Annotated in this window: 56 protein-coding genes, 2 tRNA genes and 1 other annotated feature (1 of these 59 running past the window's edge); of the genes, 6 read left to right on the forward strand and 52 right to left on the reverse strand. The window is 36.4% G+C overall.

Features of this window, described 5'->3' with window-relative positions:
- On the forward strand, positions 1-894 hold an 894-nt coding region (locus TE34_RS11640; RefSeq protein ID WP_047983132.1), incomplete at its 5' end, for a transposase.
- Positions 895-1,096: 202 nt separating this feature from the next.
- Here TE34_RS11640 and TE34_RS11645 read toward each other — a convergent pair.
- Positions 1,097-1,648, reverse strand: coding sequence for a sigma-70 family RNA polymerase sigma factor (locus TE34_RS11645; protein ID WP_047984994.1), 552 nt, complete (start codon positions 1,646-1,648; stop codon positions 1,097-1,099).
- 338 nt (positions 1,649-1,986) lie between these two features.
- Positions 1,987-4,629 carry a valine--tRNA ligase gene (locus tag TE34_RS11650; RefSeq protein WP_047984995.1) on the reverse strand — a complete coding sequence of 881 codons (2,643 nt, stop codon included), beginning with the start codon at positions 4,627-4,629 and terminating at the stop codon, positions 1,987-1,989.
- 104 nt (positions 4,630-4,733) lie between these two features.
- Positions 4,734-4,964, reverse strand: a binding site (T-box leader).
- A 142-nt stretch (positions 4,965-5,106) separates the two neighbouring features.
- Here TE34_RS11650 and TE34_RS11655 point away from each other — a divergent pair.
- Positions 5,107-5,295 carry a hypothetical protein gene (locus TE34_RS11655; RefSeq protein WP_047984996.1) on the forward strand — a complete coding sequence of 63 codons (189 nt, stop codon included), beginning with the start codon at positions 5,107-5,109 and terminating at the stop codon, positions 5,293-5,295.
- On the opposite strand, the gene TE34_RS11660 is transcribed toward TE34_RS11655, so the two are convergent.
- The 8 genes from TE34_RS11660 to hemA all read right to left on the reverse strand — a co-directional run bounded on the left by TE34_RS11660 (position 5,292) and on the right by hemA (position 13,912).
- The gene (locus TE34_RS11660) at positions 5,292-6,311 is read right to left on the reverse strand and encodes a phosphotransferase (protein WP_047984997.1); all 1,020 of its coding nucleotides are present in this window, start codon (positions 6,309-6,311) and stop codon (positions 5,292-5,294) included. The genes TE34_RS11655 and TE34_RS11660 overlap by 4 nt on opposite strands.
- 183 nt (positions 6,312-6,494) lie before the next feature.
- Positions 6,495-7,490, reverse strand: a complete 996-nt coding sequence (spoVID, locus tag TE34_RS11665; protein ID WP_047984998.1) for a stage VI sporulation protein D — start codon at positions 7,488-7,490, stop codon at positions 6,495-6,497.
- Between the two features lie 217 nt (positions 7,491-7,707).
- Positions 7,708-8,997 carry a glutamate-1-semialdehyde 2,1-aminomutase gene (hemL, locus tag TE34_RS11670; RefSeq protein ID WP_047984999.1) on the reverse strand — a complete coding sequence of 430 codons (1,290 nt, stop codon included), beginning with the start codon at positions 8,995-8,997 and terminating at the stop codon, positions 7,708-7,710.
- A 16-nt stretch (positions 8,998-9,013) separates the two neighbouring features.
- Positions 9,014-10,000 carry a porphobilinogen synthase gene (gene hemB, locus TE34_RS11675; protein ID WP_047985000.1) on the reverse strand — a complete coding sequence of 329 codons (987 nt, stop codon included), beginning with the start codon at positions 9,998-10,000 and terminating at the stop codon, positions 9,014-9,016.
- Between the two features lie 5 nt (positions 10,001-10,005).
- Positions 10,006-10,764 carry a uroporphyrinogen-III synthase gene (locus TE34_RS11680; RefSeq protein WP_047985001.1) on the reverse strand — a complete coding sequence of 253 codons (759 nt, stop codon included), beginning with the start codon at positions 10,762-10,764 and terminating at the stop codon, positions 10,006-10,008.
- On the reverse strand, positions 10,764-11,693 hold the full coding sequence (gene hemC / locus TE34_RS11685) for a hydroxymethylbilane synthase (protein WP_047985002.1): 930 nt from the start codon (positions 11,691-11,693) through the stop codon (positions 10,764-10,766). The genes TE34_RS11680 and hemC overlap by 1 nt, the downstream gene beginning before the upstream one ends.
- A 15-nt stretch (positions 11,694-11,708) precedes the next feature.
- Positions 11,709-12,527 (reverse strand): cytochrome C assembly family protein, encoded by an 819-nt coding sequence (locus TE34_RS11690; protein WP_047985003.1) that lies wholly within the window; start codon positions 12,525-12,527, stop codon positions 11,709-11,711.
- Between the two features lie 20 nt (positions 12,528-12,547).
- Positions 12,548-13,912: a glutamyl-tRNA reductase gene (hemA, locus tag TE34_RS11695; RefSeq protein WP_047985004.1), complete on the reverse strand. Its 1,365-nt coding sequence runs from the start codon at positions 13,910-13,912 to the stop codon at positions 12,548-12,550.
- A 223-nt stretch (positions 13,913-14,135) separates the two neighbouring features.
- Here hemA and TE34_RS11700 point away from each other — a divergent pair, with 223 nt between their 5' ends.
- A complete protein-coding gene (locus tag TE34_RS11700) occupies positions 14,136-14,615 on the forward strand; it encodes a LiaI-LiaF-like domain-containing protein (RefSeq protein WP_047985005.1) in 480 nt (159 codons plus the stop codon).
- A 40-nt stretch (positions 14,616-14,655) separates the two neighbouring features.
- On the opposite strand, the gene TE34_RS11705 is transcribed toward TE34_RS11700, so the two are convergent.
- The 16 genes from TE34_RS11705 to TE34_RS11780 all read right to left on the reverse strand — a co-directional run bounded on the left by TE34_RS11705 (position 14,656) and on the right by TE34_RS11780 (position 29,776).
- Entirely contained in the window at positions 14,656-15,393 is a 738-nt protein-coding gene (locus TE34_RS11705) for an amino acid ABC transporter ATP-binding protein (RefSeq protein WP_047985006.1), read from the reverse strand.
- Between the two features lie 13 nt (positions 15,394-15,406).
- Positions 15,407-16,069 carry an amino acid ABC transporter permease gene (locus TE34_RS11710; RefSeq protein ID WP_047985007.1) on the reverse strand — a complete coding sequence of 221 codons (663 nt, stop codon included), beginning with the start codon at positions 16,067-16,069 and terminating at the stop codon, positions 15,407-15,409.
- 27 nt (positions 16,070-16,096) lie between these two features.
- Positions 16,097-16,924, reverse strand: coding sequence for a transporter substrate-binding domain-containing protein (locus TE34_RS11715; protein ID WP_047985148.1), 828 nt, complete (start codon positions 16,922-16,924; stop codon positions 16,097-16,099).
- Between the two features lie 341 nt (positions 16,925-17,265).
- Positions 17,266-17,847, reverse strand: a complete 582-nt coding sequence (gene yihA / locus TE34_RS11720; protein WP_047985008.1) for a ribosome biogenesis GTP-binding protein YihA/YsxC — start codon at positions 17,845-17,847, stop codon at positions 17,266-17,268.
- Positions 17,828-20,167, reverse strand: a complete 2,340-nt coding sequence (lon, locus tag TE34_RS11725) for an endopeptidase La (RefSeq protein WP_047985009.1) — start codon at positions 20,165-20,167, stop codon at positions 17,828-17,830. Before lon ends, yihA begins: the two co-directional genes overlap by 20 nt.
- 259 nt (positions 20,168-20,426) lie before the next feature.
- A complete protein-coding gene (gene clpX, locus TE34_RS11730) occupies positions 20,427-21,704 on the reverse strand; it encodes an ATP-dependent protease ATP-binding subunit ClpX (RefSeq protein WP_047985010.1) in 1,278 nt (425 codons plus the stop codon).
- Positions 21,705-22,154: 450 nt separating this feature from the next.
- A complete protein-coding gene (gene tig, locus TE34_RS11735) occupies positions 22,155-23,444 on the reverse strand; it encodes a trigger factor (protein ID WP_047985011.1) in 1,290 nt (429 codons plus the stop codon).
- Between the two features lie 155 nt (positions 23,445-23,599).
- The gene (locus tag TE34_RS11740) at positions 23,600-24,583 is read right to left on the reverse strand and encodes a tetratricopeptide repeat protein (RefSeq protein WP_047985012.1); all 984 of its coding nucleotides are present in this window, start codon (positions 24,581-24,583) and stop codon (positions 23,600-23,602) included.
- A gap of 140 nt (positions 24,584-24,723) precedes the next feature.
- Positions 24,724-24,797 (reverse strand) — tRNA-Arg (locus TE34_RS11745).
- Between the two features lie 7 nt (positions 24,798-24,804).
- Positions 24,805-24,878 (reverse strand) — tRNA-Gly (locus TE34_RS11750).
- A gap of 321 nt (positions 24,879-25,199) precedes the next feature.
- Positions 25,200-25,712, reverse strand: coding sequence for a metallophosphoesterase (locus TE34_RS11755; RefSeq protein WP_047985013.1), 513 nt, complete (start codon positions 25,710-25,712; stop codon positions 25,200-25,202).
- Positions 25,713-25,725: 13 nt separating this feature from the next.
- Positions 25,726-26,322: an XTP/dITP diphosphatase gene (locus TE34_RS11760; protein WP_047985014.1), complete on the reverse strand. Its 597-nt coding sequence runs from the start codon at positions 26,320-26,322 to the stop codon at positions 25,726-25,728.
- 11 nt (positions 26,323-26,333) lie between these two features.
- Complete coding sequence (gene rph, locus TE34_RS11765) at positions 26,334-27,083, reverse strand: ribonuclease PH (RefSeq protein ID WP_047985015.1); 750 nt, start codon at positions 27,081-27,083, stop codon at positions 26,334-26,336.
- A 190-nt stretch (positions 27,084-27,273) separates the two neighbouring features.
- Positions 27,274-28,344: a GerMN domain-containing protein gene (locus TE34_RS11770; RefSeq protein ID WP_047985016.1), complete on the reverse strand. Its 1,071-nt coding sequence runs from the start codon at positions 28,342-28,344 to the stop codon at positions 27,274-27,276.
- A gap of 143 nt (positions 28,345-28,487) precedes the next feature.
- Positions 28,488-29,300, reverse strand: a complete 813-nt coding sequence (gene racE / locus TE34_RS11775; RefSeq protein ID WP_047985017.1) for a glutamate racemase — start codon at positions 29,298-29,300, stop codon at positions 28,488-28,490.
- A 23-nt stretch (positions 29,301-29,323) separates the two neighbouring features.
- Positions 29,324-29,776: a MarR family winged helix-turn-helix transcriptional regulator gene (locus TE34_RS11780; RefSeq protein ID WP_047985018.1), complete on the reverse strand. Its 453-nt coding sequence runs from the start codon at positions 29,774-29,776 to the stop codon at positions 29,324-29,326.
- A 230-nt stretch (positions 29,777-30,006) separates the two neighbouring features.
- Here TE34_RS11780 and TE34_RS11785 point away from each other — a divergent pair, with 230 nt between their 5' ends.
- Positions 30,007-30,231 carry a helix-turn-helix domain-containing protein gene (locus tag TE34_RS11785; protein WP_010099041.1) on the forward strand — a complete coding sequence of 75 codons (225 nt, stop codon included), beginning with the start codon at positions 30,007-30,009 and terminating at the stop codon, positions 30,229-30,231.
- 44 nt (positions 30,232-30,275) lie between these two features.
- Here the strand turns inward: TE34_RS11785 and TE34_RS11790 are convergent, their stop codons facing one another.
- The 4 genes from TE34_RS11790 to TE34_RS11805 all read right to left on the reverse strand — a co-directional run bounded on the left by TE34_RS11790 (position 30,276) and on the right by TE34_RS11805 (position 33,997).
- Positions 30,276-30,725, reverse strand: coding sequence for an acyl-CoA thioesterase (locus TE34_RS11790; protein ID WP_047985019.1), 450 nt, complete (start codon positions 30,723-30,725; stop codon positions 30,276-30,278).
- A gap of 75 nt (positions 30,726-30,800) precedes the next feature.
- Complete coding sequence (gene sdhB / locus TE34_RS11795; protein WP_047985020.1) at positions 30,801-31,565, reverse strand: succinate dehydrogenase iron-sulfur subunit; 765 nt, start codon at positions 31,563-31,565, stop codon at positions 30,801-30,803.
- A gap of 34 nt (positions 31,566-31,599) precedes the next feature.
- Positions 31,600-33,351 (reverse strand): succinate dehydrogenase flavoprotein subunit, encoded by a 1,752-nt coding sequence (gene sdhA, locus TE34_RS11800; protein WP_047985021.1) that lies wholly within the window; start codon positions 33,349-33,351, stop codon positions 31,600-31,602.
- Between the two features lie 28 nt (positions 33,352-33,379).
- The gene (locus TE34_RS11805; protein ID WP_047985022.1) at positions 33,380-33,997 is read right to left on the reverse strand and encodes a succinate dehydrogenase cytochrome b558 subunit; all 618 of its coding nucleotides are present in this window, start codon (positions 33,995-33,997) and stop codon (positions 33,380-33,382) included.
- A gap of 278 nt (positions 33,998-34,275) precedes the next feature.
- Between TE34_RS11805 and TE34_RS11810 the strand changes: the two genes are divergently transcribed.
- Complete coding sequence (locus tag TE34_RS11810; protein WP_047985023.1) at positions 34,276-34,713, forward strand: YslB family protein; 438 nt, start codon at positions 34,276-34,278, stop codon at positions 34,711-34,713.
- A 98-nt stretch (positions 34,714-34,811) separates the two neighbouring features.
- Here the strand turns inward: TE34_RS11810 and uvrC are convergent, their stop codons facing one another.
- The 12 genes from uvrC to zapA form a co-directional block, all read right to left on the reverse strand.
- A complete protein-coding gene (gene uvrC, locus TE34_RS11815) occupies positions 34,812-36,611 on the reverse strand; it encodes an excinuclease ABC subunit UvrC (RefSeq protein WP_047985149.1) in 1,800 nt (599 codons plus the stop codon).
- Positions 36,612-36,698: 87 nt separating this feature from the next.
- Complete coding sequence (gene trxA, locus TE34_RS11820) at positions 36,699-37,013, reverse strand: thioredoxin (protein ID WP_047985024.1); 315 nt, start codon at positions 37,011-37,013, stop codon at positions 36,699-36,701.
- Between the two features lie 355 nt (positions 37,014-37,368).
- On the reverse strand, positions 37,369-38,343 hold the full coding sequence (locus TE34_RS11825) for an electron transfer flavoprotein subunit alpha/FixB family protein (RefSeq protein WP_047985025.1): 975 nt from the start codon (positions 38,341-38,343) through the stop codon (positions 37,369-37,371).
- Positions 38,344-38,365: 22 nt separating this feature from the next.
- Positions 38,366-39,139: an electron transfer flavoprotein subunit beta/FixA family protein gene (locus TE34_RS11830; RefSeq protein WP_047985026.1), complete on the reverse strand. Its 774-nt coding sequence runs from the start codon at positions 39,137-39,139 to the stop codon at positions 38,366-38,368.
- A gap of 20 nt (positions 39,140-39,159) precedes the next feature.
- Positions 39,160-39,933, reverse strand: a complete 774-nt coding sequence (locus tag TE34_RS11835; protein ID WP_047985027.1) for an enoyl-CoA hydratase — start codon at positions 39,931-39,933, stop codon at positions 39,160-39,162.
- Between the two features lie 205 nt (positions 39,934-40,138).
- Positions 40,139-40,723, reverse strand: a complete 585-nt coding sequence (locus TE34_RS11840) for a TetR/AcrR family transcriptional regulator (RefSeq protein WP_047985028.1) — start codon at positions 40,721-40,723, stop codon at positions 40,139-40,141.
- A gap of 139 nt (positions 40,724-40,862) precedes the next feature.
- Positions 40,863-42,557, reverse strand: coding sequence for a long-chain-fatty-acid--CoA ligase (locus TE34_RS11845; RefSeq protein ID WP_047985029.1), 1,695 nt, complete (start codon positions 42,555-42,557; stop codon positions 40,863-40,865).
- A 222-nt stretch (positions 42,558-42,779) separates the two neighbouring features.
- The gene (locus TE34_RS11850) at positions 42,780-43,187 is read right to left on the reverse strand and encodes a DUF350 domain-containing protein (RefSeq protein ID WP_047985030.1); all 408 of its coding nucleotides are present in this window, start codon (positions 43,185-43,187) and stop codon (positions 42,780-42,782) included.
- A gap of 19 nt (positions 43,188-43,206) precedes the next feature.
- Positions 43,207-45,546: an endonuclease MutS2 gene (locus TE34_RS11855; protein WP_047985031.1), complete on the reverse strand. Its 2,340-nt coding sequence runs from the start codon at positions 45,544-45,546 to the stop codon at positions 43,207-43,209.
- A 32-nt stretch (positions 45,547-45,578) separates the two neighbouring features.
- Positions 45,579-47,297: a DNA polymerase/3'-5' exonuclease PolX gene (polX, locus tag TE34_RS11860; RefSeq protein WP_047985032.1), complete on the reverse strand. Its 1,719-nt coding sequence runs from the start codon at positions 47,295-47,297 to the stop codon at positions 45,579-45,581.
- 134 nt (positions 47,298-47,431) lie between these two features.
- Positions 47,432-47,983: a CvpA family protein gene (locus tag TE34_RS11865; protein ID WP_047985033.1), complete on the reverse strand. Its 552-nt coding sequence runs from the start codon at positions 47,981-47,983 to the stop codon at positions 47,432-47,434.
- A gap of 7 nt (positions 47,984-47,990) precedes the next feature.
- Complete coding sequence (gene zapA / locus TE34_RS11870; RefSeq protein ID WP_047985034.1) at positions 47,991-48,254, reverse strand: cell division protein ZapA; 264 nt, start codon at positions 48,252-48,254, stop codon at positions 47,991-47,993.
- 159 nt (positions 48,255-48,413) lie between these two features.
- Between zapA and rnhC the strand changes: the two genes are divergently transcribed.
- Positions 48,414-49,349, forward strand: coding sequence for a ribonuclease HIII (gene rnhC, locus TE34_RS11875; protein WP_047985035.1), 936 nt, complete (start codon positions 48,414-48,416; stop codon positions 49,347-49,349).
- A 350-nt stretch (positions 49,350-49,699) separates the two neighbouring features.
- On the opposite strand, the gene TE34_RS11880 is transcribed toward rnhC, so the two are convergent.
- The 10 genes from TE34_RS11880 to pheT form a co-directional block, all read right to left on the reverse strand.
- Positions 49,700-50,128: an NUDIX domain-containing protein gene (locus TE34_RS11880; RefSeq protein WP_053075068.1), complete on the reverse strand. Its 429-nt coding sequence runs from the start codon at positions 50,126-50,128 to the stop codon at positions 49,700-49,702.
- A 43-nt stretch (positions 50,129-50,171) separates the two neighbouring features.
- Positions 50,172-51,662: an AMP-binding protein gene (locus TE34_RS11885; RefSeq protein ID WP_201777696.1), complete on the reverse strand. Its 1,491-nt coding sequence runs from the start codon at positions 51,660-51,662 to the stop codon at positions 50,172-50,174.
- Between the two features lie 6 nt (positions 51,663-51,668).
- Positions 51,669-52,499 (reverse strand): SDR family NAD(P)-dependent oxidoreductase, encoded by an 831-nt coding sequence (locus TE34_RS11890; RefSeq protein WP_047985037.1) that lies wholly within the window; start codon positions 52,497-52,499, stop codon positions 51,669-51,671.
- Positions 52,496-52,900: a GNAT family N-acetyltransferase gene (locus TE34_RS21490; RefSeq protein WP_330218314.1), complete on the reverse strand. Its 405-nt coding sequence runs from the start codon at positions 52,898-52,900 to the stop codon at positions 52,496-52,498. Before TE34_RS21490 ends, TE34_RS11890 begins: the two co-directional genes overlap by 4 nt.
- Complete coding sequence (locus tag TE34_RS21495) at positions 52,869-53,378, reverse strand: hypothetical protein (protein WP_236687151.1); 510 nt, start codon at positions 53,376-53,378, stop codon at positions 52,869-52,871. Before TE34_RS21495 ends, TE34_RS21490 begins: the two co-directional genes overlap by 32 nt.
- A gap of 23 nt (positions 53,379-53,401) precedes the next feature.
- Positions 53,402-54,250: a GNAT family N-acetyltransferase gene (locus TE34_RS11900; RefSeq protein WP_236687152.1), complete on the reverse strand. Its 849-nt coding sequence runs from the start codon at positions 54,248-54,250 to the stop codon at positions 53,402-53,404.
- Between the two features lie 86 nt (positions 54,251-54,336).
- Positions 54,337-54,780 carry an NUDIX hydrolase gene (locus tag TE34_RS11905; RefSeq protein WP_047985038.1) on the reverse strand — a complete coding sequence of 148 codons (444 nt, stop codon included), beginning with the start codon at positions 54,778-54,780 and terminating at the stop codon, positions 54,337-54,339.
- A 1-nt stretch (position 54,781) separates the two neighbouring features.
- Positions 54,782-55,333, reverse strand: a complete 552-nt coding sequence (locus TE34_RS11910; protein WP_047985039.1) for a nucleoside/nucleotide kinase family protein — start codon at positions 55,331-55,333, stop codon at positions 54,782-54,784.
- A 31-nt stretch (positions 55,334-55,364) separates the two neighbouring features.
- On the reverse strand, positions 55,365-55,967 hold the full coding sequence (locus TE34_RS11915; protein ID WP_047985040.1) for a hypothetical protein: 603 nt from the start codon (positions 55,965-55,967) through the stop codon (positions 55,365-55,367).
- A gap of 210 nt (positions 55,968-56,177) precedes the next feature.
- Positions 56,178-57,671, reverse strand: the 3' portion of a protein-coding gene (gene pheT / locus TE34_RS11920; RefSeq protein WP_047985041.1) for a phenylalanine--tRNA ligase subunit beta. Its footprint extends 933 nt past the window's final position; the window shows 1,494 of its 2,427 coding nt (coding positions 934-2,427); its start codon lies beyond the right edge, outside the window — the gene reads right to left on this strand; its stop codon occupies positions 56,178-56,180.

Consider the following 57,671-nt stretch of genomic DNA (forward strand, 5'->3'; position numbering starts at 1 on the left):
ATAAATAATTCTAAAAGATTAAAGGACGCCTTTGGCGTTTCGAAAGGCAATTCGCTAGAATTGGCACGCGCACTGGCATCCTGTATCTATGATATCGAAAATAATCTAATTGTGAAAGCATTAATTACAAAATGTACGGATAGTGAGCGTCACTTAGCTAAAGAATTACTGGAATCCTTCAAGGAGAACCTTACGGATAATGATCTATTTCTGTTTGATAGAGGATATCCATCCATCGATTTCTTCGACTATCTTGTAGACATTAATGTAAAGTTTATTATCAGAACTCCCATCAATAATTATAAAGCTTTCATTGATCCATCTATTCCAGATCAACTAGTTGAAATTAAGAAGCAGGGTAAGATAGTACGATTACGTGCTATTCGAATTAAACTATCTTCTGGACAAGAAGAATTACTCCTAACGAATATTGTAGATAAGAGGTTCAAACTAGAAGATTTCAAAGTACTCTATTTCAAAAGATGGGGAATTGAAAGCAAGTTTGATGAATTAAAAAACAAACTGAAGCTTCAGAAGTTTACAGGTGATACTCCACTATCAGTGGAGCAGGATTATTATGCCACTATGTTTCTATCGAATATGGCGTCATTTATGGCACATGAAGTTGATGAAATTATTTTGAAGGAACAAGAAGGAAAGAATCTAGAGTATCTATACAAATCAAATACCAACATAATAATTGGTAAATTAAAATCAAACCTTATTCATTTGATATTAGAAGATAATCCGAGAAAACGAAATAAAATTTACAAACAGTTGCTCGAAGAAGCAAAAAGGAGTAGAATCCCAATACGACCAGGACGAAGTTACAAACGACGTACTAGAAACTTGAGCGCTAATAGAAATGGATTAGTACAGAAGGCTGCGTTATAACCCGCTCTAAATAGAATAGGATGCCTACCAGGGGATGAAAAAATAGATATTTCCATCTCCCGGGCATCCTATTGCCTTTTTTATGTTGTATCAAAATTCACTTAAACTTTAATAGGATAAATGAGATTTGAAGAACTAATTAGTTTAACTGTGGTAAAAAATGTAAACTTAACTTAATGACATTGGGACGTCCCCCACCCGTTTATTTTTCTTTTAATCTAGTAAGCAATCCCGATGCACGCAGCTTCTTCCTGGCCTCCCGCGACCAGCTCTTTATGGCATCCACACTTACTCCCTCTTTCTCTGCGATTTCCTTCTGCGACAGACCCTGTATAACGTAGTAGTCTACCCACTTCCATTGATTCGGGGAAAGAACCTGCTTTGCCGCCTCCCACAACTCGCTATCCTCTATTTCAATGCCTTCCGCGGGCAGAAGTGGCGCATGACTAACCGACGAACGATTACCATCCAGCTTCTCAATACGCTCCTGATGGGCAAACGCCTCATTAATCTTCTGTTCCCTAGATTTACTCCGAATCATATCAATTAACCGATTCCGAATAGCAAAATTGAAGTAAGTCGCGAGTGGACCTTTGTCTGGTTGATATTTTTTATAAGCAAGCCACATCGCATAGAGTCCTTCTACATAAAACTCATTGTGCGGATCTCTAATATGTAGCTTGTGTAAATGATAGTGAATTCGCTTTTCATTCTGCTTAACAATCTCTTCAAATGTAAAATCTTCTCTTTCCATGTAACAATCCTCCACACGTATAATAGTGCCGGCACCATTAGGATAGTCTACATGCTCGGAGTTGTCACATCGCCTAACTTTGATAAAAATGGCTGGAAAATTGAATTTTCTACTAGGAAAATTGAATTTTGGCAAAAAAAAGTACTTAAAAATTGAATTTTAGAGCGGAAAGTTGAAGTTAGGTAGTTTTTTAAATCAAATATATATTTCATTTATTTTACATATTTTGGTAAAATTCATACGTTCGTATGTGGTAAACGGAGGACATTCCTTATAAGATGTACAATAACCTAAAAAAAAACAGGATCCATAATAATTTTATGAATCCCGTTTTTTCATTATCCTTTTAATTCAGCCAAACGACCTTTTACAGCCGCCTGCTTCTCTACATAATCCTGTTCCTTCTTCTTCTCTTCCGCAACAACCGCTTCTGGTGCCTTAGCAATAAATCCTTGATTAGAAAGTTTCTTCTGAACAAGTGCCACTTCCTTGTTCCATTTATCTAATTCTTTTTCTAATCGGGCAATTTCTTTATCAAAATCAATTAACCCTTCTAATGGTAAGAAGATTTCCGCACCGGTAATAACTGCTGTCATTGCCTTTTCAGGTGCATCTACTTTCGTTGAAATCACTAGCTCACTTGGATTACAGAAGCGCTCTAGATAGCCACGGTTATGTTCAAGCTCTGCAACAATTGCATCATCTTTCGCTTGAATTAATAGGCTGATTTTTTTAGACATTGGTGTGTCTACTTCTGCACGTATATTACGTACCGACTTAATAATAGACACTAGACGTTTCATTTCTTCTGATGCTTTTTCATCATGGAAATCTTCACGTACTTTTGGCCATGCTGCAATCGTAATTGATTCCCCTTGATGAGGAAGCTTCTGCCAAATTTCTTCGGTGATGAATGGCATGAATGGATGTAATAAGCGCATCGTTTGATCTAACACGTAAGCTAAAACAGATTGAGTTGTTTTCTTCGCTTGTTCATCCTCCCCATATAGCGGAATCTTCGCCATTTCAATATACCAATCACATAATTCATCCCAAATGAAGTTATGAAGATGTCTACCTGCTTCACCGAATTCATATTTATCTGTGTTACGTGTTACTTGATCGATAGTTTCATTTAAACGAGTAAGAATCCACTTATCAGCTAACGACAGCTCGCCAGTTAAATCAATGTCCTCATACGAAAATCCTTCTAAGTTCATAAGGGAGAATCGGGAAGCATTCCAAATCTTATTCGCAAAGTTCCACGTAGATTCAACCTTTTCCCAATAGAATCGCATATCCTGACCAGGTGATGTACCAGTTAATAAGAAGTAGCGTAAAGAATCTGCACCATACTTTTCGATAACATCCATTGGGTCGACACCATTGCCAAGAGATTTACTAAATTTACGTCCTTCCGAGTCTCGGATTAGTCCATGTAGTAATACATCTTTAAACGGACGCTTTCCAGTAAATTCTTTTGATTGGAATACCATACGTGCTACCCAGAAAAAGATAATGTCGTAGCCAGTAATTAATACGCTAGTTGGGAAATAACGTTTGAAATCTTCCGCTTCTTCATTTGGCCAACCCATTGTGGAGAACGGCCATAATGCACTAGAGAACCATGTGTCTAATACATCTTCATCTTGTTCCCAGTTTTCTATATCAGCCGGAGCTTCTTTTCCTACGTGAATTTCCCCTGTTTCTTTGTGATACCAAGCAGGAATACGGTGTCCCCACCATAGCTGGCGGCTAATACACCAGTCACGAATATTTTCCATCCAGTTCAGATACGTTCTTTCAAAACGCTCTGGCACGAAGTTAACACGATCTTCCGTATTTTGCATCTCTAATACTTCATCAGCTAGTGGTTGCATCTTTACAAACCATTGTGTAGATAGATATGGTTCGACTACTGCCCCACTACGCTCAGAGTGACCAACCTGATGAACATGTTCCTCAATTTTGAATAGAACCCCCAAATCCTGAAGGTCTTTAACGATTTGCTTACGACATCCAAAACGGTCCATACCTTCATACTTACCAGCATTTTCGTTCATCGTTCCATCTTCATTCATAACTAGAACGCGTTCTAAATCATGACGGTTCCCAATTTCAAAGTCATTTGGGTCGTGTGCTGGGGTAATTTTAACTGCACCTGAACCAAACTCCATATCGACATATTCATCCGCAACAATGTTAATTTCACGACCAACAATCGGAAGAACAACAGTTTTTCCAATCAAGTGTTGGTAGCGCTCATCTTTTGGATGTACGGCAACCGCCGTATCACCAAGCATCGTTTCTGGTCTAGTTGTTGCAATCTCAATTGTTTCATCACTATCTTTAATTGGATATTTCATATGATAGAAATTACCATTCACTTCTTTGTAGATAACTTCTATGTCTGAAAGTGCTGTTTTCGTTACTGGATCCCAGTTGATAATGTACTTGCCGCGATAGATAAGTCCTTTTTCATATAGCTTTACAAAAACCTCTTTAACTGCGTCAGATAAGCCTTCATCTAGGGTGAAACGCTCTCTGGAATAGTCTAAACCTAGGCCAAGCTTTTCCCATTGGGAACGGATAAAGGAAGCATATTCTTCCTTCCAATCCCAAGATTTCTCTAAGAATTTCTCGCGACCAAGCTCATAGCGGTTCGTTCCTTCTTCTTTCAGACGCGCTTCTACCTTCGCTTGTGTTGCGATTCCCGCATGGTCCATACCAGGAAGCCATAATACGTCATAGCCCTGCATACGTTTCATACGAGAGATTGTATCCTGCATCGTTGTGTCCCACGCATGACCAAGGTGTAAACGACCAGTTACATTTGGGGGTGGAATAACAATAGAGAATGGTTCTTTGTCTGGGTCACCAGTTGCTTCAAAATACTTTCCATCTAACCAGAATTTGTAGCGGTCTTGTTCCACTGCTTGAGGATCATATTTTGGTGGTAATGAAGTGTTGTTTTCTTTCATTTTAGTTGCCTCCTATTAAAATAATTAAAGAATGTAGATAATCTTGTGTAAATTAGTTGTTGCACTGAGTGGCCAGGACAACAAAAAACCCTTTTCATCCTAAATAAAAGGACGAAAAGGGTATAGTTTCCGTGGTACCACCTTTGTTTACAGGTCTAACAAAAAACCTGTACACTCATTGCTTGATATCGGTTATGAACCGGCTACTCCTACTAATATTCAGAGTTGCTGCATCAAGGGCGACCTTCCAAAACGTTTACCTAGAAAACTTTCACCGATTGTTTTCCTCTCTTTAAAGCAACTATTCTGTACTCTTCCCTATCATTTGCTTACATATATGATTATTTTCTTATTTTATCCAATCCCCTATGAAAAATCAACTATTAATTAGATAATTGCACGAATGAGCTTGGTTTATACATATAGTATTAAAAATAGATGTAATTGGTGCATTAAAATTTCGGAGGTGACTTTTTTATGGCTAGATATTATCGCTACAAATTACCACCTTGGGCTAGAAGATGTTTATATATTGCAGAACAAGTAACACTACCCTTACTCGTTTTCCAGCTGTTACGAACAATTATTATTCCGACAACATTAGATGTTTTACTAACTCTATTCCTAGCAGGAATATTTATTGCCTTTTATCTAAAGTGGATTTAACTTTCACTACCACTTTCATCAATTTTAACCATTTCGTATTCTTCTTCTACAAATTCAGAAAAACGAACACCAAATAATATCTGTCGATGGTAACGCTGTAATTTCACTACAAAATCAATCATGCTATCCTTAGAATTACCTTCTACGTAGGCATCTATTGTTCTAATATAAACAGAAGGGTCCAATATATGAATGGCGAGTAAGGTAAGCTCGTGGTTATCCAATTTATTTTCATCCATGTAGAACTTAAACTGATCTAACAACAATCTATTATCAGTGTTATGATAGATGGCCCTTCTCTTAATGAACACGGATAAATCTACAATTGGATGTTGGATAGAGGCATTCTCCCAGTTAATTAGAAAAATTTGGTTACCTTGTAGAACATGCGAATCAGTCAGTCTACCATGACATAGGCTCACCTTCCATTCAGAAAGTTCTTGCAGTGTATCTAAATATTGATTCAATCGTTTCTCCATAGTATAGAATACTTGAACTAAATCGCGATACTGAGTACACACTAACAATTCAACAGGAGACATAAAATGCTGGGATTCAAACTCTTCGACATGTACTAAGAGTTTTTTTCTTAGTTCTCCCATTTGTTTCTTATAGACTAGGAAGTTTTCTCGTGAATTTTCCCGCATTTCTTCTGTTATCGTCTGTATCTTTCTAGTTTTAGAATGAACGAGACCTATGTTTTGATATATCTTTCCGATAGAGGAGCTACGGTTACTAGAATCAATCCAAGGGGTTAAATAATAGATATCATCCCCATCTATTTCATATAATTTACCTGACTGATTTAGATAGACAGGTAATATATTTTGGAGATTTTGGGCTTGCGCTTGCCGGTAAATCTCTAGCCAATAAGGAAGTTTTTTATCCTGTAGATTACTTTTCTTTAAGGCATATTGCTGCTTGTTCCCTTTAATACGATATAATCGTTCCGTGACCTTTGTTATATCAACAGGATACACATGGTACGATTCTAGCACTCGTCGAACATTCTCCAATCTTTTCACCACCTATAGTATCTAGTTAGGGAAAATCGTATTTGTTCAACCTTGACGGAGTAACTTTTGCACAGCGTGCTTACAAAGGAATATCACTTCTGTGGAATTTTCTATTATGCAACTATTCCTATACGCCAATAATATACCCCTTGACTATTGACAAGGGGTTAACCGATTATACATTTAATTCTTTACTGGAATATATAATAATTGTCCTTCTGCAATATCATCTTCTTCTAACCCATTTTGGTTACGAATATGAATCGTAGTTGTTTCATATTTTTCCGCCAACGCTTCTAGTGTATCTTTTTCCTGTACGATACAGAGTCTCAGCTTTGCATATTGTTCATCGCCTCCGCGGAACATATCAGCAAGGTAAGTTAAATCCGCCTTCTCTGCTCTACTTTCATAACTTTCATCATAACTCGCGGATTCGTCATCTATTAACGATGATGATTCATCGATAGATTCTTCATCCACTACTGCTGGCTCTTGATTCTTTTGGAAAAACTCATCAAACGATTGAGTTTTCTGTAAGAACTTCCAACGATCACTTTCGGCTTCCTCTAGTGTCACTTCTTCTAAGGTCGGCAACTGCTCTGGAGAATCTTCTATGTAGTTAGGAGATTCATCCTCCTGCTTCACCTCAAACTCAAACGATTCATCTTCACCCCTTGCAGAAAGTATTGTTTCTTCTACTGCTTCTGGTTCAGATACCGCTTCTTCCTCATTTACTTCATCCACCTGACTGTTAATTCCATGGATCTCTATCGTGGAACGCAAATACAAGTGATCTGACTCTGGTAATTCATAATCAAACTCAGAGATCATAACAGTAACTTCATCTAAATTCTCCACTCGATAGGAAGGGACCGTGATCTCAACAGGAAAACGGTGCAAAAATTCTGCAGCACCATACTGTGTTTCTGTAACCCTTTCTATATAGCGTTTTGAATCATACCCGTCCAAGTATGACTCATCCTCATCACCTATAGACTCAGCTTTTTGATAAGAACCTTGTAATTCAATTACACCTCTAATAGAAATATAATCATTAAATTCTTGGATAGAAATCTCTGGTTCTAAGGATATACCCATAATTTCAGCGACTTCCTGGTCTTTCTCAAAATACAATGACTCATTCAAATCAAATCGAAAAACATTCTGTTCATTAACCAAGTAGCTTCCTCCCCTCAAAACATATATTCCATATGCTCATAACTCTTAATTATCTATATGAGCCAAGGTATTAGGATATGCTAATGAAGAGAAATCTCTTGTGATCAAAAGGGAATTTATGAGTAAGCACGTTCGAATTTATCAAATAGATGATTACTATTTATATCGTTCCATAATAGAAAAAAGGCTACAGGGAGAACTCCCTATAGCCTTTTTCTTATACATTAAGCTGTGAAAATGCTTTTCTAGCAGCTTGTATCGTTTTTTCAATATCTTCATCTGTATGTGCTGTTGAAAGGAATAAACCTTCAAATTGAGATGGTGGTAAAAATACACCTTCTTCTATCATGACACGATAATATTTATTGAAATGTTCTAAGTTTGATTGTGAAGCAGTAGCAAAGCTAGTAACAGGCTCTTCTGCAAAGAAAACACCAACCATTGATCCGGCACGATTAATCTGAAGAGGGATACTAAATTCCTCTGCCGCATTTTGATATCCAGAAACTAATAAATCCACTTTACGGTTCATTTCCTGATAGGACTCTTCTGTAAGTGCACTTAACGTTTCTAATCCTGCAGTCATCGCTAATGGGTTACCCGATAACGTTCCAGCTTGATAAATTGGACCAGCTGGTGCTACTTGCTGCATAATTTCACGTTTACCACCATACGCGCCAACCGGTAATCCACCACCGATTACTTTTCCTAAGCAAGTTAAATCTGGTGTAACATTAAAATGACCCTGTGCACAATGATAGTCTACGCGGAATCCTGTCATTACTTCATCAAAGATTAATAAAGAACCATTCTCTTCGGTAATTTCTCTTAAAAATACTAAGAAGTCATTAGTAGGGGGAACAACTCCCATATTCCCACAAACAGGCTCTGCAATAACGGCAGCAATGTTATCACCATATTTTTCGAATGCAGTGCGCACACCCTCTTGATCATTGTAAGCAACTGTAATCGTGTTTTGTGCAATTGACTTAGGAACACCTGGGCTATCAGGTAGACCTAATGTAGCGACCCCGGATCCCGCTTTAATTAATAGTGAATCCCCATGACCATGATAGCTTCCTTCAAATTTTAGAATCAGATCTCTACCGGTATATCCACGTGCTAATCTTAAAGCACTCATCGTAGCTTCTGTACCAGAGTTAACCATTCGTACTACTTCAATGGAAGGTACTCTATCAATAACTAATTTTGCTAGTTCATTCTCCAATACCGTTGGGGCGCCAAAGCTAGTTCCCTTTTCGATGATCTCATGAAGCTTACTAACCACTCTCTCATCAGCATGTCCTAAAATTAATGGCCCCCAGCTCAATACATAGTCAATATATTCATTACCATCGATATCTTTAATTTTCGACCCTTTTCCACTGTCCATGAAAATTGGATCCATACCTACTGATTTAAATGCTCTAACTGGTGAATTCACTCCACCTGGCATTAAATCAACTGCTTCTTTGTACGCATCGATAGACTGATTAAATTCTTTCACTATATCCACCTCGCTTTTATTCGTTTTCTTTCAACCACTTCGCAACATCTTTTGCGAAATATGAAATAATTAAATCTGCACCTGCGCGTTTCATCGAAGTTAATTTCTCCAAAACTAGTGCTTTTTCATCAATCCAACCGTTTAAAGCGGCTGCTTTGACCATGGAATATTCTCCACTTACATTATAGGCAACCACTGGTAAGTTAAAATTGTTACGGACATCACGAACAATATCTAAATATGATAGTGCAGGTTTTACAATAAGGAAATCGGCTCCTTCTTCCACATCAGATTCTGCCTCTCGCAATGCTTCTAATCGATTAGCGGGATCCATTTGATACGTTTTACGGTCACCAAATTGTGGGGTGCTATCAGCAGCATCTCGGAATGGACCATAAAATGCTGATGCATATTTAACAGCATAGGACATAATTGGAATGTTCGTATATCCTGCTTCATCTAATGCTTGTCTAATCACTTTCACAAAACCATCCATCATATTAGAAGGAGCGATTATGTCAGCACCAGCTTCTGCTTGAGAGACGGCAGTACGTGCAAGTAACTTTAATGATTCATCATTATCTACATCATGATTATGAATGACACCACAATGGCCATGAGAGGTATATTCACACAGGCATGTATCTGCAACGATTAGAACTTCAGGGTATTTATCCTTTATTAATCTCGTTGCTTCTTGAACAATCCCTGTTTCGATGAATGCGCCTGTTCCTACTTCATCTTTGTCATTTGGTACGCCAAATAGAATAATGGATTTAATATCAAGTTCAACTACTTCTTTTACCTCAGCTAGTAAAAGATCCATCGAAACTTGGTAAACACCTGGCATAGAAGGAACTTCGTTTTTCACATTCTCTCCTTCCACTACAAACATTGGATAGATAAAGTCTTCTATTCGAAGATGATTCTCTCTAACCATCGTTCTCATCGCATTAGATGACCTTAAACGACGATGACGTTTGAAATCAGCATTTATACTCATATCCTTCAATCCTCTCTTTTTTCATTACACATTAACTCAATCATAGCCTCGATGGTAAAAAGATTAGGTGACGAAATATTCGTAAGTCCGAATTCCCTAGCCTTCTTTTCCGTGGTATTTCCAATACAAACAACTTTTGTATCATTTGATAATGTCCGTTTCGAATACTTCATGAATGCTTCCACTGTCGATGGGCTTGTAAAGGTAACATAATCAAATGTAATATCCTTTAGCACACGATTTAATTTCGCTTTGGCTTCTTCATTGTAGAGTGTTTCATAGACGACTATAGTACGATAGTCTACACCCGCTTTCAACAAACCATCCGCTATTACCTTTCTTGAGCGATTCCCTTGAACTAGTAAAACTTTCCCGATGTCATGGAATTCTCCAAGAAACTCATTAACTAAATTCTCACCATCATATATAGATGGAATGAAGTCTGCTACAAAACCATAAGACTTTAGTACTTCTTCTGTTTTATGGCCAACTACAGCTATTTTGACAACTGGCAATTTTATCTCATATTTTTCTATTAAGTTAAAAAAGCATTCTACACCATTAACACTTGTAAAAAATATCCAATTAAACTGTCCTAGATTTTCAATAACCTCTCTATCATCTAATGAACGTTTACAAGCTATTTTTAATAAAGGAGTTTCTAATACATTTGCCCCTTTGGCAATAAGTTGTTTCGAGAATTTATCGGCAAGGCTTGCTTCCCTAGTAACCAAGATATTCTTCCCCTGTAATGGAAGTTGCATTACTTGTCTAGCTCCTCTTTTACTTGTTCAATAATCTCTTTTGCACCTTGTTGTAATAACTTTTCAGCAGCTTCTTTTCCAACTTGTTCCGGGTCGGTACCACGAACAACCTCTTGTAATATCGTTTTGCCATCAGGAGTACCTACTAACACATTTAGCACTACTTCCTCGTCTTCTAAATGAGCGTATCCGCCAATTGGTATTTGGCATCCACCTTCTAATAGGTTTAAGTAAGTTCTCTCAGCTGTTACAGTTTTCACTGTATATTTATCATTAATTTTTTCCAATAAATCGGTTAGCTCATGGTCATCTTCACGACTTTCAATCGCTAATGCACCTTGGCCAACAGCAGGTACACAGATCTCTGGTTCTAAATACTCGCTGATTAGTTCTTCACTTAATCCAACCCGTTTCAAGCCAGAAACTGCCAGGATGATAGCATCATAATCTTCTTCCTGTAATTTACGAATTCTCGTTTCAATATTTCCACGAATCCATTTAATTTCAACATCAGGTCTCACAGCTAAAATCTGAGCTGCACGTCGAAGGCTACTCGTTCCGACTACTGCACCTTCCCGTAAGTCTTGCAGCAATACATTATTCTTAGAAATCAGAGCATCACGATGATCTTCTCTTACAGGTATAGCAGAGATAATTAATCCTTCAGGTAGGGATGCTGGCATATCTTTCATACTATGAACTGCAAAATCTATTTCTTTATCGTAAAGAGCTTTCTCTATTTCTTTTACAAACAGTCCTTTTCCACCGACTTTGGAAAGTGTGACATCCAGGATTTTATCTCCTTTTGTTACAATCTTTTTAATTTCAAACTCATTTTCAACGCCTGCTTTTTTTAATTCATTAATCACCCAATTTGTTTGTGTTAAGGCTAAATTACTTTGTCTAGAACCTACGATAATTTTTCGCATATGTATTCCTCCTAATTAAATGTGAAAGTTAGACAGTCTGGTAAATAAAAAGAAGTTAATAATTAATATAGAGAACGCACTTGTATTATAAACTGCAAGTGATTTACCGGACATACGACGAACGGTCCTTAAAAATAAATAAATAATATATATTCCTAAAACTAGTATCGACCCTAATGTTTTTAAATCAAACCAATAAAATTCTACTTCCTCCGTATATGCCCACGCAAAACCTAAAATAATACCAATTAACAATAATGGGACACCTACAGTTATGGCTCTAAAAGTGAAATGTTCAAGCCGTTCAAGATCCCCTAGTCGCCATATCCATTTTATCGCTTTCTTTTCTTTTAAGAAATGATATTGCACTAGATACATAATGGAAAATATAAAAGAGATGGTAAAAAAACCATAAGATATAATAGCCAAAGAAATATGAGCAATTAATATCTCATCCACTAATTGAATCCATCGCTCTTCTACTTGAGATTTTGCAGCAAGTGAAATATGCATAAGCATCACAAAGAATCCAAATAAGTTAATGAAAAATACCATGAAATAAGTTTTAAATAAGCGGTTCATTAGTATCGAGAACGTCACCAATACCCATGCGTAGAAAAATAGACTATCTGTTAGAGTAGCGATAGGAAACCGTTTCTCAACAACTACAGTAAAAATTAAAAAAAAGGTTTGAAAGAGCCAAACCATACAAAGTAACCAGAAGGCATATACTTTTGCCTTCCGGTTCTGCTGTACAAAATCAATAAAATAACCAATTAGACTCAAAGCGTAAATAAATAAAATCCCTTCATAAATCCAGCGCACTTCAATCATAAGACGAGTCCTTTACTAGTTTAGTTCGTAACAAATTTACCTACTAACGGAACTTCATTTTTAATAGATTGCAGTAATTCATCATTTTTTTGAGCTTGTTTGGCAAATTCTTGTTTTACTTCTTTCTCAATTCCAAAGATATCAACAAACAACTGCAATGCTTCAGCTGAATTGTCTGATCCCGCAAGTTCTTTTGCTTGGGTAATCGGATCCTTTAGTAACTGATTAATAATACTTTTCGTATGCTTACTAAGTACCTTTTTCTCACGAGCTGTTAAATCCGGCATTTTTCGCTCAATACTTCTCATCGTTTCTGCTTGAATGGTTAGTGCTTTATTTCGCAATGCAGAAATTACTGGTACAACACCTAATGTTTTCATCCATTCTTTAAAGGTGATAATTTCTCTTTCTAATAATATCTCGATTTCTTCAGCAGCCTTTTTACGGCTTTCAAGGTTTTCATCAACTATATGCTGAAGATCATCGATATCATATAGAAATACATTATCCATTTTTCCGATATTTGGATCTAAATCTCTAGGAACCGCGATATCAACTAAGAATAATGGCTTACCTCTTCGTCTCTTTTGAATCGGTTCTAACGTTTCTTTTGTAATAACGAATGAGTCAGAACCCGTTGAACTAATTAAAATGTCGGTATTTTCCAATACCGTATTCAATTGGTCTAATTGTTTCGCCTCTGCGTTAAATTGTTTTGCTAAATCAATAGCCTTCTCTAACGTACGGTTCACTACAGTAATGTTAGTTGCGCCAGAGCCTTGTATATTTTTAGCCGCAAGTTCACCCATTTTTCCAGCACCTAGAATGACGACATTTTTATCATCCAGAGTTCCAAATATTTTTTTAGATAATTCTACTGCAGCGTAACTTACGGATACAGCATTTTCGCCAATAGCCGTTTCCTTTTGAGCACGCTTTGCAAATGTTATTGCTTGCTTAAACAGTTCATTAAATATCGTCCCAGTAGCCTTAATCTCCTGTGAAGATAGAAATGCTTGTTTAACTTGTCCTAAGATTTGCGTCTCCCCTAACACCATGGAATCAAGTCCTGAGGATACCCTAAATAAATGTTCTAATGCCCCGTCATCCTCCGTAATTCTTAAGAAGGAGGATATCTCTTCTTTATCAACATTAAACCAATCCGCTAAAAATTGTTTAATATAAAACCGTCCTGTGTGTACTTGATCTACTACAGCATAGATTTCCGTACGATTACAGGTAGATAAAATAACATTTTCTAATATACTTTTTCTATTCTTTAATTCTTGCATAGCATCCTGAAGAGAGTTCTCTGAGAAAGTCAGTTTTTCTCTAATTTCTACAGGGGCTGACTTATAATTTAAACCAACTTTTAAAATATGCACCGTATCTCTCCTCCGAATATAGCGGTTCAAATTTATTGCTATAAAAATTCATACTGTAGTTATTATAACATAGTACAAATGTTTCAATTTCTACTTTTGTGAACAGATTATGAAACTATATGATATTATAAAGATAAACTCAGATGTACTCTATCATACCGTATTATAAGAAGCAAGAAATCAACATATTACATCTATCGTTTAACAATTGAAAGGTGATTGAATGAAAAATAAAAATACTTTAACAGCATATCTTTTAATTGGAATTGGTTTGTATTTCTTATTAAGACAGTTAAGACTGCCAATTTTCACAGATTTTTATTCTTGGCCAACTATATTGATTATTATTGGCTTAGCACTCTTAATCTATAGCTTTCAAATAAAGGATTATAATCAATTATTTAGTGGCACACTACTTTTGGGGCTAGGGATTCATTTTCATGGAATAAGACATTATAGTTTTTGGATTGATCATTGGGCAATGTATCCACTAATAATCGGTATTGCTTTTTTAGTAAAATATATGAAGACAAAGCAAGGTCTAGTTCCAGGACTCGTTCTTATCATTATTGCTTGTATATTTATATTCTCTATCAACATCCCATCATGGTTTAACTGGGTAAATGATATCGTGAATTTTATTAATGTTTATTGGCCAATTGTCCTCGTTGCCATTGGTATCTATCTTCTCAAGAAAAAGTAAAAAGCTTTCTTAGGGGCCTGTTCCCCCAAGAAAGCTTTTCTTATAATATAGAGCTTAAGAATTCTTTGGTGCGTTGTTCTTTCGGCCGTTCAAATAATTCATCTGGATTGCCATACTCTACAATCCTTCCGTCATGCATATAGACTACCCAGTCTCCTACTTCACGGGCAAAACCCATTTCATGTGTGACCACAACCATTGTCATTCCTTCATCCGCTAATTCTTTCATAGTAGCTAATACTTCACCGACTAACTCTGGGTCAAGAGCTGAGGTTGGTTCATCAAACAACATAACTTCTGGTTTCATCGCAAGAGATCTAGCAATCGCAACACGTTGTTTCTGCCCACCAGATAGCGTAGATGGATATACATCATATTTATCCCCAAGACCCACCTTATCTAATAAAGCTTTTCCTTCTTCAATGGCTTGGTTTTTGGGCATCTTTTTAACCATTAAAGGGGCCTCGATGACATTTTCTAGCACTGTCTTATGTGGGAATAGATTAAAGTGCTGAAATACCATACCAACACGCTGGCGGATTTCATTTAAATTGTGTGTGTCTTTATCTACTTGTTCGCCTTCAAGAAATATCTTACCGTCATCCTTCATTTCTAGAAAATTGATACATCGTAACAATGTGCTTTTACCAGAACCACTTGCACCAATTAATACGACTACATTACTTTCGTCTACAGTAAGATCGACATCCTTTAGTACATGTAGTTTTCCAAACGATTTATTTAACTGTTCTACCCGAACCATTTCTTTTTTAGACATCGATATTTCCTCCTTAATCACTTCTAGCTAGTTTTTTCTCAATTCTATTCACAATAGCCGTAAGTATTAATACGATAAATAGATAGTATACTGCGGCAACTGAATAGAAAGTTAGAAAATCAAACGAGTTTGAACCAAGGGAACTTGATACACCAAATAATTCTTGCGCCCCAATAAAGGAAACTAAAGAAGAGTCTTTTATACCAATAATGAATTGGTTACCAAGGGAAGGAATAGCTCGTCGAAATGCTTGTGGTAGAATAATTCTCCTCATCGTTTGTAACTTTGTCATCCCAAGAGAACGTCCAGCCTCCATTTGACCTTTATCAATTGATTGGATGGACCCTCTAATAATCTCAGCGATATATGCACCGCTATGAATAGCAAGACCAATCGCCCCTGCCCAAAATTTATCGATTAGGATAATTTCCGTTATTCCATAATATAGCACGAATATCTGTACGATAAGTGGCGTACCACGTATTACCCAAATATAAGCGTCAGCAATCCAACCTAACACCTTAATATTAGAGATTTTAAGTATCGCAAAGAATAATCCTATGACAAAAGCAATTAATAGTGAGGCAGCAGACAAGTATAGTGTTATTTTTAACCCTTGAAGAAAATAAGGATAGCTTTCTATAAATACATCAAAAAAATGAGACAAGTGTTCCAACTCCTTAACGTTGACTTCTTAGCTGAATTACTCTAACTCTTCAGGCTCTTGAGTAATATCAACACCAATCCATTCTTCAGCCATTTTAGCTAACTCTCCACTATCCTTTAATTCTTGAAGTGCTTCATTTATTGCTTCTAATAATGCTTCATTTTCTTTGTTTACAGCAATCGCTTGCTCACTCACACCTAGTTGACCACGATTTTCAATTTCTAGTCCATTCTGAATAGCAGTTTGACCTGTAATATCATCCGTAATTACAGCATCATGGTGACCGGAAGCTAATGATTGTAGAGCAACTACATCACTATCTACCTGTGGGATGTCATCCGTATATTGCTCGGCCATTTCCACATAAGTTGAACCTCTAGATACTGAAATCTCTTTACCGTTTAAGTCTTCAGCAGATTGAATATCACTATCAGGTCTTGTGTAGATAACTGGTCCAGAATAATAATAAGGCTCTGAGAAATTAACCTTTTCCAACCTTTCATCTGTAATCGTATGACTTGCAACTGCTATATCATAGCGACCTTCATTCACTCCAGTAACTATTCCAGAGAACTTTGCTTGTTGTTGAACCGCTTCTAATCCAAGTTTTTCTGCAATTGCCTCAGCTACTGCGATATCATACCCAACCATCTCGGTACCTTCAATATAACTAAATGGCTTAAATTCACCAGATGCAGCGAAAATAAGCTTCCCATCTTCGATTAATCCATACTCTGATCCAGAGCTTTGCTCATCAGAACCATTTGCATCTTTAGTAGTATCATCTGTAGAACCTTCCGTTCCACAAGCAGCTAGTACAACTAATAATAACGCGACAAAAAGTATAATTTTCAGTTTTCTCATAAAATACATATTTCCTCTCTTCTCGTTTTTTGAAAATGATAAACAATCACTTTCTACATATAAAAGTATAACAATCCACCATTTGAACAACTAATTGCAAATAGTCTGATTAATTAAGATGGATTGGTAATAATCGTTGTTAAAGCCAAATAACTTAACGAACCTTATAAATACTTCTCGATACTCTTTTAAACTCCATAATCATCAAAAATATAGAAAATAGTTGTTTTTTCGTGAGGATTTCATATAAAAAGTTAATATTTGATAACGGTTGGTTGATGTACCTTGATTAAGAAATATAAAAAGAGACCAAATCCACAGATTTGATCTCTTACCAGAAACTAAATATACTTTTTCAAAATTCCCCATGCTTCATCTTTACCTTCACCTGTTTCAGAAGAGAATGGTAATACCAAGTCTCCCTTCTCCACTTGGAGGGTATTGATAGTTCTCTTTAAATGTTGAGCTCGTTTTCCTTTTGGTATTTTATCCATCTTTGTTGCAACAACAACTACGGGTAGACCAAAATGCTTCAGGAAATCATACATTTGCACATCATCTTTTGTTGGTTCGTGACGGATATCTGTTATGAGTAATACTACCTTTAATGTTTCACGTGATTGGAAGTATTCCTCCATCATCTTTCCCCATTTTTCTCGCTCGGTTTTTGAAACTTTCGCATACCCATAACCAGGTACATCGACAAAGTAAAATGCTTCATTGATTCGGTAAAAATTCAATGTTTGCGTTTTACCTGGCTTGGAAGATGTCCTAGCTAAGCTTTTACGGTTAATTAACTTATTAATAAAGGATGATTTTCCAACATTCGAACGTCCTGCTAGTGCAATTTCAGGCAATTGATCATTCGGATATTGTTTCTTACTTACTGCACTAATTACTATTTCAGCGTTTGTTACTTTCATTGTTTTCCTCCACTAGGGCATGCTTTAACACTTGATCTAAATGATTTACAGGAATAAAGGTCATTTCCTTACGTACACTTTCCGGTATATCATCTAGGTCCTTTTTATTGTCCTCTGGGAAAATTATTGTTGTAATCCCAGCACGATGAGCACTTAATGATTTCTCCTTGAGTCCACCAATCGGAAGGACACGCCCTCTTAACGTAATTTCTCCTGTCATAGCAACTTCTTTTTTAACAGCTCGGTTAGACAGGGCTGATACAAGTGCAGTTGCCATCGTAATACCTGCAGAAGGTCCATCTTTCGGAGTGGCTCCTTCTGGAACGTGAATATGAATATCATACTTTTCATGAAAGTCATGCTCAATTCCCAGCTCTTGTGCTCTGGAACGAATATAACTAAATGCAGCTTGTGCAGATTCCCGCATCACTTCGCCTAACTTACCAGTAAGGGTCAATTTACCTTTTCCAGGGTAATGGGACACTTCTATAGATAAGGTATCCCCACCTGCAGTAGTGTAGGCTAATCCTGTAGCAGCACCAATTTGATTCTCCGTTTCCATTTGTCCATAACGGAAAATAGGCTTACCAAGTAATTCTTCAATACTCTTTTCTGTTACAACAACACGCTTCTTCTCATCAGAAACAATAATTTTTGCAGCTTTTCTGCAAAGCTTGGCTATCTGACGCTCTAATGTACGTACCCCTGCCTCTCTAGTATACATACGGATAAGTTTCAGTAGTGCCTCATCTCTAACTTGTAGGTTACCTTTTTTTAACCCATTTTCTTTTAACTGCTTAGGAATTAAATGTTCCTTTGCAATATGCAGCTTTTCAATTTCGGTATATCCAGAGAGTGAGATTAATTCCATACGGTCTAAAAGTGGCCCAGGGATATTATTCACATAATTAGCAGTTGCAATAAAGAGCACATTCGATAAATCATAGGGCTCTTCAATAAAGTGGTCACTAAAGCTATTATTTTGTTCTGGATCTAAAACTTCCAACATTGCAGAAGATGGATCTCCACGGAAGTCATTGGACATTTTATCAATTTCATCTAATAGGAATACCGGATTAACGGTCTTTGCCTTTCGCATCCCTTGTATGATACGTCCAGGCATAGCTCCAATATATGTTCTTCTATGTCCTCGAATTTCTGCTTCATCACGAACTCCTCCTAGGGAGATTCTAACGAAATTACGATTTACGGAACGAGCAATTGATCTAGCTAAGGAAGTCTTCCCAACACCTGGAGGTCCAACTAGACAAAGAATCGGACCTTTAATTGAGTTCGTTAACTTTTGTACTGCCAAATACTCTAAAATACGTTCTTTTACCTTCTCTAGACCATAATGGTCTTTATCAAGAATCTCTTGTGCAAGACTAATCTCTATCGTATCCTGAGATTTATCAGTCCACGGTAATGCGATTAGCCATTCTAAATAATTCCTAATGACAGAGCTCTCGGCAGATGATTGTGGAACTTTTTCATATCGACCTAGTTCCTTAATGGCTACTTCCATAATTCGCTCAGGCATATTCGACTTTTCTATTTTTTCTCGTAAGTCATCTACCTCACCAGTCTTACCATCCTTATCTCCTAGCTCTTTCTGAATTGCTTTTAACTGCTCACGGAGATAGTATTCTTTCTGAGTTTTCTCCATGGACGATTTAACACGTTGTCCAATTTTCTTCTCTAAGTCTAATACTTTCTTCTCGTTAGAAATTAAACTAATTAAATGCTGTAGTCTCTCTTGTGTATTAATCATTTCTAGCAATTCTTGTTTATCTTTTAATTTAAGTGAAAGATGCGAGGTAATGATATCCGCTAGTCTTCCTGGCTCTTCAATATCACTTACAGTTGTTAAGGTCTCTTTAGTTATTTTTCTAGAGACTTTTACATACTGTTCAAATTGACTTAAAATATTGCGCATTAGCGCTTCTTCCTCTAAACGATTTCCTGTTATCTCTTCTAATTCTTGTACTTCAACAGTAAACTCGTCTTCCTCATCAACAAATCTAATGATTTCTCCACGATTTAAGCCTTCCACTAGAACCCGAAACGTACCATTAGGAAGCTTTAGCATTTGTTTTATTTTTGCTAGTGTTCCAATTCGATATATTTCATCAGGGCTGGGCTCATCTATACTTACTTTCTTTTGAGCAGCTAAGAAGATAGTTTGATCACCAACCATTGCTTTCTCCAATGCTGCTACAGACTTATCTCTACCTACGTCAAGATGTAACACCATGGTAGGAAATACTAATAAACCGCGTAATGGGAGGAGGGGAACTTGTTTTGTTTCATTCGTTTTCATGTATGTACCTCCAAATTGTCATTTACAAATATGTATATATTCCCTTAAAGTTTATAGAAGTGTGCTTGCTTTGTAAAATAATTCAGCACTTCTATCTGTTACTCTATTAGCTTACCCCCTGAAGGCTAAGTAATTCTATGTCAATATACACTCAAAATAAAAATAAAGAGCTGACTTGGGACTTTATTTCCACTCCAGATATTTCATCTGTTTGGGAGCCAAGAATCCTAGTCAGCCTCTAATCATTAGAAATTTAGTTTTAAGCACTTTCTTTAGGAAGCTTTGTTATGCTTTCAGCTACAGTTCCATCGTTAAATAAAAGCTTAGGACTGCCATTTTCTTTAACGACTGTATCTTTCGTAATAATACATTTCGAAATATCTTCTCTCGATGGTAATTCAAACATTACTTCGAGCATGATTGACTCGATAATCGAACGTAATCCACGAGCACCTGTATTGCGTTCAATTGCTTTTTTAGCAATCTCTACTAGGGCATCTTCTTCAAAATCCAATTCTACATTATCGATTTGGAATAACTTTTGGTATTGTTTTACTAAAGCATTTTTTGGCTTCGTTAAAATTTCTACTAATGCATCTTCATCTAATGGCTCTAAACTTCCGATAACCGGAATTCTTCCGATAAATTCTGGAATTAAGCCATATCGATGTAAGTCTTCTGGGAGTACTTTAGCTAGCAATTGACCTTTGTCTAATTCTTCTTGTTTCTCATTAGCACCGAATCCAATCACTTTCTTGCCAAGTCTTCTCTTAATTACCTGCTCAATACCATCAAATGCTCCACCAACAATAAATAAAATATTTGTTGTATCGATTTGGATAAACTCTTGATGTGGATGCTTACGACCACCTTGAGGAGGCACACTAGCAACCGTACCTTCTAAAATCTTTAGAAGCGCTTGTTGAACACCTTCACCAGATACATCCCTCGTGATCGATGGATTCTCTGATTTACGAGCCACCTTGTCTATCTCATCAATATAAATAATTCCTTTTTCAGCTTTTTCAATATCATAATCAGCTGCTTGAATTAGCTTTAGAAGAATGTTTTCTACATCTTCACCAACATATCCAGCTTCCGTTAATGATGTTGCATCCGCCATTGCGAAAGGTACATTTAGAATTCGAGCTAAAGTTTGGGCAAGTAATGTCTTACCACTACCAGTAGGACCTATCATCGCAATATTACTTTTTGCTAACTCAACATCGTCGTTAGATTTCGGCGAGTTAATACGTTTATAGTGGTTATATACAGCTACAGAAAGATTCTTCTTCGCTTTCTCTTGTCCAATTACATAATCGTTTAAGATTTCACAGATCTCTTTAGGTTTTGGAACCTCTTTAAATTCCATTTCCTCTTCTGTTCCAAGTTCCTCTTCTACGATCTCTGTACATAATTCAATACACTCATCACATATATAAACACCAGGACCAGCAACTAGCTTACGCACTTGTTCTTGGCTTTTGCCACAGAATGAACATTTCAGCTGCCCTTTTTCATCATTAAATTTGAACATTAATTTTTCACCCCTAAAGTTTCTGGTCGATAATTAGAAAAACTTGCACTCGGGCTACACTAGCGAATGTGTTAGTTTTTCTTATGCAGGTAAGAAAGTTTTTGATACTTTCTATCTGCCACAAAACGTTAAGTTATAATAGATATCATATCAGAAGGTGTTTTGAAAACAAAATAATATACTCAGTGTCTTCATGTCACGCTTTATGTTTCAAGAATTACTTTGCATTCATAATCAAGATGCTTGATAATCTATTTCTAATGTACCTAAGCTTAGTATATGTCACTATACCTAATAAAATTGACAACGTTTCTTTCTCTTTTTAGCTTTGATTCTTATCATACTAAATTACAACTAAAAATACTAAAGATAACCCTTCTATTGGTTAAAAAAACAAGGTACGAAATTCGCACCTTGTTTTTTGTTGTGTTTTAATAGTCAATTATTATATTATGCAACTGTTTTACTATTATCCACTAAGAAGTCAATTGCTTTACGGAATAATAGGTCTTCTTTTATTGCTTCCGTGTTTCCACCAAGCATTTGAGTTAGTTGCTCTGTATCTACTCCATACATAGAAGCCATATTTTCTAATTCAGCTTTAACATCTTCATCGGTAACTTCAAGATTTTCTGCTTTAACGATAGCTTCTAGTGTTAAGTTAGTCTTTACACGTTTACCAGCATCTTCACGCATTTGTTCTTTTAATGCATTCTCATCTTGACCAGAGAATTGGTAATAAAGATCTAATGTCATACCTTGCATTTGTAAACGTTGTTCAAATTCACGCATCATACGGTCAAGCTCTGATTGAACCATTACTTCTGGAACTTCCACTTCTGCGTTATCAGATGCTTTGTTGATTAGTTCTTCACGCTTAGCGTTTTCTGCGCTTTGTTTTTTCTCAGATTCTAGTTCTTCACGCTTTTTAGTTTTAAGCGCTTCAAGTGTTTCTACTTCATCATCAACATCTTTAGCAAACTCATCGTCTAGCTCAGGAAGTTCTTTCGATTTGATTTCATGAACCGTTACTTTGAAGGTAGCTTCTTTACCAGCTAAATCTTCTGCATGATAATCTTCAGGGAAAGTTACTTTGATTTCAGTTTCTACCCCTGCTTCTTTTCCAACTAATTGCTCTTCGAATCCTGGGATAAATTGACCTGATCCAATTTCAAGGGAATGATTTTCACCTTTTCCACCTTCAAATGCTTCTTCACCTAAGAATCCTTCAAAGTCCATAACAACCGTATCACCATTTTCAACAGTGCCTTGTTCTTTGACAACTAGTTCAGCATGACGTTCTCTTAGTTGTTGTAATTCAGCATCAACATCTTCATCTGTAACAGTGGCATCTAATTCTTCAACTTCAAGACCTTTATATTCACCAAGCTTAACTTCAGGTTTTACTGTTACGTCTGCAGTAAATATTAGAGTTTGGCCTCTTTCAATTTGTTCAATATCAATACTTGGTTGATCGATTGGTTCAATACCTGATTCTTCTACAGCTTTTGTATATGCTTCAGGTAATACGATATCCACAGCATCTTGGAATAGAGCTTCTACACCAAAGCGTTTTTCAAAGATTGGACGTGGCATTTTACCTTTACGGAATCCTGGAACCTGAACTGTTTTTACAACTTTTTTGAAGGCTTTATCTAAAGCACCTTCGAATTCCTCAGCCGAAACTTCGAAAGTTAAGACTCCTTCATTACCTTCTTTTTTTTCCCATTTTACTGACATGTATTTTCCCTCCAAAAATCTATTATTTCCATTAACTACTTAATTTCATTAATTAGATTCGTTTAAGTATTTTTTAAAAAACACTTCCTAAAATTACAACCATCTTATTATACCATAATTAATAAGCCTTTCAAGACATAAGCAAAAGATTTGAACTAATCCTCAATGATAGATAAATATAATTGTTCTCCATTTAATATATCTTTTAAGTAGACTAAAACTTTTTCCTTATCTGTGTTTGGTTCTACTTCCTGTTGATTCATAATTTGATATCCAATAATTATTAAGCTTTCGGCAATAATAGCCGCATCCTCATTAGGAGGAGCAATCGGGTATTGCACGTATAGATATCGATAGAGCAGTTGTTCTAAGAATTGATATAATGTTGGGTTATCTTGTTCAATATCGTGTAAATACTGAACAGTCTTCTCATATGTACTATGTAAAGAAATAGTAGGTATATCCGTTGGTATTACCTGTAATTGTTTCCCAAATTTATGTATGTTAATCGAATTGGTAAAATTCTGTTCTTGCAGCCAGAGAAAGATCGCTGTTTTAATTACAGGGTGAATTTCTTCTTTTACTAATAGTTTAATGACTCTTATTTCTGGTTCGATATGCATGGAGCGTAATTTCACTATGGAGCGCCACTGTTTTTCATGATTAGCGGTAGAGACAGCCTCTATTAAATCATCAACATAAACAGAAGACTTCTGCTCCACTAATTCGGACTCCATCTTTTCGCTCATATCATATAATTGCATGAATTGTTCACGTAGCATCGATGGTAAATCCTTTGTATCAAGCTCCTCCTTAATGCGTTCCATTAGAATATCGTATTTATTAGTCTGGAAGAGAATGGTTAAATAAATATGTACATAGTGAAAATAGTGTTCATCATCCCTGTTACGTATGATTTCTTCACACATATCTTCTGCTTCTTTATAACGACCTAATTCCATTAAACACATGAGCTTTCCAATAATTATTTCATGATCATTCACATGATAGTGAAGTAGCTCATTTAATTTATCCAGTGCTTCCTCATAACGTTTTTGCTGTAACGCTTGAAAGCTTTCTTCCTTTAGAATGGTCTCCCACTTAGGAAATAGAATAACATTTTCCTCTTCATGCTGCATAGCTTCCCTCCTCTTACCATTTATTTTAAACGAATATAATCAGAAGAATACATAACTGAAGTACACTCGTAATAGTTGGACTACTTAATGTTTCCTATGTATGAAAAAAGAAACCTATGAAATAGGTTTCTTTAATCTAGCGTCCCAGGAGAGATTCGAACTCCCGACCCACAGCTTAGAAGGCTGTTGCTCTATCCTGCTGAGCTACTGGGACATATGTATGGAGCGGGTGATGGGAATCGAACCCACGACATCAGCTTGGAAGGCTGGAGTTTTACCATTAAACTACACCCGCGTTGGATAAAAAGATTTAATATTTAATTTTGTTGACCGCGCCACCTTTCGTCCATTATGCCCCTGCATCTACTAGCATATTCGAAGAGGTTTATTCTTCGGGGCAACTCGTAGCGGAGTCGGTAGATGTGTTGCTCGTTACTACACCCGCTGGTTACTGGCCATGGTGAATATATGTTCCATTACGGATTTGCGCCTGTTTTGGGTCACAAAAGATATTATAGGTAGTTTGGTTGTAAAAGTCAATACCTAAACCCAAATTATAAATTTACAAAATAAATAAATGGGTAGGGTGATCCTATGTAGATGCACCCTCCCACCCTTACATAAAGGAAGTCGTAAAAGATAATTCTTCTACCAAATCTCCCTGTGTAGTACGAAGATTCACAGTAATTTTATCTGTTGTTTCCCATTCTAAGACAGCGTAAGTTTTTTCGGCTCTCATTCGTGGAAGTCGAATACTACCAGGATTCAAAAAAAGTCTATCCCCAACTTTTTCAGCTCCGGCAACATGAGAATGACCAAAACAAACAATATCCGCCTTCTCTTCTTCAGCTCGATAGGATAAATTCATTAAATTCATTTTTACATTATGTAAATGCCCGTGTACAACAAAGAACGTCAAACCATCGATATCTTTCTTCAATTCATTTGGAAAACGTCCGTTAAAATCACAATTACCTGCTACAGTAAAAACACCATTTAATTCTTCTGCTTGTTCGCTAAGTTCTGAGTCCCCGCAATGAAAAATAACGTTTGCACTTTCCCGTTCTTTTATAATATCTATTTCCTCGGTTAATCCGTGACTATCACTCATAATGACAACTTTAGTCATGATATCCTCTCCACTAGCGTTGATTTTGAATCCAATCCTCTAATTGAATCATTGCATTTTTGCGATGACTTATTTTATTTTTCTCTTCAGGACCTAGCTCTGCCATCGTTTGATTATATCCTTTAGGAATAAAAATTGGGTCATAGCCAAAACCGTGGCTTCCCTTTTCTACATATGCAATCGTTCCTTCACAAAATCCCTTTTTAAATATCGTTTGTTCTCCAGGAATTGTTACAGCTAGCACGCATACAAATCGAGCAGACCGGTCCTCTTTTGGAACATCTTCAAGTTCATCTAAAACCTTTTCTAAATTCTTCTTATCATCCTTCGGTTCACCAGCATATCGTGCTGAAAAAATTCCTGGTCGTCCATCTAAAGCATCTACCACAAGCCCCGAATCATCTGCTATTACAGGTATATTCAAAATCTCTGCAATTCCTTCTGATTTTAAGGCAGCATTTTCTTCAAAAGTAGATCCTGTCTCTTCTATATCAGGGAGCTCTTCGGATAAATCCAATAACGAAACAGCTTTTATATTATAACGCGCGAATAACGTCTTAAATTCTTTTGCTTTTCCTTCATTCTTAGTTGCAATTATTATCTCTTTCATTGAATTACTCCTTACTTTGCAGTTTCGCCAATACGAGTAGCCAGTTCACCTATTGCTTCCTTTTGCATCTCAAAAATTTCCTTCAATCCTTCATTGGCAAGACTCAATAATGTTTGTAATTGATCCATGGAAAAAGTCGCTTCTTCACCTGTTCCTTGAATTTCTACAAATTCACCTGAACCAGTCATGACAATGTTCATATCCACATTTGCCATCGAATCTTCCTCATAATTTAAGTCTAAAATTTCTGTACCATCAGGTAAAACACCAACTGAAGTTGCTGCGAGGAAGTCAGTTACCGGTAACTTTTTTAAGGTATTTTTTTCTAAAAGCTTTCCAAAAGCAAGTACCATCGCTACAAATGCACCCGTTATAGAGGCTGTTCTAGTACCACCATCCGCTTGAATGACATCACAATCTATCCATACTGTTCGTTCGCCAATATTATCTAAATCAACTACAGATCGAAGTGCTCGTCCGATTAGTCGTTGAATTTCCATTGTTCTTCCGCTTACCTTCCCTTTCGAGGACTCACGGATATTACGATCCTGCGTAGCACGTGGTAACATCGCATATTCTGCTGTTATCCACCCTTTCCCCTGTCCACGCATAAAAGGAGGGACTCTATCTTCAATAGTAGCATTACAAATAACTTTTGTATCACCTACTTGGATGAATACAGAGCCTTCTGGGTGCTTAATAAAATCTGTTGTGATTGTTATAGGTCGTAGGCTGTTTATATGTCGTTGATCTGTTCTCATAAAAATTCCTCCTTATCTCACTTTAGCTTATCATATTTTACTGGAAAGATTCACCTTATTACAATCTCAATTCATTTTTCATTTATAGCTTTGAAACGATTCAATTTCTTATCCCCTACACTATCTTAACGAGCGAAAAGAGGAGTAGTAATAACTACCCCTCTTCAATAATATTTTATCAAACGTACTATTATAGTTTTTTCGACGGTACAAATGTTTCTCTTGTTACCGGTTCTGAATATACTTCTCCACTTTCATTAGCAATTTGTTCTACATTCTCTACTTTAATATTAACTGCTTCAATCGCCTCTTGCTCAGTTAAAGTTCGAACCAAGGTTTCCATCACATCGTCAGCAATAACGCCATTTTCCATATCTTTTAATACACCTTGACTAAATACTATTTCTAATACACCACTAGTTAATTTTGGATCATCTAGTAACATGGTTTCCCCATTAAAGACATGCATTAGATTAGTATCATAGGAAGGTCCATCGATTAGTGCTTGAACAATTGCCTCATGAACATTACCGTCTTCTACTTCTACATATTGAGTGACAGGCACGAAGTATTGGTTATCATCATGTTCAGTTGGGAAGTACATTGTCACTGCTTTGCTGTTGATAAGGTCAACCGTATCTGACTCAACGATGTTGATCCCGTTTGCTCTTGTATATCCATTAGCAATTGGGGTTCCATCTACTGGCATAGCTTTCAAATCTTCTCCATTAACACGAAGTTTCACTCGCTCTACATTATCAAACTGTGTTAGCGTAAAAGTCATCGCTTCTAGAATTCTCATTTCATCCGTAGCAGCATACTCCGCAAACTCTGCCGATAAATCCACTGTAATTGTACCATCTTCAATACTTAGTCCAAGAACTTCAGTTCCAGCAGGTAATACTGCCTGGAAACCATTTGGTAATAAAGAAGTTACCGGACCGTCTTTTACAAGATACTCCAATACTTGTGAGGCTACTTCTTTTGATTCTGGAACAGGTAATTCAAGTACTTGAGGTGCTACCAATCCGTTTGAATCAAGTAAGAACAGTTGACGTTCTACTGTTTGAATTGCTTCACCTGTTTCATCCGTTTCCTCTGTGTTACCTTCATCGGATAACTCACTCTCTTGACCATCAACTGCTTCAGCATTTGGCGGTGGGTCCATATCTGGTAGAGATTGCTCTCCTTGGAAACATCCAGTTAATAGCAGCAACGTGCAGATAGCTGTAATTAGCATTAAAAAATTACTTTTTCTCATGTCATTCCCTCCTACGATGGTTTGTACTAATATATATACGAGCCCCTAAACGAAATTAGACCTTATGTGGACAAATTTTTTAAAGTAAAAGGGTCTGACCCCTTAATAAGTGGTCAGACCCTTTCAGCTTTAAAACTTACATATTAGATAATTACTTTTTCGATTGAAACAGACTTAAGATTATCAATGGAACTATTAAATATACGCTTCGTTAATGAGGTAAATATCTCCACATCACCTGTAGTATAGAATTGATGATGACATGGTTCATTCTGTTCATTAAACATTTGGTTAATTTCTAGAATCGTACTTGTTTCTCTCGCAGTTTCTTCACTTGACGAGATAAGTGTGACTTGTGGTCCTACGACTTGTTGAACAACGTCCTTTAACAATGGATAATGGGTACATCCTAGAATAAGCGTATCCATTTCAATAAATTGTTTCAAAGGAAGTAAGGCATCTTCCACAGTAACTTCTGCCTCTTTACCAGAGAGCACTCCTCGTTCGACCATAGGTACAAATGTTGGGCAGGCAACGGAAGTAATATGGAGATTTGGTTTAATTGTATTTAAAGCAATGCCATATGCATTACTGTGTATCGTTCCCACAGTACCGATTATACCAACATGGTTATTCAGCGTTGATTTAATTGCTGCTCTTGCTCCTGGCTGTATTACCCCAACAACTGGAATAGAAAGTTTTTCTTGTAACTCTTCTAATGTATAAGCAGTAGCAGTGTTACATGCAATGACCAACATTTTTATATCTTTCGTCAGCAAGAACTCCACCATTTCCCAAGTAAATTCCCGTATCTCTTCTGGTGTTCGAGGACCGTACGGACATCTTATTGTGTCACCAAGATAGATAAGCCTTTCCTTCGGTAACTGCCTCATTAATTCATGTACAACTGTTAAACCACCGACTCCAGAGTCGATGACACCGATAGGTTTATTCAAGAAAATCCGCCTCTTCTAAGATGTTATTTTTCATTCACAGACTTCATTTGTAGATGTAATAAATTTAATAGTTCAATTAAAGTTCCTGTTTGTTCTTTGGTAAAGTTTTCCAATACCTCATTAAGGTATTCCTGACGTTTTAAAATAACGTCTTCAATGATACGATGGCCTTTTTCAAGAACGTGAATACGAACAACCCTGCGATCATTTAGGTCACGAACTCTTTCTACCAAGTCATTTTTCTCCATTCTATCCACTAGATCCGTTGTCGTGCTGAATGCTAAACCATTCTTAGCAGATAATTCACCAATAGTTAAATCTCCTTCTTCCTTTAACCATTGTAACGCAATAAATTGTGGGTTTGTAATGGGATAGTTATTTAAAATTTTACGCCCATTTTGTTTAATTGCTCCAGATATATGTCGAAGTGTTTTTTCTAATTTTGCAATTTGATCGGTAGAAATATTGTTTTCCAAGACTTTACCCCCTGAAATTCCATTCATATAGTCATATTTTATCATAAAAGCTCGAAAAACTTGTGATTTATTTTTAAATCTGATTTTATAAGAGAAATATTTAGGTATATTATTATATTTTTTTCATTGATGAATTGTGCGCACCGTTTAGCTTTCAACACATAAACTATTAGTGACTAAATAATTACCCTCAAGAACGCAGCTCTATGACAGCAAGGAGGGGTTAACATTTGAAGGACAACGAGTACAAACCGAAGCAATTATTAACTAAACGTGAAAAAGAAGTATTTGAGCTCTTAGTTCAGGACAAAACAACTAAGGAAATTGCCCAAGAATTGTTCATATCTGAAAAAACTGTCCGTAACCATATTTCAAATGCTATGCAAAAATTAGGAGTCAAGGGGCGTTCACAGGCAGTTGTAGAGCTCATCCGTATGGGTGAATTAAAGCTCTAAAAAAAACCGACTTTCCTACGAGAAAGTCGGTTTTAATTGTTTTATTAATCAATTGTGCTCATTAGTTTACCTTTTATATCATCTGATAACGGAAGTGGTTTACCTGATGTTGCATTAATATATACAATTCTACCTCTTCCCGTTATGCATACTTCTCCGTCTTGATTTAATCCCATATAGTGAATATCAAATGATGTATTTCCAACGTGAGTCGCTTTTACATAGACTTGTAGACTATCCTGGAAGTATACTTGCCTTAAATAATCACATTGTAGATCAGCAACTATCGGAATTCCTTCTGAACTGGAGCCATCATCAAACAATCCCACCGATTTTAGGTATTCAATACGTGCTTCCTCAAAATAAATAAATGGACTCACATTATTTACATGGCCAAACATGTCGGTCTCTGAAAAACGAATACGAATCGGAATGGAAAACGAAAATTCCTTCTTCCATATATCAAAATCTTCAATATAATTAATCTTTCGCAAAGCTCTTCCCCCCTTTTCGTGGTGTAAAAAAGACCCTTACCTAATTCTGTGGCAAGGGTCTTGTTGTTCGTTTAATTAGTGTGCGTTATCGCTACCAAAGAAATTCTTAAATGATTGCACAGTAGCCGCACGGTTCATCGCAGCAATTGAAGTTGTTAATGGAATTCCTTTCGGGCAAACTTGAACACAGTTCTGTGCGTTACCGCAACCAACTAATCCGCCCTCTTCCATTAAACCTTCTAACCTCTCACTAGCATTCATCTCACCAGTCGGATGTGAGTTGAATAAACGAGCTTGAGAGATTGCAGCTGGTCCAATGAAATTCGATTTATCGTTGACATTTGGACAAGCTTCTAAACATACTCCACAAGTCATACATTTCGATAATTCATAAGCCCATTGGCGTTTTTTCTCAGGCATACGAGGTCCAGGACCTAAATCATAAGTACCATCGATAGGAATCCAAGCTTTTACTTGTTTTAATGCATCAAACATACGCTCACGATCGATAACTAGATCTCGAACTACTGGGAATGTTGACATTGGCTCTAATCGAATTGGTTGCTCTAGTTCATCAACTAATGCAGCACAAGATTGTCTAGGAACACCATTAATTACCATGGAGCATGCTCCACAAACCTCTTCCAAACAGTTCATATCCCATGCTACTGGTGTTGTTTTTTCCCCTTTAGCAGTAACGGGATTTTTACGAATTTCCATTAACCCAGAAATAATGTTCATATTTTTACGATAAGGAACATTAAATGTTTCTTCATATGGAGCAGAATCCGGGCTATCTTGACGCGTAATTATAAAAGTAATAGTCTTTTGTTCAGCCATTTTCACTTACTCCCTTCCCTGTTTTACTCTCGTCTTAATGCTTTGTTGTGTAGTCACGTTTACGTGGCGGAATTAATGATACGTCTACTTCTTCATAAGAGAATACTGGAGCATTTTCTTTCGCATCAAATTCTGCAATTGTTGTTTTTAACCATTCCTCATCATTTCTTTCTGGGAATTCTGGTTTATAATGTGCCCCGCGACTTTCATTACGGTTATAAGCACCAATTGTAATAACACGTGCCAAGTGAAGCATGTTTTTAAGCTGACGAGTAAACATTACCCCTTGGTTATTCCAGCGAGAAGTATCGTTAATATTGATCTTATCCCAACGTTCAAGCAACTCTTGAATTTTTTCGTCTGTTTTTAGTAGTTTCGCATTTTCACGAACTACCGTAACATTATCTGTCATCCATTCACCAAGTTCTTGGTGAATTTGGTAAGCATTTTCTTCACCGCTCATATTCATTAGTGCGTCAAACTTCTCTTCCTCTTCTTTCACACGGTTCTCGAATAGACTTGGGTCGATATCTTCTACATGTTTCTCTAGACCTTCTGTATATTCAATTGCTTTAGGTCCAGCTACCATCCCACCATAGATAGCAGATAGTAATGAGTTTGCACCTAAACGGTTTCCACCGTGTTGAGAATAATCACATTCTCCAGCTGCAAAAACACCAGGAATGCTAGTCATTTGATTATAATCCACCCATAGTCCACCCATTGAATAGTGAACAGCAGGGAATATTTTCATAGGAACTTTACGTGGATCTTCACCTACGAATTTTTCATAGATTTCAATGATACCACCAAGTTTCACATCTAGTTCTTTTGGATCTTTATGAGAAAGATCTAGATAGACCATGTTTTCACCATTAATACCTAGTTTCTGGTTTACACAGACATCAAAGATTTCACGTGTAGCAATATCCCTAGGCACTAAGTTTCCATAAGCAGGATATTTTTCCTCTAGGAAGTACCATGGTTCACCATCTTTATATGTCCAAACACGACCGCCCTCACCACGAGCAGATTCACTCATCAGGCGAAGCTTGTCATCACCAGGAATTGCTGTTGGGTGAATTTGAATGAATTCCCCGTTCGCGTATTTTGCTCCTTGTTGATACAAAATACTAGCAGCAGATCCTGTATTAATCATGGAGTTAGTTGATTTACCAAAGATAATTCCTGGTCCACCTGTAGCCATAATAGTTGCATCTGAAGGGAATGACTTAATTTCATGCGTCTTCATATCTTGTGCAACGATACCACGACCAACGCCTTCTTCATCAAGAACAGCGCCTAGGAATTCCCATCCTTCATACTTTGTAACTAATCCTTCTACTTCATATCTACGAACCTGTTCATCTAGTGCATATAATAATTGCTGACCTGTTGTTGCCCCAGCAAAAGCAGTACGGTGATGTTGCGTACCACCAAAGCGACGGAAATCTAGAAGACCTTCTGGTGTACGGTTGAACATAACACCCATACGATCTAGCATATTAATAATTCCCGGTGCTGCTTCACACATTGCTTTTACAGGTGGTTGGTTAGCTAAAAAGTCTCCCCCATAAACTGTATCATCAAAGTGAATAGATGGAGAATCCCCTTCCCCTTTTGTATTAACCGCACCGTTAATACCACCTTGGGCACATACAGAGTGAGAACGTTTTACTGGAACGATAGAAAATAAGTCAACGCTTACACCAGCTTCAGCAGCTTTTATGGTTGCCATTAGACCAGCTAGGCCTCCGCCAACTACAGCGATTTTTCGGTTACTCATAATGAAACCTCACTCCTTCTCTCTTCACTTACACGCCATAAGCAAAAGTAATTAATGTTCTAATACCGATATAGCTAACTACTAAGAATACTAGTAAGGTAGCGTATGTAACAATTTTTTGTGATCTTGGTGATTGAGCAAACCCCCAAGAAACCAAGAAGCCCCATAAACCATTAGAGAAATGGAATACAGCAGAAAGAACTCCAATAACATAAAACCAGAACATTACTGGATTAGTTAAAATTCCTTCCATTAGACTATAATCTAGACTTGCACCTAATGCTACTTGTACACGAGTTTCAAAAACGTGCCATGCAATAAATACTAACGTAATGATTCCTGTAATACGTTGCAAGTAAAATAACCAGTTGCGGAAAAATCCATATCTTCTAACATTGTTTTTAGCAACAAAAACAATATAAACCCCTAAGATTGCATGGAATAAAATTGGTAAATAAATAACAAAAATTTCAAGTGCTAGTACAAATGGAAGATTGTGCATAAAACTTGCCGCTTTATTAAAGCTTTCTTCCCCATATACAGCAAAGTGATTAACTACTAAGTGGTTAATCAAAAATAAACCGATAGGAACTACACCTAATAACGAGTGTAATCTCCTGTAGAAATACTCCCTATGTTCCGCCATGTGATACCCCCCTTAGTTCTTCTGATGATTTAAATTTAATTGTCTGACATTTTAGACAAAAAAAGTGACTATTGTTTGTCTAAAATGTAGAATTTGCAACAAGTTTATTGTACGACTAACTCCATTTAGCGTCAAGAAAAGGTAACCCATTTTTTAAAAGTCGTTAAATCGCTTTCATGTTTTTGGTTAGTCTTGCGTAAAAATAAGAATGCATGGATAATAGCAATATACTTATAATGTTACTATGTGACTTTTACATAATAGGAAGGATTCTAAAAATGCAAAAAAAACAAGAGACGCTTCCAATTGAATTACTAGAACAGATTCAGTCAACTGGGGCGGGATATGACTTATTACGCTATATTAGTTTACCAGACTTATTTGGTTCCGAATCAGAGGCATTATTATACTTTATGGGCAGAAGCCTAGCGAGAAAATTTAATATACAATCCATGGGAGACATCATTTTCTTTTTTGAGAAAATTGGATGGGGTCGTTTAGAGCTATTTAAAGAAAAAGGGAATAAATTAGAATTTCATTTACTATCTGATGCAGTTGTACAACGTCTGGCTATGCCTGTGGATACAGAATTCCGTTTAGAGGCAGGATTTCTCGCTGAGGCTATTTCTATCCTTAAGCGCGTGGAATGTGAATGTGTTGAAGAAGTCCGACCAAAAATTCATCAGGTTGAGTTTACTGTAGTGTTTGTAGAATAATAAAACGAGTTTGCGCCCGGAACAGCTAAGCTTCTCTTAAATTTATACTTTCTCTAATAAAAAGAGGATGCAAAGACTCTCTCCCAAATCTTTATGGGTTAGTCGTATGCTTCCTCTTCATTTTTCTCTTCGTTTAAGTGTGTAAGAACGATCTCTGCTATATTTAGTGGAATACCTAGCTTGGTTATGGCATCTAAAGATGCATTTCGTATTTCATTTACTGATTTAAAGTGTGTTAATAATAATTTTCGCCTTTTTTCCCCTACGCCTGGAATTTTATCCAATTCGGACTGAAATAAATTCTTCCCACGTAGCTGTCTATGGAAGGTAATGGCAAATCGATGCACTTCATCCTGAATTCTCTGGATTAAATAAAATTCCTGTGATTGTCTTGAAAGAGGAACAACACTAGGAGGATAACCATAAAGTAATTCACTCGTACGGTGCTTATCATCCTTTGCAAGTCCACAAAGTGGAATATTTAAACCTAGTTCATCCTCTAATACCTCTAGTGCAGCGCTCATTTGGCCTTTCCCACCATCTACTATAATTAAATCCGGGAGTGGTAAAGACTCCTTCAGTACACGAGTATATCTCCTTCTGATTACCTCTCTCATTGTTTCATAATCATCAGGTCCTTGAACATCCTTAATTTTATATTTACGGTAATCCTTCTTACTTGGTTTTCCATCGACAAAAACAACCATCGCAGAAACTGGATCAACTCCTTGAATGTTGGAGTTATCAAAAGCTTCGATGCGGTGTGGTATCTCAATATTTAATGCTTCACCAAGTTTTTCAACAGCAAGTATTGTTCTTTCTTCATCCCTCTCAATAATGGAGAACTTATCGGATAATGAGGCTTTCGCATTTTCCATTGCCAATTCAACTAATTCTTTCTTTCTACCACGGAATGGTGTATGCACGTCAACTTCTAGTAGTTCTTGAAGAAGTTCGGTTTCCATACCGATAGGCACACAGATTTGCTTCGGCTTTGGATGGTTTTCATGCAAATAGAATCTTCCAATAAAAGTAGTAAATGTTTCTTCTGGTTCATCGAAAAATGGAAATACCGATACATCTCGTTCGATTAGCTTTCCCTGACGGATGAAAAACACCTGAATACACATCCAGCCTTTGTCATAACTGAAACCAAAAACATCTCTGTCCACCCTATCGTTGAGTGTCATTTTCTGTTGTTCCATCACTACTTCAATATGCTGAATCTGATCACGTAATTCTTTAGCTCTTTCAAAATTCAACTGTTCACTAGCATCCTGCATCTTTTTCGTTAAATTTTGTTTTATATCTTTAAAACCACCTTGTAGGAACGAAGTGATATTTTGGATAATTTCTTTATAAAAAGCTTCTGATGGTGGCTTGTCACTGCATGCGTAGCACTGATCCAAATGGTAATATAAACACGGTCTGCCTGAAGGGTTATTACATTTCCGAAGTGGATAAAGTCGATCTAATAACTTTTTTGTTTCCCTTGCAGCAATAACATTTGGATAAGGACCAAAGTATTTCCCTTTATCTTTTTTCACTTTACGTGTGATAACCAATCTAGGATGTCTTTCTGAAGTGATTTTCAAGTATGGATATGATTTGTCATCCTTCAGCATAATATTATATTTCGGGTCATATTTTTTTATAAGGTTCATCTCTAGAATTAGGGCTTCTTTCTCAGAGGAAGTGATAATATACTCAAAATCAACTATCTCTTGAACCAATCGTTGCGTCTTGTGGTCGTGTGCTCCTGTGAAATAAGAGCGGACTCTGTTTTTCAATAATTTAGATTTACCTACATAAATCACTGTTTCATGTTTATCCTTCATTAAGTAACAGCCTGGCTTTGCAGGTAAAACAGCAAGCTTTTCCTGAATGGTTTGGTTCATCATCGTCATTCCTTACTATGAGACGTTAGAAAATAATCCCCTGTTACATAGTGCAACAAGGGATTATTTTGAATTATAGCTATCAAATTAAGCGTGCTTATTAATTAATTCAACAAGTGCTTCTTTTGGTTGGAAACCTATAACTTGGTCTACCACATTACCATCTTTAAATAGTAATAATGTAGGTATACTCATGACACCAAATTTACTTGCTGTTTCTTGGTTTTCATCAACATCAAGCTTAACGATTTGTACTTTTTCTGACATATCTCCATCTATTTCTTCTAGAACTGGAGCAATCATTTTACATGGTCCACACCAAGGTGCCCAGAAGTCAGCTAAAACCAAACCTTTTGCAGTTTCGTCTGCAAAATTTTGATCAGATACGTTTTTAATTGCCACTCAAATTCCTCCTTTTTCTTACATCTTTCAAAAAGAGTATACCATTAATGGATAATCCTTACTAACAGTTTGCTTATTCTATTGCTTATTATCCAAAAATCTTACTAACAAAACCGCAGCCAGTAAACACTACGCTTTCCGCGGGCGGCTGGTGAGCCAGGCAACAACTTGAGTAAACTTCATTGCTGCCTTGCACCGAGGAAGCGTGCTTCGTAGCAATACTAGCAGACGCAGGTGCATCTGTGGGGTCTCACCGATGCCTTTCCTCCCGCAGGAGTCTTCGTGTATACTGGCTGCTCAGAGTAGATACCTAAACTAACTCTCTAATAATTAAGCAAAAAATATTACATATACTTTAAGCTTTTAATTTTTTGATTTCTTCTGTTAGGATTGGTACGATTTCGAAAAGGTCTCCTACGATGCCGTAGTCGGCTACGTTAAAAATGTTTGCTTCTGGGTCTTTGTTAATTGCTACGATTACTTTTGAATTGGACATTCCGGCTAAGTGTTGGATAGCTCCTGAAATACCTACTGCAATGTATAGATCAGGTGTTACAACTTTACCTGTTTGACCAATCTGTAAAGAGTAATCACAGTAGTCTGCGTCACAAGCTCCACGAGAAGCTCCAACTGCACCACCTAATACCTCTGCTAATTCATATAAAGGCTTGAATCCGTCAGCACTTTTAACCCCACGACCACCAGCTATGACTACCTTTGCTTCAGATAAATCAACACCATCCGTAGCTTTACGTAATACTTCTTTTATTACCGTTCTTAGGTCAGAGATTTCAACTATTTTTTCTTGCACATCACCAGTCCGCGTTTCATCACGTTCTAATGATGGAATATTATTTGGACGAATAGTTGCAAATACAAGGCCTTCTGCAACAACTTTCTTTTCAAAAGCTTTACCAGAGTAAATCGGTCTAGTAAATACAACTTCGTCTCCATCAACATCTATATCAACAGCATCAGAAATTAAACCTGATTCTAACTTACTTGCAATTTTAGGAGTTAAATCCTTTCCAATAGCAGTGTGCCCCATTACGATTCCATAAGGATTTTCACCCTCAATTACCGCTAAAACTGCTTGACCGTAACCTTCTGAAGTATAGGAGGCTAATTTGTCATCTTTCACCGTTACGACGCGGTCTGCTCCATAGTAAACCATTTCTTGGCCTTGAGATTCTAAATTTTCGTTGCCACAAAGAACACCAACTACTTCTGCGTCTGATTTTATTTTTTTCGCTGCAGCGATTGCTTCGAAAGTAACATTACGTAGAACACCATCTCTAGATTCACCGATAACTAGTATTTTTTCACTCATTATAATTTCTCCTTTCTCTCTGTTAAAGTACTTTCGCTTCGTTTCTAAGCAGCGAAACAAGTTCTTTTACTTGATCCTCTAGTTCGCCTTCTAACACTCTTCCAGCTTCTTTTTCAGGTGGTAAGAAAATATCTACTGTTTTTGTTTTTGGTTCTAGTTCGTCTTCATCTAAATCTAAGTCATCAATTTCTAATTCTTCTAATGGTTTTTTCTTAGCTTTCATAATACCTGGTAAAGAAGGATATCTAGGTTCATTTAACCCTTGTTGACAAGTTACTAACAATGGTAATGAGGTTTCGATTTTTTCTACGTCACCTTCAACATCTTTATCAATTTTTGCAGTATCTCCATCAATTTCAAGACTAGTGATAGTAGTAACGTAATTAATTCCTAAGCGTTCAGCAAGCCTTGGACCAACTTGACCACTTGCCTCATCAATTGCTACATTACCTGCAAGGATTAAGTCTGCTTCTTTATCTTCAAAGAACGCTTCCAAAATCTTTGTTGTCGTAAATGCATCCCCATCTTCCAGATCTTCTTCTGTATTAATTAGAACTGCTTTATCAGCACCCATTGCTAATGCAGTGCGAAGTTGTTTTTCAGAGTCTTCATCGCCGATTGTAACAACCGTTACTTCTCCGCCATGTTCATCACGTTGCTTTATTGCTTCTTCTACTGCATATTCATCGTAAGGGTTAATGATGAATTCAGCACCATCATCCTCAATACGACCATTTGTCACTACGATTTTTTCTTCCGTGTCAAATGTCTTCTTTAATAACACGTAAATATTCATATGAGTTCCTCCTCAAGTTACTATTTATCTATAAAATTAGGCTTTCGTTTTTCAATGAAAGCTTGAACCCCTTCTTTTGCATCTTCAGAGCCAAAAATTTCTCCAAATGCAACTGCTTCAGCCTTCACCCCGTTAGCGAAGTTTTCAGGCTTTGCATATGGAATTAATTGCATGATTCGGTTAATCGTTGGCCTACTCTTAGATGCGATTTTAGATGCTAATGTCTTAGCAACATTAAACACCTCTTCTTCCACAACTATTTGGTTCACTAACCCAAACTCATAAGCTTCTTTAGCAGATATTGGTTCGCCTGTTAAAATCATCTCATATGCCTTTGCTGTACCTACATACCTTGGTAAACGTTGTGTACCAGCAAATCCAGGTATTATCCCAAGCGATAATTCAGGAAGTCCTAACTTAGTTTTTTCAGTGACTATTCGAATATGGCATGCCATCGCAAGCTCCATGCCCCCTCCTAAAACAGCACCATGAATAGCTGCAATTACCGGAATAGAAAAATTCTCGATGCGATCAAACAACTGCTGACCATATTCAGAGAGCGATTGATAATCAGAAGCTTCTTGTAATGACGTAAATTCCTTAATATCTGCTCCAGCTGAGAAAAACCTACCATCTCCTCTTAAGATAATCGCCTTAACTTTCTCATCTTTTTCAATCAAATCTAGCTTCTCAGAAAGCGCCTTCAATAGATTGCTAGATAAAGCATTAGCAGGAGGACTTTGTATGGTTAAAGTTGCTACATGTCCTTCTAATTCATAGAGAATAGTTCCCAAGTTAACACCCCTTTAAGTTGATTACGTTTTCTCGTAAACAAGGTCCGAATACAATGAACATTGAAATCTTTCAGTATGTTTGGATCAGACTTTACAGCATGAAGTATCTTCTCTCACTTGTATTCGGAACTGTCCGAGTATTTATAAATATTTGCCTCTATGTACTAAGAATAATAGATATAGAGGCAAACGACAAACTATGTACTTATTTAGCACTTATTCCTTGGGTAATTAGTTCATGTACAGTTGGAGCTAGGCCAATTAAATCGTACTTATCTTCATTCATAACCCAGTTTGTCACTGTTTCATCAAGTGTTCCAAAGATCATCTGTCTAAGTAACGGTACATTAATATCTTTTCGGAAAAGTTTCTCTTTGATTCCTTCTTTAAGGATACCATCAATAACGACTAGATAGGGCTTTAGAATTCGATTGATTTGTTGACGAAGTTCAAGGTTAGATTGCCTTAGCTCCAACTGTGTTACAATTGCTAAATGATGATTTGCTGCAAGCTGTCCAAAATGCATTTCAATTAGGGTCAGTAGCTTGTCACTAGCATTTTCCCTTTCATTCGTAGCGGTAGCTATCTGTTCGATAAACTGTCCCATCTTTTCCTCAAAAACAGAAACTAATATATCTTCCTTGTTTTTGAAGTATAAGTATATGGTTCCATCCGCTACCCCAGCTCTTTTAGCTATTTTAGAAACTTGAGATGCATGATAACCATTTTCCGCAATGACATCAACAGCTGCATCAATAATTAACATGTATTTCGGTTTATTATTTTTCATTACTTTTCTCCTTCAAGCGTACAATAAGCACATTAAAAAAATAAATGAATGAATCGTCATTCATATTTTATTGTAAAGGCAGAATTTATTTCTGTCAATATACTACTTGTACACTTTTAGGATAACTTGAGCAATTTGCTCAAGTACTTACTTCTTCTTTTACTTTTTCTTTCTCTTCATCTACTAATTTTCTTCTTAGAATCTTACCAACTGCAGTTTTAGGTAGTTCTTCACGGAACTCATAGATTCTAGGTACTTTATATGACGCTAGTTTTTCTCTACAATACTTATTTAATTCATCCTCTGTAACAGCAAATCCTTCTTTTAAGACCACATATGCTTTTACTGTTTCTCCACGATAAGGATCTGGAATTCCAGCTACTACCGTTTCTTGAATTGCTTCATGTTCATAAAGAACTTCTTCCACTTCACGAGGATAAATATTATAGCCACCTGCGATAATCATGTCTTTTTTACGATCGGCAATATAGAAATAACCATTTTCGTCCATATAACCAATGTCCCCGGTTAATAGCCAACCATCCTTTATCGTATTCTCTGTATCTTCAGGTTTATTCCAATAACCTTTCATAACTTGTGGGCCCTTCACAGCTAATTCGCCTTTTTCGCCAACAGCTACTTCTTCATAGGTTTCCATATCAAGAATTTTGGCATCAGTATCAGGCCATGGTAATCCTATACTTCCGTTGATTCTATTACCATAAATCAAGTTAGCGTGGGTTACCGGCGAAGATTCTGTTAAGCCATAACCTTCAACAAGTTTACCTCCAGTTACTGCCTCGAATTTTTCCTGAACATCAACTGGTAGTGGAGCGGAACCACTTATGCAAGCTTCAATTGAAGATAAATCAAACTTCTTTAAATCTGGGTGATTTAGGAGTCCAATATATATAGTTGGTGCCCCTGGAAAAATTGTTGGTTTTAATTTATGAATAGTTTTAAGTACATCACCTGCATCGAATTTAGGTAGGAGAATCATTTTAGAACCAGTGAAAATGGAAATATTCATGACTGCAGTCATACCATACACATGGAAGAATGGTAGTACACCCAAAATAGTCTCTTCACCTTTTTTCATTTTATAAATCCATTTTTCACACATTTTTGCATTGGCTACTAAATTTCGGTGCGTCAGTATTACTCCTTTTGGAAAGCCTGTAGTCCCACCAGTATATTGTAGCAACGCAGTGTCTTCTAGAGGGTCTACTTCTACTTTGGTGTATTCCGCTTCAGCCTTTTCCATGATCGAATTCCAAACATGTGTATCAGATGATTCTTCAACCTTAACTACCATGTTATACTGTTTTTTCTGGATGAATGGATATATTAAGTTCTTTGGAAAAGGTAGATAATCTTTGATGCCTGTAACTATCATATGTTCTAGTGGTGTACTGTTCTTGACATTTGTTACTCTTGGTACCAAGATATCCAGACAGACAATTACCTTGGTGCCTGAATCGTTTAATTGGTGCTCCAATTCCCTCTCTGTGTAAAGTGGGTTGGTTTGCACAACAATTGCACCAGCCATTAATGCGCCATAATAACTGATAACAGACTGGGGAGTATTCGCTAGCATAATTGCTACTCGATCTCCTTTTTCAACTCCCAAACCCTGAAGATAGTTAGCAAATTTCTTTGCCTGTACAAATACTTCAGTATAGGTGAGTTCTTTACCCATAAAATAAAGCGCTTTCTTTTCTGCGTAACGTGAAGCAGCATCTTCTAAAAACGCATGCAATGGCTTCTCGTCATAAGTTAGAGAAGTCGGTATTTCCTTTGGGTAATGTTGATGCCATCTTTTTTCTTCCCCCATATACAATCCTCCTTTTTATATACTTACATCCTATTATACCGACTTATTTCTATTTTTTGAAATTTTATTTTTTATTTTGCCTAATTTTTTTATCATTCAACCTAAAAGATACTAAAATTAAAATCAAATACGAGGTAAAGAACACCCACTAATATAAATATTACTGCTACGCCTATACAAATTTTTGCTAGTGTTTCCATTTTTGCTCTCCCTAAATGTAAGTTATATAATGCTTGCTCCAATAACATAAGATAGTCCAATTGAGATTATCATGGAAATAAGACCTACAGCCTTATTTCCTTTACCAATTTCTTCATCAATGCTTATAGATGGTGTTAGGAACTCGAAGATAAAATAACCAATCAAAAGTAATATAAATCCGACTGTTCCCCATGCTATACTCGTTAACAATACATCATTGTGTTGAATTGAATATCGAAATATATTGGCGATACCGAAAATCTTACCACCAGTTGCCATTGCTACTGCAACGTTGCCATTGCGAATTTCTTCCCAGTTTTTATATTTGGTTACTAATTCAAACACAGCTAAAAAAACAACTGTACAAAGAATAACAACACTAAAACTTGCTGCTGTATCAACTAGCACATTTTCCCAAAAGTTCTTCATATCCTCAACCCCCTAACTCTTATCGAAATTCGATGACGGTAACACCACTACCTCCCTCACCTGCAGCTCCTGGTCTAGATGACGCAATACTCGGATGCTTTTTAACAAAGTCTTGTACACCTTTTCGAAGTGCTCCTGTGCCTTTACCATGTATGATAAACACTTTTGGATATCCTGCTAAAGTAGCATCATCTACATATTTTTCCAATTTTAACAAGGCATCTTCAAATCGTTCTCCCCGCAAGTCTAACTCAAGTGGCACATGGTAATTAGAACCTTTAACAGTCGCTAATGGTTTTTGGTATGTTTGTTTTGGCTTACCGACTAACAGTAAATCACTCTTTTTAACTTTCACTTTCATGATACCAACCTGAACTAAGTATTCATGCTCATTAACCTTCTCGATGACCGTACCATTTTGATTTAACGTCAATAACTTAATCTCATCACCAGGACTTAATTCCTGTGTACTTGTGTGCTGAACATTCTTATCCTTTTGCTTGCTAGATAAACTTGGCTGTGCTTCTTCCAGCATCTTTTTAGCTTCAATCCACTCATGTTCTTTTAGCTTGGCATCTGTCTTCATCTTACGAATTTCACTTACAATAATTTCTGCTTCTTCTCGAGCCTTACTCAGTGCTTTCTCAGCTTTTTCTTCTGCTTTCTTGTATAGCGTTTCACGCTTATTCTCAAAACGTTCCCATTCCTCTTCCATTTCCTTACGAAGCTTCTCGCTCTCTAGTAGAACTTTGTGTGCTTCCTCATATTCCCTTTCTGCTTGGGTTTTTGATTTTTCCAAGGATGCGATCATATTCTCAACACTTTTGGAATCAACACCAATATGGCTCTTCGCACGTTCAATTATCGTTTGATCTAATCCAAGCCTCTTAGAAATCTCAAACGCATTACTTCTACCAGGTACACCAATTAGTAATCGGTATGTAGGTTGTAATGATTGTACGTCGAATTCCATCGAAGCATTAATTACATTTTCTCGATTATAGCCATAAGCTTTTAATTCCGGATAGTGAGTTGTTGCTATTACACGTGCATTCCTAGAAACTACTTCATCTAAAATGGACATGGCCAGAGCAGCACCTTCTTGTGGATCAGTTCCGGCACCTAATTCATCGAACAGCACTAACGTTTTATCGTCCACATGATTTAGTATATCTACTATATTTGTCATATGGGAGGAAAAAGTACTTAAGTTCTGTTCAATGGATTGCTCATCCCCAATATCAGCAAAAACATGTTCAAAGACTGCCATTTCACATCCATCTAATGCTGGTACCTGTAATCCTGATTGTGCCATTAACGTACAAAGGCCGACCATCTTTAAAGTGACTGTTTTACCACCAGTATTTGGTCCTGTAATTACAATGGAAGTATACTCACTTCCAATTTCGATGTCATTAGCAACTACTTCATCCATTTCAATCAAGGGATGCCTGGCTTGTTGCATCTTAATAATACCTTGGTCATTCATCGTTGGTCTTGATGCTTTCATCTCACTAGCTAAGTTTGCTCTTGCAAACATATAATCAACAATAGCTAGAATACGTACATTTTCAGAAAGGAAAAACTCTTCTTCAGCTATACTTTGACTTAGTTCACGTAGGATACGATCAATTTCTTGTTTTTCTTTCGCATATAACTCTTGTAATTGGTTATTTAAATCCACGACAGCTTTCGGTTCCATGAACAGAGTTTGACCAGATGCTGATTGATCATGAACGATTCCACCAACAGCCCCTCGATACTCATGTTTTACTGGTAATACATATCGATCATTACGGATGGTAACTATAGCATCAGATAACATATTACTTTTCGTTCTTGTATAGCTTTCTAGTTTTTCTCTAATTCTACTTTCATGTGTGCGTATTGAACTACGGATCCCCCTCAACTTTTCGGTAGCACTATCCATCACATGGCCATGGTCATCAATACAGCTTTTAATTTGTAATTCAAGATTTCTTAGTGGTGTAATACCTTCTACTAGTTCTTTTAAAATTGAGAGTTCCTCATCTAATCCATCAATAAAGTCCTTTAGTTGACGTCCACCGTAGATAGTATTGGCTACATCTAAACATTCAGATGTGCTAAGTACTCCACCTATAACACTCCGCTTTAAACTAGGACGGATATCAAAAATACCGCCAAGTGGTACTGGTATGTTTAATCGAATAACCTGACTAGCCTCGTCCGTTTCTTCTTGTAGACGATTTACTTCTTCTAAGTTAGTAGATGGCTTAATCTTAGATGCCAAATCCTTTCCTATACTTGTTTGAGCGCGCTGGGTTAAGCGATCTATCACTTTTTGATAATCTAGTACACGTAAAATACGTTCATTCATTGTCTTACTCCTTTACCAAGACTATAGCTTCATTATTTATTACGATTAAAATACGCTATTAGTTTCTCTTTAGTCCATGTATTTAACACTGATTCTTTCTTCAACCAACCTTTTCTAGCAACTCCAACACCATATTTCATATGCTCTAGCATTTTATAGCTATGGGCATCTGTGTTTACAGCAATTTTCACTCCATATTCCTGAGCAAGTCTAGCCCATTCTGCTGAAATGTCTAATCGATTTGGGTTTGCATTAATTTCTAATGCGGTATCTGTATCTTTCGCACGCGCAATCAACTTTTCCAAATTCACTTTATAACCATCTCTTCTTCCAATTAGTCTCCCAGTTGGATGGGCAATAAGTGATACATAAGGGTTTTCCAAAGCTGTATATAATCTTTTCATAATCTTTTCTTCTGGTTGACTGAAGCTTGAATGAATGGCAGCAATTACAAAATCCATTTCTTTCAAAAAGTCATCGGAAAAGTCCAGAGAACCATCCGTTAAAATATCCATCTCCACACCAGCAAAAATGTGGATATCGGTATACTTTTCATTTAATTTTGCAATTTCTTCTCTCTGCTTTCGAAGTCTGCTTTCATCTAATCCATTAGCAACGCGGAGATTTTTGGAATGGTCGGTAATAGCAATATAGTCGTAACCATAGCTTCTTGCCTCATTCACCATTTCCTCCAGTGTCTGTGCACCATCACTCCATGTTGTATGCATGTGAATGTCCCCTCGTATATCATTAAGCTCAACCAAATTAACTGGCTCTTTAAAAGCTGAGACTTCTCCGGTATCTTCCCTTACTTCAGGTGGGATAAATTGTAATCCAAAGTGGTTGAAAAACTCCTCTTCCGAAGAAAAGGTTAATATTTCATTTGTTTCATCTACTTCAATACCATACTCGTTAATCTTTTCGCCTCTAGACTTTGCAAGCTGGCGCATAGCAACATTATGGTCCTTTGAGCCTGTAAAATGGTGTAAGGTTGTAACAAATTCTTTCTCCGTTACTAAACGAAAATCGACATTCACATCATAAACATCGTCTAATGTTACCGAAACCTTTGTGTCTCCCTTAGCAATAACTTCTTTTAAATCCGGAATTTGAAGTAACGCTTCTCTTACTTCACTGATATTATCGGTTGCAATAATGAAGTCTAAATCTTTTATCGTTTCTTTCATTCTACGAAGTGAACCAGCTCTTGAAAATTGCTTTATGTCTGGAATCTCACTTAAATATTCTTCAATTCGCTCAGCAATTGGTAACATATATGCTATAGGCAATCGGTCAGGACGTTTACCCACTTCATTTAAAGCAGCTAAGATTTTCTCTGCAGATTTTTTACCAAAACCAGCCAAACTTTCTACTTTTCCAGATTTAATCGCTTCCTTAAGACTTGTAGCATCTGTTACGTTAAGCTCCTGATACAATTTAGCAAGCTTTTTTCCTCCAAGACCAGGAACATTCAATAGTGGAATCAATCCCTCTGGCACCTCTTTTTTTAGTTCTTCCAAAGCTCCAGATCTACCTTGCTCTATGTATTCAACGATCACCGTACTAGTTCCCTTACCAATTCCTTTAATTTCCGTAAAATCTTTAATATCTGATAGTGATCGCTCATCTTTTTCCAATGCCTGTGCTGCTCTTCGGAAGGCAGAGGTTTTAAATGGATTTTCACCTTTCAACTCCAAATATATAGCAAATGTTTCCAATAACCTTATTACATCTTTTTTATTAATAGCCATGATTACCACCCACTTATATAGTTTCAAATGTCAATTATTCCATAGGATAAAAATAAGACTAATTCATATAGGATTATCCTTATTGTACCTGCCATACAACGATAATCCTAGTATTTGAATTAGCCTAATGTTTATTAATTAATAATTGTAACGATATGCGTAAACCACAAATCCTTTATCTTTTCAGAGAAGTATGGCGTATGTTCTACTATAAATAAAGCAATACTTGAGTCATTCACCCACTCTTGAATCGTTCCAATCGGGGTTAGTACAATAATATATAATATGACGAAAAGAATGAGATAGATTTCTAAAAAGCCCAATACAGCACCTAAAATTTTATTAATAGAATTTAAGATTGGTAGTGAAGCTATGACATCTATCATGGAAGCTAAGATTTGCAAACCAAATTTCACAACAAAAAAGATAATTGCGAAGGAAATTGCATTGTAAAAGGCATTTTCAAGAGGCAAGGCTTGTAGAAATTCTGCCCAGATACTCTCATCTGTTAATGTAGGGTATGGTATAAATTGTTCTAAGTGCTTGGATAAATCATCGTATAATGTGGCAGCTAAAATAAACGCAACAATAAAGCCTAACAAATGCACTGCCTGAAGAATCAATCCTCTCTTCAATCCAACAAAGAAACCGAAGATTAATAAAATAACTAATATAAAGTCTACCATGTGTTTTTTATCCTCTTTCTTTTTTAATTGAACCTAGTAATGTTGCATACTCTTCTTTTAAACTTAAATAATCATTCATAGAATTAATTGCTGTTAACACCGCCAGACTAGCGGTGTCAAGTTGCGGATTCATTTCATGTATTTCTCTCATCTTCTGATCTACAAGACTCGCCACTAAACGAACATGGGTTGCGTCCTCATCGCCGACGATTGTATAGGATCTATTTCTAATTTGAACGGTTACCCGAGTTTTTTCTTGTCTTTGGGTCACAAGGTTACCCTCCTACCTATTCTTTCGATTCTACCATTTTTTATTTATTTTATCTTAACATGAAGACAGACAATTGGGAAACTGTTCCTGCTGATTTTTTGCATTTCTTTCTTGTGAATAGTTTGCTATAGTCAATTATGTATAGAAAGGGTGTTTACTATGTCACAGAATGTTTATGTATTTTCAAACGAAACGATTGAAAAAATGAAACAATATTATCATAAAACATTAACCGCTACTCCACAAGGGGCGATTTTCCGTGCAAAAACTTCTCATGCAGTTATCACCGCTTATAAATCTGGAAAAGTATTATTTCAAGGCAGCAATCCACAAGAAGAAATAGGATTATGGGCTGATGAAGGAAAAGAGAATACAGTTAGTAAAAAAATTACTACACCATCTGCAAATTCATCTTATTATCCACCAGAAACGTTGTTCAGTTCTTCCCATATAGGTTCTGATGAAGCTGGGACAGGAGATTATTTCGGTCCCATCACGGTAGCTTGTGCATATATAAACAAATCACAAATACCTCTACTAAAAGAGTTAGGTGTGAAAGATTCCAAAAATCTTACTGATGACACTATCATTAAGTTAGCAAAGGAAATCGCACAAATGCGCATACCTTATTCCTTATTAAATTTACATAACCCCAAGTATAACATCCTTCAAAAACGAGGCTGGTCCCAAGGAAAAATGAAGGCAATGCTACATCATCATGCGATTCAAAAACTATTAACAAAAATAGATACTAACCATTATGATGGTATATTAATTGACCAATTTTGTGAGCCAGGAATATACAAGAGACACATTGCCTCCGAACAAGGAAAACTTCCTGAGAAAACTTATTTCATGACAAAGGCAGAAAGTTATTCTATCGCAGTTGCTACAGGTTCCATTATTGCAAGAGCTAGTTTTGTGAAGGAAATGGATAAACTCTCGGAGAAGATTGGATTTGAACTCAAAAAGGGCGCCTCTAAGTTGGTGGATCAAACCATTGCGAGGATAATCCGTGAACAAGGGGAAGACACCTTGAATACTTGTGCAAAGCTTCATTTCGCAAATACACAGAAAGCTAAAAAGTATCTATAGTGGAGATTATTACTTTCAAAGAAGATGATGACACCGTTAATCATCTTCTTTTTTTACTCACTATTTCACTGGATTTAGTTCAACTGTTCTTCTACATAACTATCATACTTCTTTTTAACAAAATTCCGTATTATCACAAAAATGAACAACACCAATTGAGTTTGTACATATTTTAAATTGTACGTTGCAAATAGAGAATCGTGATCATCAATCACTGTATCTATTAGGTAAGGTTTATATTCCATTGCACGAAAAAGAAAATAAATACATATCAAAATTGTTATCAGCACAACAATATCCAAGACCCTTTTAACTATTTTTAACCGTAAGATACTCCCCACCCCAGATTCTTATATTAAATAACTAACTTCATCCAAATTATAAGAATAGTAACCTAGCCTACGTTCCTTTATCCATCGTTCTAAAGGTAGTACCCAAGGTCGAAAGGACATATACTCTCTTAACTCTTCTATCGGTACAAACTTAACGGATAGGATATCAGGGTCAAGTGGTTCGTTAACTTTACCAACTATTTCACCAAAATAATAAACTTGTAAGTAACTTCCATATTCTTTAGAGATATACTCTGTTACAAAAGCTACCTCTTTAGCAACTATTTCATAACCTGTCTCTTCCCTTCCCTCTCTTATAGCCGTTTGCATGAAAGTCTCACCTGGTTCCGTTCCTCCTTTGGGCACCCCCCAATCCTTGTCATCCTTTACTAATAACACATTATTCCCGTCCAGTACGATTACTCCCGCTGCTAATTTATGTGTCAAATCTATTACCCTACCTTCTCTGAAAATTTTCCAATGACGATTTCTAAATTAATCTTTTCTTATCTGGCTTTCCAACTGGAGTATATGGGATATCTTCGACAATAACTATTTCTTTTGGCATCTGGTACCTCGCAATCCTCGGTCGTAACCATTCCAGTATAGTGTGTTCAGATAAAGTAGTTGTTTTTACAAAAGCCTTTAAACGCTGACCGAACGCTTCATCTTCCATACCGATAACAGCAGCATCTCTAATATCTGGATGCTCCAGAAGAACTTTTTCAATATCAAAAGGATAGACATTTTCACCACCAGAAATGATCATGTCGTCACTTCTTCCACATAAAAAGAAATAACCATGTTCATCTTGATAGCCTAAGTCACCAGTTCTTATCCATTTATTTTTATTTCTCCGACCTGATAAAGTGCCTTTTACACAGATTTCGCCTATGACTCCTGATGATACCTCTTGATCAAATCCATCTAATATTTTCAAGTTCACACCATTTATTTTCTTTCCTACCGTTTCCGCTGAATAGTTTAGATCCTCCGGAGTAGCGATGATATTTAGCCCCGCCTCAGATGTACCATACAAGTTGTACAGTACACTTCCTAAACTTCTCTCTGCTTTGTGTACTAGTGAAGGACTTAGCCTCGCTCCACCTGAGGCAATACAACGTAACGATTCCAATTCCTTTATATCAGATTTAAGCATTCGATCCAACATAATAGGAACTACTGTCATAAATTCAACTTGATGCTGTCTAATTAAGGAACTAGCCCTCTCGACATGAAATCTCGATGTAATGATACACTTTTTACCCAATGGTATGAACAGTAACAAAACTGCAATGCCATACCCATGAAAGATAGGGGTGCTAATAAAAGCTGTATGATAATCTACGAGATTCAAACGTTTTATTAATGCCAAAAAAGGGTTTATATAATTAAATATTGACGGCTTATGTCCAGCTTGTTTTGGTTTACCTGTTGTCCCACCTGTTTGCAGAATAATTTTGCTACTTGAGGACCTAGGAATTTTCTCGATATCACTATTTTTACTTTCCTCACTTAAGATCGTAATTCCTGCATAATCAGCATCAATCATTGAATCAAATTCAGCATCCATTATTAATGCATCCAACTTTTGCACGGACATGAATTCCTTCAACTGTTCCTTGCTTCTCTCTGTATTTAATAAGTACAGATCAGCACCTACCCGAGAAACTGCAAGTATCGATTGAATAAGGGAGATATGATTTCTACATAATATTCCAATTCTGCTGCCAGCTCGCAGCTGGTAATGATGATAATAATAATTAGCTAATTGTTTCGATTCAGTTAATAATTCTGCATATGTAATGGTTCTTTTATCATCAACGATTGCTATTTTATCTGGATATCTTCTCGCAGCAACTTCTAATAACGTCATTACGTTAAAGCCTGATTGGATGAGCGACTTTATAAAAATGTATAATCGTTCTGGGGATAGCAATTTAATTTTATATAAAACATACACCAACCTAACCAATTTCAATCAAGCTCACCTCTTTTGCAGTAATTTCTTTCCCACTCTTTCCCATACTCCTCTAAAAAGTACGGAAGCTAATTGACCAGACCCTATATACCAAGGCTTAAACTGCCTTCTTCTTGTATACATAGTCTTGCTGATCACTTTTGCTGCATGATGAGCTGACATAGCTGGCATCTTTTCATAACTTGCAGTAGGTTTAATCATAGGTGTTCTTACCAGTGGCAGATAGATGGAGGTAGTTCGTATTCCTTTATCGTTCAACTCTGGAATTGCTGACTGCAGCCAAGTATCAAATGCTTGTTTGGAGGCTTGGTAAGCAGCAAATCTAGGAAATGGAATTAATAAGGTGTTTATCGTCGAAACATTAATGATTTGTCCTTTACTATTCTCTAGGAAAGGAATAATGGTTAGCAACATATCAACTGGAGCAAAGTAATTGATTGCCATAGTTCGCTCAAAATCATGAAACCGATCTAGCGAATCAAAGATGGATCGTTTAATCGAGAGTCCTGCATTATTGACAAAGATATCTATCTTTTCATGAGTTTCATGTATAAACGTAAGAAAGTCTTTTCGTTCTGCTGGGTTTCTTAAGTCAGCTGGGAAAATATCTACTTTAGCTGTTTGAATTTGTTCTTGAAGTTCTAGTAACTTTTCATGCCTTCTTGCCACAAGAATTAAGTGACAATTCAAATTTCCTAATAAAAATGCTAATTGCTCACCGATTCCAGAACTTGCTCCTGTAATGATAATCGTTTTCCCATATAGTTCACTACGTAGCTTTCTATCGTTAATATATGTTGGAGGAAAAAGGACTTTCTCTATGAAACTGTATTTCATGACTTGCTTCTTTCCCTGATGTCTTTTGTGAAATAATATAATTCGTGTTCCAGTTGAAATCCTACCTTCTTATATAACTCAATAGCATTTCGGTTTTCAGCACTTACACACAGTGTAATAGACGTAATGCTCTCAAATGAGAATAACCACTTCAAAGCACCTGAAAGAAGTTGTTTACCTATTCCTTGTCCTCTTTTTGCTTGATCGACTCCGAAAAATTCTATATTTGCTTCACCAAACTCAGGCTCCGCCTCCACATAGATATAGCCTAATAATTCTGGGCCTTCCGTTATCATAAAGACTTTCTGATGTTCATTAAGCCTATCAAGGATTTGTCTCCCTGAATAATACGTCCCTGGAAATGTTTCATCATGGTTTTTCCATTTCAGAATAATACTCAGGAGTTAACTCCTCTAACGGAGATTCCACTAGTAATCTAGTATCACTATTATTAAAAACTAAAATGGCTTGATCGGTATGTTTAGTGAACTTATACTTCTCACCAATTTTATACGCTGTTCTATTTTTCTTATTTGGAAACATATGTAATGAGCTAATATCATTCGGAAGTATCCTCATCATCTCTTCCCACAATTCATCTACGATTGATAAATGATCTTCTTCGATAAACGGTCCCCAGACTTCTGCTACGCCACTTTCAATATCTGGATCAAATCCTATTACTCCAACTAATTGTCCTTTAGAATATGCAGTAACAAAACTATTCGTATAAGGAATTTCTTCCTTTATGTATTGAGCTATTTCTGAGGTGTCTTTACCACAATAACCAATATGGTTTTCTTCTACTCTATTCCTAATCGAAATAAATTCAGCTACCTGATTAATTTCATCCTGTTGCATGAGTGCAAATGTTAGCATAGTTATCCCCTTTTCCACTTCGTCTATGGCTGCGGTATTACTACTGCATGACAAGCTTTTTCGTAGAATTCTAATGGACCAGCTCCTCCAATAATTGCATACTCGTAGCCAATTTCTTTCATATCTCTTAGGCAATGATGAAGTAACGCATACCCTGTTCCCTGGTTACGGTTTGAAGTAATAACACCCATCGGACCGAAATATCCTTTTTTTCCTAGGTATACATCGTAAGCCGCAAAACCAATTATTTGCTCTTCCTCATTCTCCGCTATATACAAGGAAGGAGCACTAGTCAAAAATCCACTTTTAACAGTCTGCGCCCATTCTGTTGAGAAGTTTCTTTCCACAAAGTTAACTAATACTTCTTCGTCGCGTTTGTTTGCTTTTCTTATTCCATCTGAATTTACTTCTGGAAATACATAACTACCGAGATGTGTAGCCATGTCCCTTCCAGTTGTTCCTATCGATAAAATAATTTGTTTACTTTCATCAGATAAAATATCATCTAAGACATTTGTGACAATCAACGCTTTCAATAAATGCCCTTCGTTTAAGTAAACTTGATTGTACCGTTTCATGTATTCTATAGATACATCAAATACCCTAACAACCTCTTCATTAATTGGCATATTGAAGTAATTACTTTTAATAGAATGGGAGATTATATGTATGTTAATCTGATCCCTAAATTTTTTCCTATCCATAACTATCTTTAAAGAGAGCTCTCCAAGTGCCCCACCCTTTTCTTGTAAACAAGCAAGAAATAAGTGTATTGGCGTTATAACTTCATCCTTAGAGTCTGTAGCTTCTTGTTCTGCTCGTTTCAGAATGCTATTCATCCTATTAGTAAATTGAATATCCAACTCACTCACTGAGATTCACCTCCATACAATAATCTCTTAACTTTTTCAGGAACATGGTCATCTTTGTAGTTAAGTCAACTGGCTGATAGGTTGAGTTATCTTGCTAGTGAATAAATCATATTCTTTATCATCGGATTAAGTGATTCTGGTAATTCACTTTGCTTAAAGAACTTTGCTTCCAATGTTTCGTTCCCATCAGCTTTTAACTCTCCGCCTTTAATATCTCTACTCATATAGGCTATGGTTACTGGATAAAACTGATCTCCATTTGGTAATGTAACAAAATACTCTTTTCCAGAGAGCACTGTAATTAATTCCATTTCACCAATTTCTATTCCTGTTTCCTCTAGTACTTCTCTTCTCCCTGCTTCTTGTGCAGACTCCCCTAAGTCCAAAAATCCTCCAGGAACGCCCCAACTACCATCTCTTCTCTTTTGAAGCAGAATCTCTCCTTTATCATTAATGACTCCTACTGCTGTTCCAACTAATATTAATGGTTGATTGCCAACTAATTCTCTAATTTCTTCGATATATCCCATTTTAACTCACCTCATTGTTTAATTGTTTAATAACATTTATGATACCATCTACAATATCCTGTACAGGCTGACTTCCATCGAAAATTACATCGCTATTTGGTTTAATGGAAGATAGCATTTCTAGATACCCTTTTCTACCATGTGAAATATAATACTGCGTACCTTGCAAGATTTCTTCGCTTGTCCTTTGTTCAAAATCTCTATTTATTCGACGAGCAAGCGCAACATCAAGAGGCGTATCAATAAATATAGATAGATTAATCAATCTACCTACTTGAGTATGTTTCCGTGAAAAAGGGTAATCCAAAATAATATATTTAACAGGACCCTCACATAACATTTCTATATCATTAGTGAATGGTGTCAAATCCCATTCATCATAATCCGCTCCTCTTTCAACCCAATCGACAATATCATCAGGACCTTGGAAATCGTAATCATCGAAATTTAACACCTTAGATTTACCTAATTTTTTATTTAATTGTTTAGCAATCGTTGTTTTGCCTCCACCAGATACAGCCGATATTGAGATGATGTACGGTTGGTATTTCATTTCCCTTTAGATACACCTCTTTCTGATATATTTAATAAAATGTAACGTATACCATCAGTATTAAAAAGAATAGCAAGGTTTCGAGATTAACTACGAACGGATTCGACTTTACGCTTGAAATTAGCTTAATGCGTTTCATCAAACTAGCATCAAGTACTATAAAGAGATAATAAATAAGAAATAAACTATGTATAGTTATTAAACTAGCAAACATGGTTTCTTCACTCGCCCAAAATGTTAAGGCTAAGTAAAATGCCCATATACTCTTAAATATACCTAATAATCCTTCAAAAGGATTAGACAGTGTTGCCATCATATAAGACCCATGTTGTTCGGAGATAGCATTATCTTGGTTTTGTTTTAGTAAGAAAATAATATGACCAGTTTGCAAACTCAACGATATGATTAACATACTAATATAAGCAATCCCAAAAATAGTACCAATTAATAAAACTTGTGAATCTGCTACATAAAATAAGGTTACTGGCAAGGGAAGCCAAAGCGAGTACATAACAGCCATAAGTATATGTAAAAATGCATATTCATTATTATCAATTAGTTTTTTGTAAGTAAATAGAATAATAAAAAAAATCAAAACACTAATCCAACCAAAAATGATAGCAGAAATTACCATAGCGCCATCCCTTTTTATATTTCCTATTATTTTTATAACTCTTAATGTAATATTTTACATTTTTCGCTTTTTCTATTCTATCATAATATTCTAACTGTTGTTATACCTTTTCTAGTTCAACTCCAATTATTATTTTAATTTACAAAAAAGGCCGCAAAGCCAATTGCATTGACTTTGCGACTCAAATCCAGATAATATTCAAATTGTTCTTTAAGCCCTTACATATGCACCATGCTTTTCATTTACTGCTTCTATAACTTTTTGATAAGAACTTTCTACTTCTTCATCCACCAATGTCTTTTCAGGATCTTGATATAGTAAGCTATACGCTACGGATTTCTTACCCTCTGGTAAGTTCTCCCCTTTGTATAAGTCAAATACTTGAACTTGTTTCACAAGTGGTGCGCCTACTTCTTCAATTGTCGTCTTTACATCCCCAGCGTTGACTTCATTAACCAATATGAATGCTATGTCTCGGGTGACGGATGGATATCTAGGGATTTGTGTATAACTTGGGACATGGTTATGGGTATCTAATACGGCCTCCATATTGATGTCAAATACATATGTTTCTTTTAAGTCCATCTCTTTTTCAAGAGCTGGGTGTAGTTGACCTATGAAACCAATCTCTTTCCCATTTAACAGAATAGCAGCCGTACGACCTGGGTGCATATCCGCTAGTTTAGTCTGTTTTACAGTTAAAGGTAATTCTAAATGCTCAAATAAGCCTTCCACAATTCCTTTAACTACATAGAAATCAACCTTTTTACTTTCCTGCTGCCATAGATGTTCTAACCATTTTCCAGTAAGTACCCCTGATAAACGCAATTGTTCATCTGGTTGTTTTGTTAATTCTTTTTCATCTGTGATAAAAATGGAACCAATTTCGTACAGGCTTATGTTAGATTGGTTTCTTGCAAGATTGTAGCTTACCGTTTTTAATAGCTCGGGCAATACACTTAAACGTAAGTATTTATGTTCTTCACTCATTGGCATGGCTAGACTAATCGGTTCCGGGTTTAGCGTTAGTATTTCAGGACTAACTAGCTTTTTTATGAACGTATCGCTTGTTAGAGAGTAAGTTCTCGTCTCCATCAAACCGACACCTTCTAGATAATTCTTCACCGAACGTCGCAAGCTCTGTCTCTTAGTTAATCCACCTGCAGTGGAAGCACCTGTAGGTAACGTAAACGGTAAATTATCATATCCGTAAATTCTTGCTACTTCCTCTAACATATCTTCAAAAATAGTAATATCCTGACGTCGAGTTGGCGCAAATACTGTAAAACTTTCACCTTCACGTTCATAATTAAATGAAAGTCTATCCAAAATCTTAGCAATTTCATCAGTAGAGATTTCTGTACCTAATCGACTATTAATCGTATTCGTATTTATTTCTACAGTTTTTTCTGTGCGATCTAATTTATCAAATTCAACAACGCCATCAAGAACTTTACCACCTGCATATTGTTCTAATAAATGACATGCACGTAATCCGGCACGTTTCACACGGTTAGGGTCAATTCCTTTTTCGTAACGAGTGCTTGCTTCACTGCGAAGACCGGTGGCTTTTACTGTCTTACGAATTGAAATGGAATTAAAGAATGCAGCTTCTAATAGAATATTCTTCGTTTCACCTGTTACTTCTGAATCAGCACCACCCATTACCCCTGCTAGTGCAATTGGATCTTTACCATTTGTAAT

This window comes from Ornithinibacillus californiensis (assembly GCF_001038485.1).
Taxonomy (GTDB): Bacteria; Bacillota; Bacilli; order Bacillales; family Amphibacillaceae; genus Ornithinibacillus; species Ornithinibacillus californiensis.

Bases quoted from the DNA above. Each gene is read 5' to 3' on its own strand.
- TE34_RS11650 (WP_047984995.1), bottom strand. From the start codon at position 4,629: ATGAAAGAAAACAACACTTCATTACCACCAAAATATGATCCTCAAGCA.
- TE34_RS11715 (WP_047985148.1), bottom strand. From the start codon at position 16,924: ATGAGAAAACTGAAAATTATACTTTTTGTCGCGTTATTATTAGTTGTA.
- TE34_RS11890 (WP_047985037.1), bottom strand. From the start codon at position 52,499: ATGAAATACAGTTTCATAGAGAAAGTCCTTTTTCCTCCAACATATATT.
- TE34_RS11755 (WP_047985013.1), bottom strand. From the start codon at position 25,712: ATGACTAAAGTTGTCATTATGAGTGATAGTCACGGATTAACCGAGGAA.
- TE34_RS11700 (WP_047985005.1), top strand. From the start codon at position 14,136: ATGAAAAATAAAAATACTTTAACAGCATATCTTTTAATTGGAATTGGT.
- TE34_RS11910 (WP_047985039.1), bottom strand. From the start codon at position 55,333: ATGAAATACCAACCGTACATCATCTCAATATCGGCTGTATCTGGTGGA.
- TE34_RS21495 (WP_236687151.1), bottom strand. From the start codon at position 53,378: ATGCTAACATTTGCACTCATGCAACAGGATGAAATTAATCAGGTAGCT.
- sdhA (WP_047985021.1), bottom strand. From the start codon at position 33,351: ATGAGTAACCGAAAAATCGCTGTAGTTGGCGGAGGCCTAGCTGGTCTA.
- polX (WP_047985032.1), bottom strand. From the start codon at position 47,297: ATGGCTATTAATAAAAAAGATGTAATAAGGTTATTGGAAACATTTGCT.
- TE34_RS11770 (WP_047985016.1), bottom strand. From the start codon at position 28,344: ATGAGAAAAAGTAATTTTTTAATGCTAATTACAGCTATCTGCACGTTG.
- TE34_RS11655 (WP_047984996.1), top strand. From the start codon at position 5,107: ATGGCTAGATATTATCGCTACAAATTACCACCTTGGGCTAGAAGATGT.
- TE34_RS11810 (WP_047985023.1), top strand. From the start codon at position 34,276: ATGCAAAAAAAACAAGAGACGCTTCCAATTGAATTACTAGAACAGATT.
- TE34_RS11645 (WP_047984994.1), bottom strand. From the start codon at position 1,648: ATGGAAAGAGAAGATTTTACATTTGAAGAGATTGTTAAGCAGAATGAA.
- TE34_RS11915 (WP_047985040.1), bottom strand. From the start codon at position 55,967: ATGGTAATTTCTGCTATCATTTTTGGTTGGATTAGTGTTTTGATTTTT.
- TE34_RS11760 (WP_047985014.1), bottom strand. From the start codon at position 26,322: ATGAAAGAGATAATAATTGCAACTAAGAATGAAGGAAAAGCAAAAGAA.
- TE34_RS11865 (WP_047985033.1), bottom strand. From the start codon at position 47,983: ATGGTAGACTTTATATTAGTTATTTTATTAATCTTCGGTTTCTTTGTT.
- yihA (WP_047985008.1), bottom strand. From the start codon at position 17,847: ATGAAAGTAACAAACGCTGAAATAGTAATTAGTGCAGTAAGTAAGAAA.
- TE34_RS11690 (WP_047985003.1), bottom strand. From the start codon at position 12,527: ATGATTGAAGTGCGCTGGATTTATGAAGGGATTTTATTTATTTACGCT.
- rnhC (WP_047985035.1), top strand. From the start codon at position 48,414: ATGTCACAGAATGTTTATGTATTTTCAAACGAAACGATTGAAAAAATG.
- hemB (WP_047985000.1), bottom strand. From the start codon at position 10,000: ATGAGTATAAATGCTGATTTCAAACGTCATCGTCGTTTAAGGTCATCT.
- tig (WP_047985011.1), bottom strand. From the start codon at position 23,444: ATGTCAGTAAAATGGGAAAAAAAAGAAGGTAATGAAGGAGTCTTAACT.
- TE34_RS11850 (WP_047985030.1), bottom strand. From the start codon at position 43,187: ATGAAGAACTTTTGGGAAAATGTGCTAGTTGATACAGCAGCAAGTTTT.
- sdhB (WP_047985020.1), bottom strand. From the start codon at position 31,565: ATGGCTGAACAAAAGACTATTACTTTTATAATTACGCGTCAAGATAGC.
- TE34_RS11825 (WP_047985025.1), bottom strand. From the start codon at position 38,343: ATGAGTGAAAAAATACTAGTTATCGGTGAATCTAGAGATGGTGTTCTA.
- rph (WP_047985015.1), bottom strand. From the start codon at position 27,083: ATGAGAACAGATCAACGACATATAAACAGCCTACGACCTATAACAATC.
- lon (WP_047985009.1), bottom strand. From the start codon at position 20,167: ATGAAAACGAATGAAACAAAACAAGTTCCCCTCCTCCCATTACGCGGT.
- clpX (WP_047985010.1), bottom strand. From the start codon at position 21,704: ATGTTCAAATTTAATGATGAAAAAGGGCAGCTGAAATGTTCATTCTGT.
- TE34_RS11830 (WP_047985026.1), bottom strand. From the start codon at position 39,139: ATGAATATTTACGTGTTATTAAAGAAGACATTTGACACGGAAGAAAAA.
- TE34_RS11905 (WP_047985038.1), bottom strand. From the start codon at position 54,780: ATGGGATATATCGAAGAAATTAGAGAATTAGTTGGCAATCAACCATTA.
- TE34_RS11855 (WP_047985031.1), bottom strand. From the start codon at position 45,546: ATGAATGAACGTATTTTACGTGTACTAGATTATCAAAAAGTGATAGAT.
- uvrC (WP_047985149.1), bottom strand. From the start codon at position 36,611: ATGAACCAAACCATTCAGGAAAAGCTTGCTGTTTTACCTGCAAAGCCA.
- TE34_RS11845 (WP_047985029.1), bottom strand. From the start codon at position 42,557: ATGGGGGAAGAAAAAAGATGGCATCAACATTACCCAAAGGAAATACCG.
- TE34_RS11740 (WP_047985012.1), bottom strand. From the start codon at position 24,583: ATGCAGCATGAAGAGGAAAATGTTATTCTATTTCCTAAGTGGGAGACC.
- hemC (WP_047985002.1), bottom strand. From the start codon at position 11,693: ATGCGAAAAATTATCGTAGGTTCTAGACAAAGTAATTTAGCCTTAACA.
- TE34_RS11705 (WP_047985006.1), bottom strand. From the start codon at position 15,393: ATGTCTAAAAAAGAAATGGTTCGGGTAGAACAGTTAAATAAATCGTTT.
- TE34_RS11680 (WP_047985001.1), bottom strand. From the start codon at position 10,764: ATGCAACTTCCATTACAGGGGAAGAATATCTTGGTTACTAGGGAAGCA.
- TE34_RS11805 (WP_047985022.1), bottom strand. From the start codon at position 33,997: ATGGCGGAACATAGGGAGTATTTCTACAGGAGATTACACTCGTTATTA.
- TE34_RS11840 (WP_047985028.1), bottom strand. From the start codon at position 40,723: ATGAAAAATAATAAACCGAAATACATGTTAATTATTGATGCAGCTGTT.